This window comes from Sneathiella aquimaris (assembly GCF_026409565.1).
Classification (GTDB): domain Bacteria; phylum Pseudomonadota; class Alphaproteobacteria; order Sneathiellales; family Sneathiellaceae; genus Sneathiella; species Sneathiella aquimaris.
Map to the genome: position 1 here is coordinate 2184361 of NZ_CP112881.1, position 57671 is coordinate 2242031.

At 48.4% G+C, this 57671-nt stretch carries 53 protein-coding genes (2 of these 53 only partly in view); 10 read left to right on the top strand and 43 right to left on the bottom strand.

All coding sequences use genetic code 11. The features are described from left to right. From pdhA to tpiA, 7 genes are all read right to left on the bottom strand, one after another. Positions 1-697: the 5' portion of a pyruvate dehydrogenase (acetyl-transferring) E1 component subunit alpha gene (gene pdhA / locus OIR97_RS10365; RefSeq protein ID WP_169545559.1), read on the bottom strand. The gene continues 302 nt to the left of window position 1, outside the view; 697 of the gene's 999 nt are visible here — the first part of the coding sequence; the start codon lies at positions 695-697; its stop codon lies off the left edge, out of view. A 298-nt stretch (positions 698-995) separates the two neighbouring features. Next, positions 996-1310 carry an FtsB family cell division protein gene (locus OIR97_RS10370; RefSeq protein WP_169545560.1) on the bottom strand — a complete coding sequence of 105 codons (315 nt, stop codon included), beginning with the start codon at positions 1308-1310 and terminating at the stop codon, positions 996-998. A 261-nt stretch (positions 1311-1571) separates the two neighbouring features. Then, on the bottom strand, positions 1572-2843 hold the full coding sequence (gene eno / locus OIR97_RS10375) for a phosphopyruvate hydratase (protein ID WP_169545561.1): 1272 nt from the start codon (positions 2841-2843) through the stop codon (positions 1572-1574). Between the two features lie 39 nt (positions 2844-2882). Beyond that, positions 2883-3713, bottom strand: a complete 831-nt coding sequence (gene kdsA / locus OIR97_RS10380; protein WP_169545562.1) for a 3-deoxy-8-phosphooctulonate synthase — start codon at positions 3711-3713, stop codon at positions 2883-2885. A 22-nt stretch (positions 3714-3735) separates the two neighbouring features. After that, on the bottom strand, positions 3736-5367 hold the full coding sequence (locus OIR97_RS10385) for a CTP synthase (RefSeq protein WP_169545563.1): 1632 nt from the start codon (positions 5365-5367) through the stop codon (positions 3736-3738). A gap of 81 nt (positions 5368-5448) precedes the next feature. Beyond that, positions 5449-5775, bottom strand: a complete 327-nt coding sequence (gene secG / locus OIR97_RS10390; RefSeq protein WP_169545564.1) for a preprotein translocase subunit SecG — start codon at positions 5773-5775, stop codon at positions 5449-5451. Between the two features lie 117 nt (positions 5776-5892). Then, complete coding sequence (tpiA, locus tag OIR97_RS10395; RefSeq protein WP_169545565.1) at positions 5893-6651, bottom strand: triose-phosphate isomerase; 759 nt, start codon at positions 6649-6651, stop codon at positions 5893-5895. Positions 6652-6845: 194 nt separating this feature from the next. Here tpiA and OIR97_RS10400 point away from each other — a divergent pair, with 194 nt between their 5' ends. Next, positions 6846-8732 carry a peptidylprolyl isomerase gene (locus OIR97_RS10400; RefSeq protein ID WP_169545566.1) on the top strand — a complete coding sequence of 629 codons (1887 nt, stop codon included), beginning with the start codon at positions 6846-6848 and terminating at the stop codon, positions 8730-8732. A gap of 3 nt (positions 8733-8735) precedes the next feature. Beyond that, positions 8736-10253, top strand: a complete 1518-nt coding sequence (gene trpE / locus OIR97_RS10405) for an anthranilate synthase component I (protein WP_169545567.1) — start codon at positions 8736-8738, stop codon at positions 10251-10253. Positions 10254-10366: 113 nt separating this feature from the next. On the opposite strand, the gene OIR97_RS10410 is transcribed toward trpE, so the two are convergent. Continuing rightward, positions 10367-11512 (bottom strand): divergent polysaccharide deacetylase family protein, encoded by a 1146-nt coding sequence (locus OIR97_RS10410; protein WP_169545568.1) that lies wholly within the window; start codon positions 11510-11512, stop codon positions 10367-10369. Between the two features lie 224 nt (positions 11513-11736). Here OIR97_RS10410 and OIR97_RS10415 point away from each other — a divergent pair, with 224 nt between their 5' ends. The 6 genes from OIR97_RS10415 to lexA all read left to right on the top strand — a co-directional run bounded on the left by OIR97_RS10415 (position 11737) and on the right by lexA (position 16675). After that, positions 11737-12330, top strand: coding sequence for an anthranilate synthase component II (locus tag OIR97_RS10415; RefSeq protein ID WP_169545569.1), 594 nt, complete (start codon positions 11737-11739; stop codon positions 12328-12330). Continuing rightward, complete coding sequence (gene trpD / locus OIR97_RS10420; RefSeq protein ID WP_169545570.1) at positions 12330-13358, top strand: anthranilate phosphoribosyltransferase; 1029 nt, start codon at positions 12330-12332, stop codon at positions 13356-13358. Before OIR97_RS10415 ends, trpD begins: the two co-directional genes overlap by 1 nt. Before the next feature lie 4 nt (positions 13359-13362). Then, positions 13363-14154: an indole-3-glycerol phosphate synthase TrpC gene (gene trpC / locus OIR97_RS10425; RefSeq protein ID WP_169545571.1), complete on the top strand. Its 792-nt coding sequence runs from the start codon at positions 13363-13365 to the stop codon at positions 14152-14154. A gap of 5 nt (positions 14155-14159) precedes the next feature. After that, a complete protein-coding gene (gene moaC, locus OIR97_RS10430) occupies positions 14160-14636 on the top strand; it encodes a cyclic pyranopterin monophosphate synthase MoaC (RefSeq protein WP_169545572.1) in 477 nt (158 codons plus the stop codon). Continuing rightward, positions 14633-15847 carry a molybdopterin molybdotransferase MoeA gene (locus OIR97_RS10435; RefSeq protein WP_169545573.1) on the top strand — a complete coding sequence of 405 codons (1215 nt, stop codon included), beginning with the start codon at positions 14633-14635 and terminating at the stop codon, positions 15845-15847. The genes moaC and OIR97_RS10435 overlap by 4 nt, the downstream gene beginning before the upstream one ends. A gap of 81 nt (positions 15848-15928) precedes the next feature. Beyond that, positions 15929-16675, top strand: coding sequence for a transcriptional repressor LexA (gene lexA, locus OIR97_RS10440; protein ID WP_169545574.1), 747 nt, complete (start codon positions 15929-15931; stop codon positions 16673-16675). Here the strand turns inward: lexA and OIR97_RS10445 are convergent. Then, a complete protein-coding gene (locus OIR97_RS10445; protein ID WP_169545575.1) occupies positions 16672-18771 on the bottom strand; it encodes a ComEC/Rec2 family competence protein in 2100 nt (699 codons plus the stop codon). The genes lexA and OIR97_RS10445 overlap by 4 nt on opposite strands. 124 nt (positions 18772-18895) lie before the next feature. On the opposite strand from OIR97_RS10445, the gene gltX reads away from it, so the two are divergent. Continuing rightward, entirely contained in the window at positions 18896-20299 is a 1404-nt protein-coding gene (gltX, locus tag OIR97_RS10450) for a glutamate--tRNA ligase (RefSeq protein WP_169545576.1), read from the top strand. A 120-nt stretch (positions 20300-20419) separates the two neighbouring features. Beyond that, positions 20420-21724, top strand: a complete 1305-nt coding sequence (gene gltA / locus OIR97_RS10455; RefSeq protein WP_169545577.1) for a citrate synthase — start codon at positions 20420-20422, stop codon at positions 21722-21724. A gap of 171 nt (positions 21725-21895) precedes the next feature. Here gltA and lpxB read toward each other — a convergent pair whose 3' ends face one another. The 34 genes from lpxB to OIR97_RS10625 form a co-directional block, all read right to left on the bottom strand. Further along, the gene (gene lpxB, locus OIR97_RS10460; protein ID WP_219821724.1) at positions 21896-23092 is read right to left on the bottom strand and encodes a lipid-A-disaccharide synthase; all 1197 of its coding nucleotides are present in this window, start codon (positions 23090-23092) and stop codon (positions 21896-21898) included. Between the two features lie 12 nt (positions 23093-23104). Next, positions 23105-23974, bottom strand: coding sequence for an LpxI family protein (locus OIR97_RS10465; protein ID WP_169545578.1), 870 nt, complete (start codon positions 23972-23974; stop codon positions 23105-23107). Beyond that, the gene (gene lpxA / locus OIR97_RS10470) at positions 23940-24725 is read right to left on the bottom strand and encodes an acyl-ACP--UDP-N-acetylglucosamine O-acyltransferase (RefSeq protein WP_169545579.1); all 786 of its coding nucleotides are present in this window, start codon (positions 24723-24725) and stop codon (positions 23940-23942) included. Before lpxA ends, OIR97_RS10465 begins: the two co-directional genes overlap by 35 nt. Before the next feature lie 105 nt (positions 24726-24830). Next, positions 24831-25295 carry a 3-hydroxyacyl-ACP dehydratase FabZ gene (gene fabZ / locus OIR97_RS10475; RefSeq protein WP_169545580.1) on the bottom strand — a complete coding sequence of 155 codons (465 nt, stop codon included), beginning with the start codon at positions 25293-25295 and terminating at the stop codon, positions 24831-24833. Continuing rightward, on the bottom strand, positions 25292-26317 hold the full coding sequence (gene lpxD, locus OIR97_RS10480) for a UDP-3-O-(3-hydroxymyristoyl)glucosamine N-acyltransferase (RefSeq protein ID WP_169545581.1): 1026 nt from the start codon (positions 26315-26317) through the stop codon (positions 25292-25294). Before lpxD ends, fabZ begins: the two co-directional genes overlap by 4 nt. Beyond that, positions 26317-26883: an OmpH family outer membrane protein gene (locus OIR97_RS10485; protein ID WP_169545582.1), complete on the bottom strand. Its 567-nt coding sequence runs from the start codon at positions 26881-26883 to the stop codon at positions 26317-26319. The genes lpxD and OIR97_RS10485 overlap by 1 nt, the downstream gene beginning before the upstream one ends. Before the next feature lies 1 nt (position 26884). Then, positions 26885-29167: an outer membrane protein assembly factor BamA gene (gene bamA, locus OIR97_RS10490; protein WP_219821725.1), complete on the bottom strand. Its 2283-nt coding sequence runs from the start codon at positions 29165-29167 to the stop codon at positions 26885-26887. Positions 29168-29218: 51 nt separating this feature from the next. Beyond that, positions 29219-30379: an RIP metalloprotease RseP gene (gene rseP, locus OIR97_RS10495; protein WP_169545583.1), complete on the bottom strand. Its 1161-nt coding sequence runs from the start codon at positions 30377-30379 to the stop codon at positions 29219-29221. 25 nt (positions 30380-30404) lie between these two features. Beyond that, positions 30405-31610 (bottom strand): 1-deoxy-D-xylulose-5-phosphate reductoisomerase, encoded by a 1206-nt coding sequence (locus OIR97_RS10500; RefSeq protein WP_169545584.1) that lies wholly within the window; start codon positions 31608-31610, stop codon positions 30405-30407. 1 nt (position 31611) lies between these two features. After that, entirely contained in the window at positions 31612-32418 is an 807-nt protein-coding gene (locus tag OIR97_RS10505) for a phosphatidate cytidylyltransferase (RefSeq protein WP_169545585.1), read from the bottom strand. Beyond that, positions 32411-33145 carry an isoprenyl transferase gene (locus OIR97_RS10510; protein WP_169545586.1) on the bottom strand — a complete coding sequence of 245 codons (735 nt, stop codon included), beginning with the start codon at positions 33143-33145 and terminating at the stop codon, positions 32411-32413. Before OIR97_RS10510 ends, OIR97_RS10505 begins: the two co-directional genes overlap by 8 nt. Positions 33146-33148: 3 nt before the next feature. Continuing rightward, the gene (gene frr, locus OIR97_RS10515) at positions 33149-33706 is read right to left on the bottom strand and encodes a ribosome recycling factor (RefSeq protein ID WP_169545587.1); all 558 of its coding nucleotides are present in this window, start codon (positions 33704-33706) and stop codon (positions 33149-33151) included. Positions 33707-33780: 74 nt separating this feature from the next. Continuing rightward, a complete protein-coding gene (gene pyrH, locus OIR97_RS10520) occupies positions 33781-34497 on the bottom strand; it encodes a UMP kinase (RefSeq protein WP_169545588.1) in 717 nt (238 codons plus the stop codon). A 150-nt stretch (positions 34498-34647) separates the two neighbouring features. Then, positions 34648-35574 (bottom strand): translation elongation factor Ts, encoded by a 927-nt coding sequence (tsf, locus tag OIR97_RS10525; protein WP_169545589.1) that lies wholly within the window; start codon positions 35572-35574, stop codon positions 34648-34650. Between the two features lie 76 nt (positions 35575-35650). Further along, a complete protein-coding gene (gene rpsB, locus OIR97_RS10530) occupies positions 35651-36466 on the bottom strand; it encodes a 30S ribosomal protein S2 (protein ID WP_219821726.1) in 816 nt (271 codons plus the stop codon). Positions 36467-36633: 167 nt separating this feature from the next. Further along, positions 36634-40137, bottom strand: coding sequence for a DNA polymerase III subunit alpha (dnaE, locus tag OIR97_RS10535; RefSeq protein ID WP_219821727.1), 3504 nt, complete (start codon positions 40135-40137; stop codon positions 36634-36636). A gap of 338 nt (positions 40138-40475) precedes the next feature. After that, a complete protein-coding gene (locus OIR97_RS10540) occupies positions 40476-41405 on the bottom strand; it encodes a helix-turn-helix transcriptional regulator (RefSeq protein ID WP_169545590.1) in 930 nt (309 codons plus the stop codon). Positions 41406-41491: 86 nt separating this feature from the next. After that, positions 41492-41911 (bottom strand): acyl-CoA thioesterase, encoded by a 420-nt coding sequence (locus tag OIR97_RS10545; RefSeq protein WP_169545591.1) that lies wholly within the window; start codon positions 41909-41911, stop codon positions 41492-41494. A 7-nt stretch (positions 41912-41918) separates the two neighbouring features. Next, positions 41919-43109: a benzoyl-CoA 2,3-epoxidase subunit BoxA gene (gene boxA, locus OIR97_RS10550; RefSeq protein ID WP_169545592.1), complete on the bottom strand. Its 1191-nt coding sequence runs from the start codon at positions 43107-43109 to the stop codon at positions 41919-41921. A 71-nt stretch (positions 43110-43180) separates the two neighbouring features. Beyond that, on the bottom strand, positions 43181-44632 hold the full coding sequence (gene boxB, locus OIR97_RS10555; RefSeq protein ID WP_169545593.1) for a benzoyl-CoA 2,3-epoxidase subunit BoxB: 1452 nt from the start codon (positions 44630-44632) through the stop codon (positions 43181-43183). A 68-nt stretch (positions 44633-44700) separates the two neighbouring features. Continuing rightward, complete coding sequence (boxC, locus tag OIR97_RS10560; protein WP_169545594.1) at positions 44701-46362, bottom strand: 2,3-epoxybenzoyl-CoA dihydrolase; 1662 nt, start codon at positions 46360-46362, stop codon at positions 44701-44703. Between the two features lie 106 nt (positions 46363-46468). Next, positions 46469-46942, bottom strand: coding sequence for a DUF309 domain-containing protein (locus tag OIR97_RS10565; RefSeq protein WP_169545595.1), 474 nt, complete (start codon positions 46940-46942; stop codon positions 46469-46471). A gap of 6 nt (positions 46943-46948) precedes the next feature. Then, positions 46949-47746, bottom strand: coding sequence for an alpha/beta fold hydrolase (locus OIR97_RS10570; RefSeq protein WP_169545596.1), 798 nt, complete (start codon positions 47744-47746; stop codon positions 46949-46951). Positions 47747-47754: 8 nt separating this feature from the next. Continuing rightward, positions 47755-49296 (bottom strand): benzoate-CoA ligase family protein, encoded by a 1542-nt coding sequence (locus OIR97_RS10575; protein ID WP_169545597.1) that lies wholly within the window; start codon positions 49294-49296, stop codon positions 47755-47757. A gap of 283 nt (positions 49297-49579) precedes the next feature. Then, positions 49580-50260 (bottom strand): ABC transporter ATP-binding protein, encoded by a 681-nt coding sequence (locus OIR97_RS10580; protein ID WP_169545598.1) that lies wholly within the window; start codon positions 50258-50260, stop codon positions 49580-49582. After that, entirely contained in the window at positions 50253-51476 is a 1224-nt protein-coding gene (locus OIR97_RS10585) for a lipoprotein-releasing ABC transporter permease subunit (protein ID WP_169545881.1), read from the bottom strand. Before OIR97_RS10585 ends, OIR97_RS10580 begins: the two co-directional genes overlap by 8 nt. A 30-nt stretch (positions 51477-51506) precedes the next feature. Next, positions 51507-52820, bottom strand: coding sequence for a proline--tRNA ligase (gene proS, locus OIR97_RS10590; protein WP_169545599.1), 1314 nt, complete (start codon positions 52818-52820; stop codon positions 51507-51509). Between the two features lie 120 nt (positions 52821-52940). Next, entirely contained in the window at positions 52941-53360 is a 420-nt protein-coding gene (locus OIR97_RS10595) for a hypothetical protein (RefSeq protein WP_169545600.1), read from the bottom strand. Positions 53361-53469: 109 nt separating this feature from the next. Continuing rightward, positions 53470-53730 carry a DUF1467 family protein gene (locus tag OIR97_RS10600; RefSeq protein WP_169545601.1) on the bottom strand — a complete coding sequence of 87 codons (261 nt, stop codon included), beginning with the start codon at positions 53728-53730 and terminating at the stop codon, positions 53470-53472. 16 nt (positions 53731-53746) lie between these two features. Further along, complete coding sequence (gene mce / locus OIR97_RS10605) at positions 53747-54151, bottom strand: methylmalonyl-CoA epimerase (protein WP_169545602.1); 405 nt, start codon at positions 54149-54151, stop codon at positions 53747-53749. A gap of 51 nt (positions 54152-54202) precedes the next feature. After that, complete coding sequence (locus tag OIR97_RS10610) at positions 54203-55867, bottom strand: ribonuclease J (protein ID WP_169545603.1); 1665 nt, start codon at positions 55865-55867, stop codon at positions 54203-54205. A 71-nt stretch (positions 55868-55938) separates the two neighbouring features. Beyond that, complete coding sequence (locus OIR97_RS10615; protein ID WP_169545604.1) at positions 55939-56388, bottom strand: hypothetical protein; 450 nt, start codon at positions 56386-56388, stop codon at positions 55939-55941. Positions 56389-56488: 100 nt separating this feature from the next. Beyond that, a complete protein-coding gene (locus OIR97_RS10620) occupies positions 56489-56923 on the bottom strand; it encodes a hypothetical protein (protein ID WP_169545605.1) in 435 nt (144 codons plus the stop codon). A 78-nt stretch (positions 56924-57001) separates the two neighbouring features. After that, positions 57002-57671: the 3' portion of a type III pantothenate kinase gene (locus OIR97_RS10625; RefSeq protein WP_169545606.1), read on the bottom strand. Its footprint extends 101 nt past the window's final position; 670 of the gene's 771 nt are visible here — the last part of the coding sequence; its start codon lies beyond the right edge, outside the window; its stop codon occupies positions 57002-57004.

The following is a 57671-nucleotide window of genomic DNA, read 5'->3' on the forward strand; positions in this document are numbered from 1 at the left end:
CGGCCTTGCGGCCCGCTTCTGCAACAGCAAAGACATCCATGCCGTCTACCTGTTCACCCGGTACATTGAAACTTTCACCGCGACGGAAAAGTTCCGTTTGCGCTGAGGCCCGTTTGACCGAAGTTCCCATGGCATATTCATTGTTTTCGATGATATAAATAACCGGAAGGGTCCACAACTCGGCCATGTTGAAGCTTTCATAGACCTGACCCTGATTAACAGTGCCGTCCCCCATATAACAAAGGGTCACATTGTCCGTGTCATCATATTTCTGACTGAAGGCAAGCCCCGTTCCCAAAGGAACGCACGCACCCACAATACCATGTCCGCCATAAAAGTTCTTTTCCTTGGAGAACATATGCATGGAACCGCCTTTACCCCGGGAATATCCCCCTTCACGGCCCGTCAATTCTGCCATGACGCCCTTTGGATCCATTCCACAGGCCAGCATATGTCCATGATCCCGATAGGATGTAATAACGGCATCATCTGGATTGATGGCTGACTGCATACCAACCACAACAGCTTCCTGCCCGATATACAAATGACAGAAGCCGCCGATCAGGCCCATTCCATATATCTGGCCTGCTTTTTCTTCAAAGCGTCGGATCAGCAACATATCTGTGTAGAATTTTTTGACCTGTTCTTTATCCACTTTGGTGGACTTACTCCGGGCGGTAGTGGCTTTGCGCGCCATGATCTCTCCCTCTAGACAAATTTGGTCTGTTTTATAATTTAGGCGCCGAATAAGTTCCTGCGCGTCGAATAATGACTAAATGTGGCAACAAATATCTTAATAAACAAGAAATTCTGCGTAATTAACTAAATTATAGTTATTTCGGTTAAAAATGCTGCAAAGCAATGTAAAAATGCAGCTTTTCTTTCGATATGCAAAATATCGTAACAAGAAGATACTTTCAGAGATGTTTTTTGAAATATTTATTCTTTATTGCGGGTGAGAAAAGCAACTTCCTATCAGAAGTTCCGAATGTAACTTATTTTTCGGTGTATATAACCAGCTCATCCGGATGGGCGAGGCCCAGAACCTCTCGAGCTCGTTCTTCCAGCATATCCAAATCCAGATTCTCTGGATCAAGAAGTTTGACCCGATTTTCCAGCTTTTCTTTTTCAAGTTCCGTAATTTGAAATTCGGCTTCCGCTTTCTGGATTTCCATCTGTAATTTCAGGTAGGAGAATAGCCCCCGATCGCCTTCGATCAGGTGGTAACTAAAATAGCAGATTGTCAGCAGTCCCAGAATAGGACCCGCCCCTGCTTTTAGTCTTTTGCCAATTTCGTAACTAATGCTCATATTCTTAATGAATCAAATTATTTCATAAGGGTCAATGTTTATTCGATTATTTCAGCGAATATTTCAAAAGCGGCGCAAAAGTGTGGTCATTCAAGACAAATAAGCGATATTTCAAAGGAAAACCGAAGCCCACCTATCCGCCATAGCATCCGTTTACAATAAAGATGAAAGGACAGGTTTTGTGAAATCGAATGGGTTCATGCATCCATAAAAAAAGGCGGGAAACCCCGCCTTCCTTCAATAGGATTTTAACAAGAAAGTCTATTTCAAGATGGAACGGCCAGCATATTCAGCGGACGCCCCCAGGGCTTCTTCAATCCGGATCAATTGATTGTATTTAGCCAACCGGTCTGACCGGGCAAGGCTGCCCGTTTTAATCTGTCCGCAATTGGTCGCAACGGCCAGATCAGCAATTGTGGCATCTTCGGTTTCACCCGAACGATGGGACATGACGGCTGAGTAGCTGGCTTTATGGGCCATTTCCACAGCTTCCAGCGTCTCGGTCAGGGTGCCAATCTGATTGACTTTCACCAGAATTGAATTGGCCACTCCTTTTTCAATACCGTCCGCCAGACGCACAGGGTTCGTCACGAAAAGATCATCCCCGACCAGTTGAACTTTATCACCGATCTTATCTGTTAAGAGCTTCCAGCCATCCCAGTCATCTTCAGACATACCATCTTCGATAGAGATAATCGGGTAGTCACCGACAAGCGCTGCGTAATAATCAACCATTTCGCCGGCTGAGAGAACTTTGCCCTCTCCTTTCAGGTGATACTGGCCGTCTTTGTAAAACTCTGTAGACGCTGAATCCAGAGCGAGGTAAATATCTTCCCCTGGCTTGTACCCGGCGACTTCGATAGATTTCATAATGAAATCAAGCGCATCGCGCGTACCACCGATATTGGGGGCAAAACCGCCTTCATCACCAACATTGGTATTATGACCAGCATCGCTCAGCTGTTTTTTCAAAGTATGAAAAATTTCAGAACCCATGCGAACCGCTTCGCGGATATTTCCGGCAGAAACCGGCATGATCATGAATTCCTGAACATCGATCGGATTATCGGCATGTTCTCCGCCATTGATGATATTCATCATCGGAACTGGAAGCGTACGCGCAGAAGCCCCGCCGATATAACGATACAATGGCAGGCCGGTATCTTCGGCTGCTGCTTTTGCAAGCGCCATGGAAACCCCGAGAATTGCGTTCGCGCCCAAACGGCTTTTGTTCTGTGTGCCGTCCAGCTCCATCATGATACGGTCGATCGCAATCTGGCTGTCTGCATCCATGCCAGAAATCGCATCAAAGATTTCACCATTAACGGCATCTACCGCCTTGAGAACACCTTTACCCTTGTAGCGATCACCGCCGTCGCGCAGTTCAACAGCTTCATGAGCCCCTGTGGACGCTCCTGAAGGAACAGCAGCCCGGCCAAAGGCGCCGGTATCAAGGAGTACATCAACTTCAACGGTCGGATTGCCGCGACTGTCAAGAATTTCACGGCCGATAATGTCAAGAATAGCGCTCATTTTATAGGAGTTCCTGTTATCAGTGTCTGAGAAGTAAAATCAGAGATTTTTGGCGAGGGCATCAAAAGCCTGAAGTGTTTGTAGCAAGTTCCGCATTTCCTGAATTGGAACCATGTTCGGGCCATCTGAGGGGGCGTTGTCCGGGTCCTGATGGGTTTCCATGAACACCATTGCCACGCCAACCGAAACCGCCGCACGAGCCAGCACAGGAACATATTCCCTCTTACCGCCCGTGGTCGCCCCTTGACCGCCGGGCTGCTGAACAGAGTGGGTTGCATCAAAAACCACCGGATATCCTGTTTCGGCCATAATTGGCAGGCTCCGCATATCACTCACCAACGTATTATAGCCAAAACTGGCGCCGCGTTCGGTCAACAGGATTTGTTCATTGCCACTTTCCTGCATTTTGACAACTACATTTTTCATGTCCCAAGGTGCCAGAAACTGCCCTTTTTTAACATTAACCACCCGTCCGGTCTTTGCCGCGGCAACGAGCAAATCTGTCTGCCGGCACAAAAAAGCCGGGATTTGCAGAACGTCAACAACGGTCGCGACTTCAGCACATTGGCCGGGCTCATGAACATCTGTCAGAACAGGAATACCAAATTCTTTCTGCACCTGTTCAAAAACCGGTAACGCCCCGTCCAGCCCCATTCCCCGCTTTGAATGAATGGAAGACCGGTTGGCCTTGTCGAACGAAGATTTATAGACGAGGCCGATCCCAAGCTCTTGGGTCATTTCATGCAACTGACCCGCCATGTCCATGGCGTGTTCAGCACTTTCCATCTGACAAGGTCCGGCAATGATTGTCAGCGGCAGATCATTCCCAACCTCGAATTTACCGATCTTGATGTGATGCTGTTTTGTCATGATATGTCCTGTTTTCGACGTCTTAGACCAGTCTGGAATGATCCAGAGCAGCTTTTACAAAACTCTTAAAGAGTGGATGTGGATCAAAGGGTTTAGACTTCAATTCTGGATGGAACTGAACACCAATAAACCAAGGATGATCCGGGATTTCAACGATTTCAGGCAAATCACCATGCGGCGACAATCCAGAGAACTTGTACCCGACTTTTTCCAGCACTTCCTTATAGGCAATATTCACTTCATAGCGATGTCGATGACGTTCATCGATACGATCCTGCCCATAAATTTCATGAACCTTGGACCCTGGAATCAGATCACACGGATACGACCCTAAACGCATCGTACCGCCCAAATCACCATCCGCAGATCTGGTTTCAGTTTTATTGCCTTTTGTCCATTCAGTCATAATACCGACAACGTTCGGATCAAAGTCGCCAAATTCGGACGTGCCTGCATGAGGCATATCAGCCAGATTTCGGCACCCTTCGATCACCGCCATCTGCATGCCATAACAAATACCAAAATACGGAATTTTGTTTTCCCGCGCATAAGTTACGGCCCGGATTTTACCTTCTGCGCCCCGTTCACCAAAACCGCCAGGAACCAGAATGGCATGAACGCCAGAAAAACGATCCGCGACACTGTCCCGATCTTTTTCAAACTCTTCTGATTCAATCCAGTCGATATTGACCTTGACCTTGTTGGCGATACCGCCATGGGTCAAGGATTCCGTCAGAGATTTATAGGCGTCCTGCAGTTCAATATATTTACCGACAACTGCGATATTAACCTCGCCCTCGGGGTTGATACTGCGATCAACAATTTCTTCCCACTTGGACAAATCTGGATCTGGTGCATCCGTAATGCCAAACGCATTCAAGACAGCCGCATCAAACCCCTCATGGTGGTAGCTAAGCGGCACTTCATAGATTGTTCTGACATCCAACGCCTGAATAACGGCTTCTGGCGGTACATTACAGAACTGACCAATCTTCGCCCGCTGCCCTTCCGGGATCGGCATTTCACTGCGACACAGCAAAATATCCGGCTGAATGCCAATTGACCGCAATTCTTTAACAGAGTGCTGGGTCGGCTTGGTTTTAAGCTCGCCGGCTGCCGCAATATAAGGGACAAGTGTCAGGTGAATAAAAATCGCGTTATTCCGCAACTCATTGCCCAGCTGGCGAATAGCCTCCATAAATGGAAGGCTTTCAATATCACCAACGGTTCCGCCAATTTCCACCAGAACAAAATCTTCATCACCGATATCCGCTGTTGCGAATTCTTTAATGGCATTTGTAATGTGAGGAATAACCTGAACTGTACCACCGAGATAATCCCCTCGGCGTTCCTTGCGAATAACGGTCTGATAAATCCGTCCAGTCGTGACATTGTCACTCTGTTTGGAAGCCACACCTGTAAAGCGTTCGTAGTGACCGAGGTCGAGGTCTGTTTCAGCCCCATCATCGGTTACGTAACATTCCCCGTGTTCATAGGGGTTCATAGTGCCGGGATCGACATTGATATATGGGTCCAGCTTCCTCATTCTTACTTTGTAGCCACGAGCCTGCAACAGGGAAGCAAGTGCTGCCCCGGCAAGTCCTTTGCCAAGAGAGGAAACCACACCACCGGTAACGAAAATAAACCGAGCCATGGAATTATACTATATCTGAAATTTGTTACGTCGTGAAGTAAAAGAGGCGGCCAACTCGCCGCCTCGTGATTTTTTTTCCATCTAGTTGGAAATCGGTGCTGAAGGTTCTTGCGGAACCGCCGGCGCTGCCGGTGCACTATCTGTAGGTTGATCAAGGATGGATGTCGGTGCTGCGTGGTTTCCACTCAGGACTGCAAGCAAAATACTGGTCCCAAAAAAAGCCGCCGCCAGGATCGCTGTTGTCCGTGTCAAAAGGTTCGCAGCCCCGCGACCGGTCATAACACCGCCGCCACCGCCGCCACCGCCGCCGCCAATTCCCAAAGCACCCCCTTCAGAGCGCTGAAGCAATACGACGCCGATCAAAAAGACAGCGATCAAAACATGAACGACCAGCAGGATAGTTTCCATGATCCAATTATTCCCGGACTAATGCGATAATATCGCATCCAAAATATCAATAACAGTTGGTGGGCTTCTACACCAAAGCCAAACCGATTACCAGCTTAAACTCTATAAATAATCGCTTTAAAGAACGGTTTCAACAATTGGCCAGAAGTCTTCGGCCTTCAGGCTGGCACCACCTACCAAAGCTCCGTTTACATGGGCAACGTTCATCAACTCGGCCGCGTTGCTTCCCTTGACAGAGCCACCATACAATAGCCGAACACCATCGGCGTCTTTTAACAACGCCTGCAGATCATTCCGAATATGCGCATGAACGTCAGCAACATCTTCGACCGTTGGGGTTTTTCCTGTCCCTATGGCCCAAACAGGTTCATACGCAATCACAAGATTTTCAGCAGTTCCGCCCGCCGGTAATGACCGGGAAACCTGATCTGAAATAACAGATAAAGTCTGGCCGCTTTCCCGCTCTTGCAATGTTTCACCAACACAAACAACAGCAATCAGACCGGCTTTCAAGGCCGCTTCTGCCTTGGCTTTTACCTTTTCATTGCTTTCATCATGATCCGTGCGTCGCTCGGAATGCCCGACAAGAACATAGTCTGCGCCGGCATCTTTTAGCATCTGCGCACTTGTATCACCCGTATGGGCCCCTTTTTCATTTGCGTGACAATCCTGCCCACCAATAGAAACCGGCGAGCCGTTTGCCAGCTCGGCCATCGACGCGACCAAAGTCGCAGGCGGGCATATCAAAATGTCACACCCAACCGAGTTTTGTTCGCTTGCTTTATGTATCAACGATTTCAGTTCTTCGGCTGATTCACGCTTCAAACCATTCATCTTCCAGTTACCGGCAATTAGCGGACGCAATGACGAGCTCATTTTCCCTCACAGTTTAGTGTGTATTGGTCTTTCATATCTCTCTTTTTTGACCATATGCCACTTTTTTTTCAATAAAGATACCGCTTTACAAAATTCTATGTTTACGCGGGACACTTCAAGCCCCTATCATGTCGCCCCGCTGCCCCTATATAAAGGGCAGTTCAAATTTTATATTATGCGATAGATGGTTGATCATGCTGCATTCGATGCGTAAAGGGGCCGGTGGATGGCTCGCCAAAGGTTTATTAGTCCTTCTTGTTGCCAGTTTTGCCGTTTGGGGCATTGGCAGCGATATGTTGGGAAGTTCTGTTGGTGCAGATGTCATTGAAGTTGGCGATCAGACTGTCACGATTGGAGAATTCCGCAGGGAGTATCAAAATCGCATCAATACCATTTCACAATATGTTGGTCGCCGCATCACACCGGAACAGGCACAGCAGTTTGGTGTCGTGCAATCGACAATCCTTAATCTCAGCCGAACCTTACTTGAAAAAGAACGGGTCAATCAGCTTGGGTTAAATGTGGGCGACGACATTGTCCTGAATGAAATCAAAAATGGGCCTGCGTTTAAAAACAGCGCCGGTGCCTTTGATCGGTTTCGTTTTCAGGAAGTTCTACGTCAGAACGGATATTCGGAAGCCGAATATGTTGAAATCCTGAGAGCCGATATCAAGCGTCGCCAACTGGCCAACACTCTTGCTTCGGCCGAGAATGTTGCTCCTTCTATTCTGATTGATACCCTGCATGGTTATGCAGCGGAAAAACGCAGCGCAAATTATATCGAACTTCTGGATAGCACTATTGAAAATGCGCCAACTCCAACAGAGGATGTGCTGGCCGCGTTTGTAAAAGAAAACCCTGCCGCCTATACGGCACCTGAATTTCGGAAAGTTTCATATATTACGCTTACACCCGAAGCGTTCAAAGAAGGCATCGAAGTCTCCGCAGAAGAAATTCAGGAAGAATATAATGGCCGTCTGAGTGAATTTAATGTGCCTGAAAAGCGTACTATCCTTCAAATGATTTTCCCAAACAAAGAGTTGGCTGATGCAGCGTCTTTCGCAATTGCCTCTGGTGGTGATTTTGCGGACGTTGCCAAAAAGGAATTGCAGCTTACTGTTGAAGATATCGACTTGGGAGAAGTTTCCAAAACCGATCTTTTCGAAGCACTTCAGGATGCAGTATTCTCTTTAGAACTAAATGCCGTAACAGCCCCTGTTAAAACAGATCTTGGCTGGCATCTGGTTAAAGTGTCCAACATTGTTGAAGAAAATACAAAAACCCTGGAAGAAGTTACCGACCAGCTTACAAATGACATTGCCCTGCGTAAAGCTGCATCTGTCGTTTTTGAAAAAGCAACAGCATTGGAAGATGAATTTGCTGGCGGAGCGTCAATCGCAGAAGCAGCTGAATCTGCTGGGATCAAGCTGAACGTCACTGACTGGATTTCACAGGACGGAAAAAATCAGGCCGGCCAACCCGTCCCGAACCTACCGTCAGCTCCCGCGTTCCTGTCAACAGCCTTCTCAAAACAGGTTGGCGATGAAACCGATATTTCAGAGGCAACCAACGGTACTTACTTTGCGGTTGATGTCGTTGAAATTAAAGCCGCAGCGTTGCGCCCATTGGCCGAAGTCAAAACGGAAGCCACTGAAGCCTGGCAGGCCAGATGGCGTCACACGGAAAATCAAAAACGCGCGGATGCCCTTCTTGAGGAACTCAAAGGCGGCAGCTCGCTGGAGAAATTGGCAGGTTCTTTGAACAAAACGGTGGGCACGACACCGCCAACCTATCGCGCCTCCCCTATCCAATCGTTATCTCAGGATGCGGTTAAAAGTTTGTTTGATTTATCTGACAATGAATATGCGACAGCAGCGAACGCTGCAGGCAATGGCTTTGTTGTATTCGGTCTGAAGGAAATTGTTCCAGCGGACAAATCCACTTCCAAAGAAAGTATTGCCGCGCTGACACAACAAATTCAGCAAAGCATTCAGCAGGATATTTCAAGCCAATATCAATCTCACTTGGAAAAAACCATCGGTGTTTCTGTTAAAGAAGCTCTCATTCAGGATTATATCTAGACAATGTCCATCCAGCCTGCTTTCTCAACTTTTAGTGCGGGATTTGAAGACGGAAATTCTCAGATTTTGTGGACCACACTGGTCGCTGATCTCGAGACCCCCGTCTCGGCCATGATGAAACTCGCAGAAGGAAAAGCAAATTCTTTTCTTCTGGAATCTGTGGAGGGGGGCGCCGTTCGAGGCCGTTACTCCATCATTGGCATGAAACCGGATTTAATTTGGCGATGCGATGGGAAGCAGGCCCGAATAAACAGAACCGCCCGTTTTGATCCTGAAGCCTTTGTGGCGTGTGATCTGCCTGTATTGGATAGCCTGCAGGCACTGATCGATGAAAGCCATATCGATCTGCCGGAACATCTGCCGCCAATGGCTGCCGGTCTGGTCGGCTATATGTCCTATGATACAGTCCGCCTGATGGAAGATATTCCAGATAGCAACCCCAATGAACTGGGTGTCCCGGATGGCATGTTTATCCGGCCGACTGTGATGGCCATTTTCGATAGTATTCTGGATGTAGTGACGATTGTGACACCAGTCTGGTACGGGGATGGACGATCTGCCCAAACGGCTTATAATCACGCCGCTGAAAGATTATCCGATGCGGTCAATGACTTCTCACGCAGCCTGCCCCATACCGTGTCTACTGACACCAGTATTGCAGACTTGCCAGAGCCCGTGTCAAACACGACAAAAGACGAATATTTTCAAATGGTGGAGAAGGCCAAAGAATATATTCGGGCCGGTGATATCTTTCAGGTTGTGCCAAGCCAACGCTTTGAAATGCCCTTTGATTTGCCGTCACTCTCGCTTTACCGAGCGCTTCGCAGAACCAATCCGTCACCGTTTATGTATTATCTGAACTTTGGTGATTTTTCTGTCGTTGGTTCAAGCCCCGAGATTCTGGTTCGTCTTCGCGATGAAAAAGTCACTATTCGGCCCATCGCCGGCACCCGCCCAAGAGGCGCGACCTTTGCCGAAGACAAGGCCCTCGCCGAAGATCTATTAAGTGATCCCAAAGAGCTTGCTGAGCATTTAATGCTGCTTGATCTGGGCCGGAATGACGTCGGACGGGTTGCCCGCATTGGCAGCGTGTCGGTGACGGAAAAAATGGTGATCGAAAACTATTCCCACGTCATGCACATTGTCTCAAATGTCGAAGGCGACATTCAGGACGGCCTGACAGCAATAGATGCGTTAAAGGCAGGTTTTCCCGCAGGAACAGTGTCCGGTGCCCCGAAAGTCCGGGCGATGGAAATCATTGACGAGCTGGAAAAATCCAAACGGGGTGTGTATGCGGGTGCTGTTGGGTATTTCTCCGCCAACGGGTCCATGGATACCTGTATTGCCCTTCGAACGGCCGTTGTTAAAGATGGGAAAATCTATATTCAGGCGGGCGGCGGTGTCGTTGCAGACAGCGACCCCGAAGCGGAATATCAAGAAACCGTCAATAAAGCAAAGGCCCTTGTAAGAGCCACACAGGAAGCCATCCGCTTTGCATCCGAAGGCAGCGGAAACCGTTAAACTCTATCGACCGGGACATATCAAAGGGCAGCAAAACAAACGTTGCCCTTAGTCTTTTGGTGGCGAGGTTCCAATCCTTGACGAACCATGCACAAACAAGGACGCCTGCGGGCTTATTCGGTTTTTGTCGCGATCTTATTCTGGAAGGATAGGATATGACTTACAGTCGAAAAATTGTATCCCGCGCTCACTGCTTGCGGCATCCAGATTTTCAACGCGGAAATCGTTTCGGCATGAGGATGACCGATTGCAATGGCATGACCATTTTTAGCTGCCAGTTTTTCTACTTTTTTCAACTGCGTTAAAATATCCGGAACATTAATCACATTATCGATGAAAACGTCCCGGATTGCGGCAGGCACATTTTTTTCCAAGGCCAGACGATACCCGGTCGACGCTGACGTGGTTTTACTATCCAGAAAAAGCAGATCCCGCTTGGCAAGTTCATCCATCACAATTTGCATTCCGGGCTCATAGGCGGTGAATTTACTGCCCATATGATTGTTCACCCCCACATACCCCTCAAAACTATCAAGGTTGAGGATTACCCGGTCTCGTATTTCCTGCGCGGACAACTTGTTTAACAATGCGTTGGGGCCTGGATTAGCGGACGCCCGTGTTGGTTCCATGGGTAAATGCAGCATTGCTTCATGCCCCTTGGATCGCGTCAATTGCACGCTTTCCTGCAAGTTTGGCGCATATGGCAAAAATGAAAGAGTGATCACCTCATCCAATGCGACCAGCTCTTTGATGCGTTTCCGGTTTAATCCGACGTCATCAATCACAATGGCAATGGTTGGTTTTGTGGGATCAGAGCCGCCAGATCTGGCGGCATATCGCTGCCAGGCCGGTCCTTTTTCAATCTGCTGCGCCCCGCTTGGCGGCAACGCAGCAATAACCGTCTCTTTTTCAAGGGTTTCCGCCACACCCGGAAGAGACTCATCCCGCGGAACGGTGTACGGGTTATCATGGGATAACGCATCCACCGGCTTTGAAAGAGGGCGAATTGTTTCTTCACTTTCAAGGGGCGCGTCATCCACTGTTTGTGGCGTTCCTTTTTCAACCGACATAACAGGAACGGAATTACGCGCGGACGAGGACCGATTTTCTTTGACTATACTGCCAATAAGCATACCGCCCGCCAGACTGAAAATAAGCAAGGCGGCACAGAAAACGAGTAACCGCAACGGAGAGTCAACCAGAGACTCAATTGGTCCCTTTTCTTCTATCGGTTCTTTTGGATCTCTATTCTTGCTCATAAGCTGTCGGCAATTCCTTTTCGTCTACCCACATGGTTTTAGACGGTATGGTTAATGGAAACCATAATTTTCTCGGTTATTTCGCAGTCTTTCATCAAATGTAACCCCAATTGCTTGAATGCGTGCTTGACGGGAGCCAAAAGTAGTGGAAACTAGAAGCCCAAATTCATACATTCTGTTTTAAATTCAGACTGTTCTGCTCGTACCATCGGCAAGATAAAAAAATGATCGTATTAATAGATAACTATGACAGCTTCACCTACAATCTCGTTCATTTTATGGGCGAATTAGGGGCGGACATAAAAGTATTTCGAAATGATGTCATTTCAGTGGATGACGTTCTTGCGTTGAACCCAACTGGTATTGTTCTGTCCCCGGGTCCGTGTACACCGGATAAAGCTGGCATCTGCCTGGATATGGTGAAAACCGCAGCGGCAACAAACATGCCGTTGTTAGGTGTTTGTCTGGGCCACCAGTCAATTGGTCAGGCCTTTGGCGGCAAGGTCGTACGAGCCGATGAACTGATGCACGGAAAAACATCCCCCATCCAACACGAAAATGTTGGTGTTTTCAAAGGGCTTCCAGATAACTTTGTGGCGACACGATATCATTCCTTAACAGTGGCACCAGATACAGTTCCTGACTGCCTGAGCGTAACCGCACGAACAGAAGATGGTGTGATTATGGGATTGCAGCACAAAGAAAAACCACTGCACGGGGTTCAGTTTCATCCTGAAAGTATTGCGTCCGAACATGGTCATCAATTATTGCGTAATTTCCTTGAATTGACTGGCGAGACGTTAAAGGCAGTTGCGTAATGAGCGTGAGCAAAGACTTCAAAGGATTATTGTCGCAAATCGGTGCGGGCCAATCTCTAAGCGTGGATGAAGCGAAACTGGCTTTTAATACAATCCTGTCGGGCGATGCGACCCCTTCCCAGATGGGAGCGTTCCTGATGGGCCTGCATTTACGCGGCGAAACAGTGGATGAACTGATTGGCGGCGTGACCGTTTTACGTGAAAAGGCCAACTATATTACGGCGCCGGAGGGCGCTGTTGATGTTGTTGGGACCGGTGGTGATGGCCATGGAACCCTGAATATTTCAACCGCCGCGGCTTTTGTGACGGCAGGTGCAGGTGTTCCTGTTGCCAAGCATGGCAATAAAGCCGCGTCTTCACGATCAGGAACTGCTGATGTTCAGGCTGTACTGGGTATTAATACAGAATGCGACCTTGCTCTTACTGAACGGGCCGTTCATGAAGCCGGTATCGGTTTTATGGTTGCTTACCGTCATCACGGTGCCATGCGCCATGTTGGTCCGACCCGTGTAGAACTTGGATTACGGACAATTTTTAATCTGTTGGGTGTCATGTCCAATCCGGCGGCGGTTAAACGTCAACTGACCGGAGTTTACGACCCGCGCTGGATGCGTCCCATGGCGGAAACCCTGAAAGAACTGGGATCAGAGCGCGTGTGGATCATGCATGGCGCTGATGGTCTGGATGAGCTGACAACAACCGGCCCTTCTCAGGTGGTTGAGCTAAAAGACGGTGCGATCACTGAGTTCGAAATTACACCTGAAGAGGTTGGGCTTCCGCGCGTTGGCCTGAAGGATATCAAAGGCGGCACACCGCAAGAAAATGCCAAGGCGTTGCTGGCCCTGCTGAACGGCGACAAAGGGCCTTACCGAGATGTTACGCTGCTGAATGCGGGCGCAGCCATCCTGATTGGCGAAAAATGCGAAACCCTTAAAGAAGGCATCGCGCTTGCCGCCCAATCGATTGACAGTGGCGCAGCCCGCCATGCCTTTGAAGAAATGAAACGCATTACAAACCTGAGTAACTGATTTTATGAGTATTCTCGCAAAAATTTGCAGTGATAAAGCTGAGCATGTTGAAAACTGCAAGAAAAAGACATCCTTAAGCGATTTGGAAATCGCTGTAAAAGACGCGTCCAGTCCACGTGGATTTGTCCAGGCGTTAAGGAACGCCCGTGCAGAAAACCGCTATGGTTTGATTGCGGAAGTAAAAAAAGCTTCCCCGTCAAAGGGCCTCATACGTGCTGATTTCGATCCCCCAGCCCTTGCCAAGGCATATGAAGAAGGCGGGGCAACCTGCATGTCCGTTTTAACCGATATCCCATATTTTCAGGGTGCTGATGAATATCTGGTCGCTGCCCGATCCGCGGTAAGCCTGCCGACGTTGCGCAAGGATTTCATGATTGACCCCTATCAGGTCACTGAAGCCCGCGCGTTGGGCGCTGATTGCATCTTGTTGATCATGGCGGCGCTGGACGACGGACAGGCTCAGGAGCTTGAGGCGGCGGCGTTTCACTACGGCATGGATGTCCTGATTGAAGTGCATGACGCAGAAGAACTCGAACGCACCTCGGTTCTGAAAAGTCCGTTGATCGGCATCAACAATCGAAATCTGAAAACGTTGGAAGTGGATATTGCAACCACTGAGTTATTATCCCAAAAGTTGCCTGAAAATTGCCTGCCTGTCAGTGAAAGCGGCCTTTATACAACGGACGATCTTAAGCGGATGGAAAAAGCCGGATGTGGCTGTTTTCTGGTAGGCGAAAGCCTGATGAGACAGGATGATGTGGCCGGTGCCGTTCGAACCTTGCTTGGAAACGGATAATTCTCATGGCCGGATTTACACATTTCGATGATAAAGGATCCGCCCATATGGTGGATGTGGGCAACAAAGACATCACCGAACGCAGTGCAACGGCAACCGCCCGCGTTCTAATGTTACCAGAAACCTTTATTCTTGTGCGGGATGGCAAGGCAAAAAAAGGGGATGTACTGGCCGTTGCCCGTTTAGCCGGTATTATGGCGGCAAAAAAAACACCCGATCTAATCCCGCTCTGCCATCCGCTGGCGCTGACCAATGTCTCTGTCGAGTTTGAATTGGATGAGGCTGCATCGGCAATCGATATTCTGGCGACTTGTAAACTCAAAGGCCGTACCGGTGTGGAAATGGAAGCACTGACAGCCGCAACGGTTGCAGGCTTGACAATTTACGACATGTGTAAAGCCGTCGACCGAGGCATGGAAATCACAGGGGCCAAACTCCTCTCCAAAAGCGGCGGTAAATCAGGAACCTATACAGCATCATGATTTCAGTCGAAGAAGCCCGCAATAATATTCTCTCCGCCCTTTCCTCTGTGTCCACCGAAACCATAAGCCTGCATACTGCATCGGGCAGGGTTTTAGCAGAAGACATTATGGCGCGACGAACACAGCCGCCAAGTGATATGTCCGCGATGGACGGTTATGCGGTCAAGATATCTGATTTAACCAAGATCCCTGTGACGCTTACCGTTATCGGCGAAGCCCCTGCAGGGGGATCATATGATGCGACCTTGCAATCTGGGCAAGCCGTCCGCATCTTCACCGGTGGTCCAGTACCAAACGGCGCGGATACAATTGTCATTCAGGAAAATACAAGCCGCGATGGCGACTCGGTCACGATTGAAGAAGGCACTGAAAAAGGCCGGTTCATTCGAAAAGCCGGTATCGATTTCAAAGAAGGTGGAAAAGGGCTTTCCGCTGGCAAAACTTTAACGCCGCGGGACATCGGTCTATTGGCGGCGATGAATATTCCCTGGGTAACAGTGCGGCGGAAACCTGTCATCGCCCTTTTATCCACGGGTGATGAACTTGTTCGTCCCGGGGAACCTGTCGGTCCGAACCAAATCATTTCATCAAACGCCCTTCTGGTGTCGGCTATGGTCGAAATGGCCGGTGGCATGCCTATCGACCTTGGCATCGCACAAGACAATGAACAATCCCTCCGACATATGGCGGAAGGTGCCAAATCCGCCGACTTACTGGTAACTCTGGGCGGCGCATCGGTTGGCGATCATGATCTGGTGCAAACAGTTCTGGGAAAAGAAGGACTGAACATCGATTTCTGGCGAATTGCCATGCGCCCGGGAAAACCCCTGATGTTTGGTGATCTGAACGGCACGCCAATGCTGGGGATGCCGGGAAACCCTGTCTCCAGTGTTGTATGCAGCTATATTTTTCTATATCCGGCGATCGATGCCCTTTCGGGACGTTCACCCCGGAAAACGCTTGTCTCACCCGCGATCCTTTCCCATGACATTAAAGAAAATGATCAGCGGGAAGATTATCAGCGGGCCAAAATTATCGGGGAAAAAGACGGCTTACCATTGGTTGAACTTTTCAGCAATCAGGACAGCTCGCTTTTGTCTGCTTTATCCGCCGCCAATTGCTTCCTGAAACGCGCGCCATTTGCGCCAGCGTTGAAAAAAGGAAGTCAGGTCAGCATTATTCCACTGGATGAGGGATATCCCCGTTGTTGATGAAATGCCCCCTTGACGAACAATGAGAACTTTTGTAGAACAAAGTTAATGTTTTTGTTTTGTTCTTTCTGATGGGGCGGCATGTTAACAAAGAAACAGCACGAACTTTTGATGTATATCCACACGTATCTGGAACAGAAAGGCGTTTGTCCGTCATTTGATGAAATGAAGGAAGCGTTGGACCTCAAGTCGAAATCCGGCATCCACCGTTTGATCACCGGCTTGACGGAGAGAGGGTTCATTCGGCGTTTGCCGCATAGAGCCCGGGCTCTTGAAATATTAAAACTTCCCGATGCGGTTCTTCCCGTTGGGATTTCCAAACGAACATCCAGAATCTCTCCTGCCTCTGAATTTAATGTGGTGCAGGCAAATTTCGGGCATAAACCGCAAATCGGAAGTGGGTCGGATAGCACTTCCGCATCTCCGCCCGGGTCTTCGGACAATGGCATGGCCTCCCTCCCCCTTTATGGTCGGATTGCCGCTGGTACGGCGATTGAAGCATTGGCCGATCCAACCAGTTTTGTGGACGTGCCCAATGGGATGCTGGCGTCCGGCGTGCACTACTGTCTTGAGGTTGCCGGCGATTCAATGATTGATGCCGGCATCCATGATGGGGACACCGTTATCATTCGCGAAAGTAAAATTGCTGAAAACGGATCTATCGTGGTTGCGCTTATTGACGATCAGGAAGCAACCTTGAAACGGCTGCGGCGCAAAGGCAATACCGTTGCGCTGGAAGCCGCCAATCCAGATTATGAAACCCGGATTTTTGGCCCGGATCGCGTTAAGGTTCAAGGTCAATTAGTGGGATTATTCCGCAAATACTAGTGGTTTGCATCAAGCCATTTCCGATATACCAACGGCACCCATGGACGATCCCCACGGAGGGAATTGACCGTTTCCAGGCGGGCGTTCCCCTTTTCATCCAGGTAGAGGGCATGACCGCCTTCGCGCCAAAGTGAGAATTTATCCACAATTTTAGTCGGGTTCCGGCAGCCTTTTGGTACGGGAACCCGACTGATTATGATATCGGCCCTGTCACAATCAGTTTTAATAGTATGCGCGTTGTTTAAAAACGTGATTACTTTTGTATTTTTCAAGTAAACACACCCCGTCCCGTCACAGCGAAAAAGAGGCGTTTTCCAATTGGTCAAACGTTCAAATTCGTGAATACCCAATAGCTGGGTCCATCTTTTACGCTCGAACCGTTCAGAGCGAAAGGTTGACGCTGCCGTGCCATACTTCTGGTCATTAATGGCAAACAGGGCGCCGGATTGAGAAAAGAGAATGGCTGGCCTTTCGGCAAAGAGAACCAAGGCAAGTATGAAAGGGGCTGCCCCTAATGCCAGAAATCGCACAGAATGCCGCCAATTGAAAAACCAAAGGAACGCAAGGATCAGCACAACAAGGCCGGATAAGGGAAGCACACCAACCTTCAGGACGGATGCTGTAAATCCCGAAGCGTAATGCGCAATAAATAGGATCATCGATATCCCGTCCCCTGCGAGTTCCAAGGGTACCGCCGCCACGCCAAAGGGCATGAGGCAAAAAGCAATCAGGATCATTGGCATCACCCAAAAGCCCATAATGGGAACGGCAATCAGATTGACGGCAACACCAATCACAGAAAATTGCCCAAAATGAAAAATGGCAAAGGGCGCCGTCGCAAAAGACGCGATCAGCGACGTGAGAAAAATGCCCAGAAAATAATAGGTGAAGCGTCTCAAAACTCCCCTTTGATTGCTTTTCAAGATAAGCAGATGCCCCCACCGTTCATACCCGGCTATCAGACAAAAAACGGCAGCAAAGGACATTTGAAAGCTTGCGCTCAACAAGGTTTCTGGCAGAAAAACTAAAATCAACAGGGCCGCAAGTGCGAGGTTCCTGAGTGATAGAGCCGTTCGGTCAAAACAGATGGCCACAAAGACCATTGAGATCATCAAAAAAGCCCGTACGGCCGAGATACTCATGCCGCTTACCGTGAGATAGAAGCAAATACCGAACAACGCCACCATTGCGGCCCACTTCTTGATCGGATGGTTCAGCGCAAGGGTTGGAAGGGCACTGAAAACCAAACGGACGGCAAAGAAAATTATACCGCCGATCATACCCATATGCAGCCCCGAGATGGCCAGTAGATGGGCGAGCCCGGAATTTCGCATTTCTTCCAGTTGGCTTTTAGGCATATGACTTCGATCGCCCGTCATGATCGCCATGATGAAACCCGCTGACGTTTCCGTGCTGTTCTCCAATATGTAACGATTGATCTTATCGCGCAGCAAAGCGGACATGGAGGAAATCCGCGCCCAAAGAGTGACAGCGTCACGGGTCAGGATCTCCGGACGACTGATCGTGTAGCCGACTGCACCGATTTGCTTGTAATAACTGTCGCGCTGAAAATCATAGCCGCCGGGATAGGCTGGTGGGGGGGGCGGTAACAAAACGGCTTTAACCGATATTTTGTCCCCTGGATGTAGGGACCGAACATCCGAACGGGTTGAAACCCGTATTTTTTTCAAGTCAGAGATCGAAGCCAATTCGAATTCAGGTTGCGCGATGGTTAATCGAACTGACTTTTGACCCGCCGATTTTTGAACAACGATCCCCGTAACCATACTAATGGACTTCTTTTGAAGGATCGGGGCCGCAACCCATTCAGTACGAAGAATTGCCCCAGAAAATCCCGCAGTGACAATTGCCAGAGACAAAACAGGGATCAAAAGACCTTCCCGTTGTCGGACAAATCGAAAAAATAACAGGGAAATTAGGAAAAAGGGCCATCCGCACCAATATAAAGAGGGATGCCATAAAACTGAATAATAAGCCCCTATTCCGACCGCGTACAGCACAGGAACCCAAAGAAACCAACGACTTCGGTCCAAGAAGAAACCAGCAAGCAGCCAATTAATAAGGGATCTCGTCATACCATTCACAGCTCTAATCCAACACGGGCTTGCTCATTTGGAGTACAAATAGTAAAAATGCCCCAGAAATGGGGATAGTTTAGATACTAAACCTATAATTGAATTTAATGCAAAGTAAATTGCCATGACCGTTGTTACCAGATTTGCGCCCTCTCCTACGGGTTTTCTTCATATTGGAGGTGCCCGTACAGCCTTGTTTAATTGGCTATATGCCCGTCATCATGGCGGTAAGTTCGTTTTGCGGATTGAAGACACGGATCGGGAGCGGTCTACGGACGAAGCCATTGATGCTATTCTCAAAGGCATGAAATGGATGGGGCTGGACTGGGATGGTGAACCTTATTACCAGTTTGCCCGCCGCGAACGTCATGCAGAAGTTGCAAAACAATTACTGGAAAGTGGCAATGCCTATTATTGCTATGCCTCAAAAGAAGAATTAGCAGAGATGCGCGAAACAGCCCGGGCTGAAGGCCGCGCACCTGGCTATGATGGCCGTTGGCGGGATCGGGATTCATCAGAATCCCCTGCAGGCGTTGATCCTGTGGTCCGCTTTAAATCCCCGAATGAAGGCAACACCGTCATTGAGGATGCCGTTCAGGGAACGGTTACGATCGCCAATGCGCAACTTGATGACCTGATCCTGCTTCGGGCAGATGGAACACCGACCTACATGCTTTCTGTTATCGTGGATGACCATGATATGGGTGTGACGGATATCATTCGAGGCGACGATCACTTAACCAACGCTGCCCGCCAGTTGCAGTTATATGATGCTTTGAATTGGGCCGCGCCCAGAATGGCTCATATTCCGCTTATTCATGGACCGGATGGGGCAAAGCTCTCCAAACGGCATGGTGCTCTTGGCGTGGAAGCCTATCGAGATATGGGGTATCTTCCCGAGGCAATGCGGAATTATCTGCTTCGTCTGGGTTGGTCACATGGAGACGACGAAATCATCTCAACGGAACAGGCTATTGAATGGTTTAATCTGGAAAATATCGGAAAATCCGCGTCCAGATTTGATTTTGATAAGCTTGAAAACCTGAACGGTACGTATATTCGACAGGCCGATGATGGTTACCTGACAGACCTTATTTTACCTCTTTTGGAAGAGAAAACCGGGCTTTCTGTAACCGATCATCAACGCTCAATGATAGAAAAAGCCATGAACGGCTTGAAAGAACGGGCAAAATCAGTAATATCCCTCGCAGACAGTTCGCATTTCTTAATATCCCAACGCCCGTTGTCTCTGGATGAAAAGGCGTCGAAACTAATAACGGCAGATAGTAGCGGTGTGTTAAATCGTCTGGCTGAAAAGCTGGAAGCACTATCCAACTGGGATAAAGATGCAATCGAAGCAATTGTCCGCGAAAGCGCAGAAGCTGAAGACCTAAAACTTGGTAAAATCGCGCAACCGCTAAGGGCTGCGCTTACAGGTACAACGGTGTCACCAGGCATTTTTGACGTTCTGGAGATACTCGGAAAAGAAGAAGCTCTCGGGCGAATTCGGGACGCGGCGAAAATCTGATTTTCGCCATTCGGAATATCAGCCGTTTCAAAAAAAACGCTGAGATGTGGAATCAGTTTCGAAAGAAACTGAACAAACCTGACGCCAGAATAAGCTGGCTGAATAAAAAGGAAAAATTATATGAGTGGCTCTGAAGTTACTGGCTCCGTAAATCTTGAAGACAAAAGCGGCGAACCACTAAGCCTTCCTTTAATTAGTGGCACAGTTGGCCCGGATGTTATTGATGTTCGCAAATTATATGGTGCGACAGGTCATTTCACATATGATCCTGGATTTACATCGACTGCCTCTTGCGATTCTGCCATCACCTATATCGATGGTGACCAAGGCGTATTGATGCACCGCGGATATAAAATTGAAGAACTGGCTTCGAAAAGTGACTTTATGGAAGTTTGCTTTCTTCTGTTGAAAGGTGAATTGCCAACAGCCGAAGAAAAAGCCAAATTTACGCATGACATCACTTATCACACGATGCTTCATGAACAACTGACCCAGTTCTTCAAAGGCTTCCGCCGCGATGCTCACCCGATGTCTATTATGGTTGGCGTTGTTGGTGCCCTTTCTGCTTTTTATCATGATAGCACCGATATTAACGATCCGAAGCAGCGTATGATTGCCAGCTACCGGTTGATTGCTAAAATGCCAACCATTGCGGCCATGGCGTACAAATATTCTGTTGGTCAGCCCTTTATCTATCCTGACAACGAATTGTCTTACGCAGAAAACTTCCTGCATATGACCTTCAGCGTGCCTGCTGAAAAGTATAAACTGTCTCCAACAGTGGCCCGGGCGATGGATCGTATCTTCATCCTTCATGCGGATCACGAACAGAATGCATCTACCTCTACAGTGCGTCTGGCCGGTTCATCAGGCGCCAACCCATTTGCCTGTATTGCAGCTGGTATTGCCTGCCTTTGGGGTCCTGCCCATGGCGGCGCAAACGAAGCCGTTCTGACAATGCTGGAAGAAATTGGCAGCGTAGATCGTGTTCAAGAGTTTATTGCAAAAGCAAAAGACAAAAACGATCCTTTCCGTCTGATGGGCTTTGGTCACCGGGTTTATAAAAACTACGATCCGCGCGCAAAAGTCATGCAGGAAACCTGTTACGAAGTTCTTGAAGAACTTGGTATCAAGGATGAGCCTATGCTTAAACTGGCAATGGAGCTTGAAAGAATTGCCCTTGAGGACGAATATTTCATCGAGAAGAAACTCTTCCCGAATGTGGATTTCTACTCTGGCATCATTCTAAAAGCTTTGGGCTTCCCAACCAGCATGTTTACGGTTCTGTTTGCACTCGCCCGGACGGTTGGCTGGGTCGCACAATGGAACGAAATGATGGAAGATCCGGGACAGAAAATCGGTCGTCCTCGCCAGTTGTATACTGGTCCAGGAGAACGTCCATTCGTTCCTGTTGAGAAACGCTGAACCATGCGGGCTTCTCAACCCAATGTGAGAAAAAATATGCCTTCGGCCTTGGCCGAAGGCAGTTCCTCCCGTGGGCGGAAGCTTATTCTAAAAGCAGCAAATGATAACAGGCCTTCGTGGGGATACCGGTTTAAAAAAGGACTGTTTTTTGCGGGTCCTGTTGTGGCCGTTCTATTCTTTGGTCTTATCTGGTTTATGTCCTGACGCGATTGTCGCTAGAACAACCTCGGCCGCCCTTATGCCCGGCGCTTTTTCCCCAACCCCCAATGCCTTAACAGCAGATGCATAACCATCCACCTGTTTCTGACGTGCCTCTTTGTCCATAAAGAGCCGAATAAGCGACGGCGCTAAAATTTCTGGCAAGCAGTTTTCCAGAATATGTTCCGGCACAACTTCCTTATCTTCCAGAATATTCACAAGATTGACATAGGGCAGCTTGATCAGACGTCTGGCAATCCACGCCGTCACGGGATGCATCTTATAGGCAATAACGCATGGCAAGGATGCTAACGCTAGTTCCAGACCAACCGTTCCCGATGCCGCCAAGGCAATATTACTCGCCGCCATAGCATCATATTTTTCGCTGCTGTCGATGACCACACTCGAAAACGGCCATTCATTCAACGCGTTCTCTACGATATCTGTGGTTTTTCCGATAACCGGAACAACCAAGGTAAATTCGGGAACCTCCGATTTCACAAGATCCAGCGTTTCTTTAAAGATTGGCAGATGTTTTACGACTTCGGTCCGACGACTCCCCGGTAAAAGCATCAGCAAAGGCTGATCTGATGTAAATCCATGTTTCGTTCTAAAGGCTTCAGCATTTCCACTTGCAGCCCCCGTTTCAATAACTGAATGACCAATAAAAGTTGCCGGTAATCCAACTTTTTCAAAATAGGCTGGTTCAAACGGCAGGATTGTCAAAAGGTGATCATATAGCGGGGCAATTTTTTTGGCCCGGCCGGAACGCCATGCCCAAACGGATGGCGCCACATAATGGATCTTTGGAAATCGTGCGTGACGGACTTTACGGGCAACCCTGAAGCTGAAATCAGGTGCGTCGATCGTCACGAACATATCCGGCTTGCAATTAATGGCGGCATCTGATGTTTGTTTTATCCGCTTCAGAAGGGCCGGGATTTTGGGCAAAACCTCTGCAACGCCCATCACCGTCAATTCTTCCATCGGAAACAGGCTATCAAGGCCCTCTTCTTTCATCAAGGGGCCGCCAACGCCAACAAATGAAATCGGCCGATCGCAGATCTGTTTCAAACCAGCCATCAACTTACTGGCCAAGGCGTCACCAGAAGGCTCGCCAGCCACTAAAAAGATCTTCAGGGGGTCAGTAACAGGTTTCATCATATGCATCCATGTCCGCCCCTAGCGCGGGACAACGGTACCCAAAAGGAATAGGCCTGCCTCATCAGCAAGGCGGATTGTTTCATCGCGATCAACAATCTGACTGGCTTCCGCTTCAATTGCAATTCCCCGCAAGTTAGCGTTGATTGCCTGACGCACCGTGTCCGGCCCCACAGTCGGCATATCAGCCCGCAGATCCTGTCCAGGCTTGGATAACTTGACCAGAACCCCCGCAGGATATTCAAATTTATGCGTTGCACAGCGTTTAATCAGGTTTTCAGTACCTTCAGCCGCTTCAATCCCCAACACATACTCGTCCCGGACAATAACCGCCTGACCGATATCAAACTCGCCCAGAGCCTGTATTACGGCAATTCCTTTGTTGATATCCTTAAGGTCCCCTTCATTGGGGTGATTTGCGCCAAGGGTTCCTTGGGTCGATAAGAGCTCCTGCGCAATTTCATGCGCCCCAACGATTTTAAACCCTTTTTCTTCAACAAAGGCTGTAATGGCCCTCATCAAACCATCATCCCCTTTACTGACCGCAGACGTAATCCGCCCCAGCAGCTTTAAACCTTCAAAATCAGGAAAAAGGTTCTTGAAATCAGGGCGTGCCACTGGCCCGACCATTGTCACACGGCGGCATTCTTCCCGTTTAAGGGCTTTCAGAAACTTACCAATTTTAGTGATGGGAATGATTTCGTGGGGATAATCTGTATATTTTTCAGGGTCGGCTTCACCCTTCACTAACAGAAGGAACGGCATTTCCCCACGATTTTTTAACGTCTCTGCCAGCGTCAGGGGAAGGTCGCCCTGACCGGCAATAATGCCGACACGACCTTCATCTATTGCAGAATTATGGTTGGCAAAAGCCACGTTTGGAGTCTCCATTAATGAAGTCCAAAACAGTTTTTACAACGACTGACTCTGGATATTCTGATGCAATAAGGGCAGTGCGGTCTTTAAACGTGCCCTCTTCTTCTGCAAACAATTTTTTATAAGCATTTCTCAACGCATGAATTTCTTCACGGGAAAAATTACGGCGTTTCATACCGGTAAGATTAAGACCAGATAATACCGCTCTGTTTCCTGTAGCAGATCCGAAAGGAATAATATCGGTTTCAACGCCGGATGCACCGCCAATCATGGCATGGGCACCAATTCGAACAAATTGGTGAACCGCCGACAAGCCGCCAATGATTGCAAAATCCTCAACAATAACATGACCGCCAAGGGTCGCATTATTCACCAGAATAACATTGTCCCCTACAAGACAATCATGCGCAATATGAGCACCGATCATAATCAGCCCGTTATCGCCCACTTTGGTAAGCGATCCGCCCCCTTCTGTTCCCGGGTTTATGGTCACATGTTCGCGAATAACCGTGTTATTCCCGATAATAACCTCGCTTTGTTCACCATGGAACTTCAGGTCTTGCGGAACATGACCGATGGATGCAAAAGGAAAAACCGTACAGCCCTTTCCAATGGTCGTTTTTCCGGCCACTGCCACATGGGATTTAAGAACGGTTCCTTCCCCAATGGAGACACCATTTTCGATCACGCAAAAAGGACCGACTTCGGCAGTTTCGTGAACACGTGCACCGTCTTCAATAACCGCCGTCTTATGAATGTTACCCATCAGGACCCAACACTTCTATTAAAATAAACTCTTTGCTATCAAGTTGCAGACAAAGTCTCAAATCAAGCTTTGTTTCAACGCGTTTCTTGGCAGCCCAGAAACAGCTTAATCTGTAATCATCGCTGCAAAATCAGCTTCAGCAACTTTCTTGCCTTCAACCTCGACAATACCAGTGAATTTCCAGACTGGCCCGCGCTGCTGTTTTTTCGAGACTTTAATATGCATGACGTCCCCCGGTGTTACCGGTGCCCGGAACCGGGCGTTGTCAATAGACATGAACAACACATGCTTGCCTGCATTTGCCGCATCCAGTGATTTGATAACGAGAACGCCCGCGGTTTGCGCCATGGCTTCAACAATCATAACACCTGGCATAATCGGCCGATTTGGGAAATGGCCCTGGAACTGAGGTTCGTTCATCGTGACATTCTTGATGCCCGTTGCGCTTTCGCCGGGATTGATGTCCTTAACACGATCAACCAGCAGCAAAGGGTAGCGATGTGGGATCATTTTCATGATTTCAATAATATCGATCGCTTCAAGAACTGTATTTTCAGTTTCGTCGCTCATTTGCTGCTTCCTCTATTCTTCATCAACTTTCTCAGTGTCGCTACACTTCTAAAAAACTCTTTGATCGGTCTTGCTGGAAACCCTGCATAGACCTGTCCTTTTGGAATGTCTGAAATCACTCCGGACATTGCACTGACCTGCGCACCAGACCCGATTGTAAGATGCCCCGTCACGCCGACCTGACCGCCTAAAAGAACGTAATCTTCGACGGTCGAACTTCCGGAAATGCCAGTTTGGGCCGCAATAATCACGCCCGTCCCCATTTTTACATTGTGACCAATCTGAATAAGGTTATCAATCCAGCAGTTGTCGCCAATGATGGTATCAGGCCCGGCGCCCCGATCGACACAGGTATTAGCCCCGATTTCCACGTTAGAGCCGATAATAACCCGGCCCAATTGCGGAATTTTCACATGCTTGACCGGATCCGGCGCAAAGCCAAAACCATCTTCACCAATGCGCGAGCCTGCATATAACGTTACATTGTCGCCCATATGACAGTAACGAACCGATACCTGAACGGACAGTCGGCACCCTTCTCCAATAATGACATTTTTACCAACGAAGCATTGCGGCCCAATTATTGTATTATCCCCGATTTTGGCCCCGGCTTCGACAACTGCCCCAGCCCCAATCGTCAGGTTTTTCCCAAGAATTGCTGTTTCATCGATAATCGCTGAGGAATGAATAGAACCATCCCCCTCTTCCGGTGGATAGAAATGCCCGGATATTTTTGCAAACGACTTGTAGCTGTCTTTGGAGACCAGTAATGTCATACCTTCTGGCGCATGTTTTACCGCAGATTCAGGCACAACACATGCCGATGCTTTGGAGTTTTTAAAGGCATCCAGATATTTCGGATTGCTGAAAAAACTAACCATGTCAGCACCAGCACTGTCCAGTGCCCCAACATCGGAAATTACCAGTTCAGGATCAGGGCCTTCGATGCGTGCATCGCTTATCTCAGCCAGATGTTTCAGGGTATATGGACCCTTGTTTTGGAAAAAGCGTTTATCAGCCATTATTGAGCAGGCAGTGGTACGAGTTTTACAGAAACAGATGGTAACTTTGCGTTTAGATCCGCAACAACCAAATCCGTGATTTCCAATTTGGTTTCACCAAACAGGATTTGTTTCTTTTCAACGATCATGGTTGCCCCAACTGATTTGGCAATCTTGGATACGATGGGCTCCATCGTTTTTTCGATCTTTTTGACCGTATCGGAACGCGTTAAGGCAAACTGCCTCAACTTGAGGCGAGCGTTGCGATTAAAGTCTGCCGCTTTTTTGCGAAACGCATCCCGTTTTTTCACAAATACATCCGGCGCCAGAATAGCCCGCTGCTGAGCAATTTGCTGCTCTTCTTCACGAAGTTTGTTTTGTGCGATTTCGTTTTTGGCCTTGAAGTTTTTCTCCATCGCCGAGATTTTCATATCGGCGTCCTTCATGGCTTTGGACTTCGACAAAACAGCCCCCAGATCCAGAACAGCAATATTCTGTGCATCCTGAGCTTGCGCAACAGATGTTACGCAGAATAAGCCCAGTAAGATCGCAAAACCCAGTTTGTTAAACATATAAAAAAAGTTCATTTTAGAATCTGGTTCCAAATTCAAGTTGGAAGATTTCATCATCATCGAAATCTTCTTTCAGGAACGGATAAGACACATTCACCTGCAACGGACCAAATGGTGACGTCCAGTTTACACCAAAACCAGCTGAGGCCCTAAGTGAAGCTTCATCAAGAATATTCGGATCATTGTCGTCAATCTGCGCCAATGTTCCGGCATGAATGAAGGTCCGACCCAGCAATCCAAACTCTTCAGGAAAGCCCATTGGGAAACGAACTTCAGCTTTACCCACAATATAGGCATTTCCGCCCAGAGAGTCACCGGTTACCCGATCCCGAGGACCGATACCTGATTTAGCAAAACCGCGGAAAGACCGGCCGCCAATATTAAACCGCTGAGCAAGGATGACATCTTCGCCCAAACCAAAGATATAACCAACGTCACCCCCGACACTTAACACGACATCTTTTTCATACAACGGGAAGAAGTGCATATAGCTTGCTTCTGTCGCAATCGAATATACATCACCGCCCAGACCGGAATAATTTTGCCCAAAGGTATATTGGTTACCTTCCGTCGGTAAAATAGTGTCGTCCAGATAGTTGAAGTTCAGGTTATAGCCAATTGAAGACGTCAGAAACTCGCCTTCAGATTTCTGAATAACGGTTGAAGCATCTGATTGTACGTTGTCGATTTTCTCGTTAATCAAAGAATAGTTTACGGATGCCGTGATATTTTCCTTGATCCTGAAACCGGTACGCAAACGGAAACCCAGACGGTCCAAGTCGTAGCCACTTTCATCCTGCAAGTCTTTACGAACATTGAAAATATCGAAGCCTGCCCGTAAATCCCGGCCCATGAAATAAGGTTCTGTAAAGCCCAGATCGATATTCTGGTTTTCCGCACCCAGTGAAATCTTGAACTTCAGATCCTGACCACGTCCCAACAGGTTGCGCTCGCGGATCGTCAGATCACCAGAAACAGAATCTGTTGTCGAGAAGCCTGCACCAATACTTAGCTCACCAGTTGATTTTTCCTGTACATCAACATTGATGATCGTTTTGTCGGGTGAGCTTCCTTCATCCTGCGTGACTTCCACCTTCTGGAAGAAGTTCAGTCCGCGGATACGCGCCCGTGACCGACGTAAAAGAGCGGTATTGAACGCATCGCCTTCGGCCAGTTTAAACTCGCGGCGAATAACGTGGTCGAGTGTACGAACATTACCAGTGATGTTGATCCGCTCCACATAAACCCGCGGGCCTTTCTTAATCTGGTAATTCACAGCAATTTTCAGGTTTTCAGGATCACGATCAACTTTAGGACGTACATTGACAAAGGCGTATCCCAATTTACCCAGTTCGAAGGTGATCGCCTGAATGCTTTCTTCGATTGCATCCGCATCATACGTCTCGCCTTCAAAGGTCGTCAGCAGGGCGCGGATCGCCTCTGGCTGCAGATCCTTGATTTCGCTTTCCACATCGATCTTGCCGAACGCATATTGCTGCCCTTCATCAAGAGCAAATGTAATGAAGAAACCATCACGATCTGGTGTCAATTCGGCAATTGCGGACACAACCCGGAAATCGGCATACCCCTTGCTGAGATAGTATTTACGCAAAAGTTCCCGATCGAAGGTCAAACGGTCCGGATCATACGTATCGCTGCTGGAAAGAAAATTATACCACCGGGTTTCGTCTGTTGAAATCTGACTCAACAGGCGTTTATCCGGGAAAATCTTGTTACCAACAAACCTGATTTTCTTAATGCCGGTCTGTTCGCCCTCATTGATCTCGAAAACCAGATCAACACGGTTTTGTTCCAGCTGGATCACTTTTGGTTCAACAACGGCAGCAAATCGGCCACTGCGGCGGTATACTGTTATAATCCGCTGAACATCGTTTTGAACACGCGCGCGTGTATAAACAACCCGGGGACGCAGCTGAATTTCAGAATTCAGGACATCATCATTAATACGGCGATTACCTTCAAAGGCGAGGCGGTTGATGATCGGGTTCTCGACAACATTTACGACAATAGCGGACCCGTCCCGGCGGATCGTTACATCGGCAAAAAGCCCCGTATTAAACAGGGCCTTCAATGACTTGTCGACGCGTGAGCGGTTATACGGAGACCCGACAGAGAACAATAAGTATGACTGAACGGTCGACGCTTCGATACGACGGTTGCCTTCCACACGTATTTCAGAAATGCTATTCGCAGTTTGCGCGATTGCCTGATTTTGCCCTGATACGGGAGTACCAATGGCTGCTAAAGTTAGCGCACAGACGAAAATCAATACTCGCAAATTTCCACCCCCCAGCGGATTCCGTTTTAACAGGATTTGAAATAACCGACGTTAAGAAAACAACCCGGTCAAGAAATCCAGCGAGTCCTTAAACAGGTATTTATTCAGATCATTCCACGTTGCGAATATCATTAGCATCAGAACGAGCGTTAGTCCAATACGGAAACCAAATTCCATGTATTTTTCGCCAAGCGGTTTTCCTTTAATGGCTTCAATGACATAAAACAATAAATGGCCGCCATCCAACATGGGAATTGGAAACAGGTTAATCAGGCCCAGACTGATGGAAACAAAGATCATGAAATTAAACAGGGACAGCAAATTATCCGAGAGGCTGGACCCTCTTTTTGCAGCATCCCCAGACATCTTCAAAATACCGATCGGGCCGCTTAGCTCTTTGGTATCCCGGGCACCTGTGATCATCTGGCCTGCCCCTTTAAGGGTTGCCGTGGTCACAAACCAGGTCTGGTCGACCGCGCTGCTCATCGCACTGAAAAGACCGTGCTGCCGGAATTCGCGTTTTTCCGACCGAATGCCCAACTGACCGATTTTTTGAACATTGCCATCGGCATCTACATGCTCAACAATTTTTGGAGTGATATCGAGAAAAACAATTTCACCACCCCGGTCAATTTTCATGTTCAACGGCTCGTTCAGGCCGACAACAACCTTTTGGCGCAACTGCTCAAAACTATCAATTTCATCGCCGTTTACCGACAGAATACGATCGCCAGGCTCGATCCCCGCACTCATCGCCGCACTATCGTCGATCACTTTCGTTGCAATCGGCGGCGTATGGGCCTGGCCCAGTGTCAAAAACAGAATTGTCAGGGCGACAATAGCAAACAAATAGTTCGCCGCAGGACCGGCGGCGACCACTGCGGCCCGTTGCCACAATTTTTTATGATGAAAAGAAACCGATTTATCTTCTTCTGAAAGTGCATCAAGACCAGTTTCCGCGTTACTGGCTACCCCTGCATCCCCAAAAAATTTGACATATCCACCGAATGGGATGGCACTAATACGCCAGCGACATCCATTTTTATCATACCAGCCGAACAGTTCTTTGCCGAAACCAATGGAAAAAACGTCCACTTTCACACCGCATAAACGTGCAATTTTATAATGTCCGTATTCGTGAACAAAAACCAGAATTGTAATCACCGCGACAAAGGCGGGAAAGTAAATCCAGTATTCAGATATTAAATCCATTAGGGCTCCATCACCTGACCTGGGGTCAGCTTCTTTGTTCAAGTGCAGTCTGAGTATAGGCTCTCACTCTGCGATTTTCTTCGAATATGTCTGCGATTTCGTTAAAAGTGACAAAATCAATCTTATTCAAAACCTCTTCAACAGTTTCAGAGATTTCCAGAAATCCAATTCGCCCCTTCAGGAAAGCGTCTACCGCGATTTCATTTGCTGCATTTAGGACCGCCGGTGCTGATTTTCCAGTCTTCAATGCGGATTTAGCCAGTCGAAGGGCCGGAAACCGTTCAAAATCCGGATCCATAAATGTCAGTGTTCCTATTTTTCCAAGCTCGAGTTTCTGAGCTTTAAAGGCGTGCCGGTTTGGCCAGCCAAGCGCATAAGAAATCGGTGTTCTCATATCCGGAGAACCCAATTGGGCCAATGTCGATCCATCTCGATATTCAACAAGACTGTGCACCACCGACTGGGGGTGAACCAAAATATCAATCTGGTCTTTTTCCACCGGAAACAGATGATAGGCTTCAATCAACTCCAGGCCTTTATTCATCATTGTCGCAGAATCAATGGAGATTTTTGCGCCCATATCCCAATTGGGATGCGCAAGGGCCTGCTCTCGGCTGACATCCCGCATGTCAGCGCGTGTCAGGTTCAGAAAAGGCCCCCCGGACGCCGTCAGGATCAATCGTTCAACCATCTCAGTCTGATGGGTGTCAAATACCTGAAAAATGGCATTATGTTCACTATCAACGGGCAGTAAGGTCGCCCCACATTTTTTTACGTTATCAAGAACCAGATCACCGCCACAGACCAGCGACTCTTTATTGGCAAGCGCAATGGTCGCGCCTGTTTTAACAGCAGCCAATGTTGGTGCCAGCCCGGCCGCCCCGACAATCGCGGACATTACCCAGTCCACAGGCGTTCCTGCAGCATCAATCAAGGCCTCTTCCCCGGCCTCTGCCTGGATACCGGTTCCCGAAAGGGCCTGCTTTAAAGTGTCATAAAGGGATGCATTCCCGATAACGGCGCGTTTCGCCGAAAATTCAATAGCCTGCTGCGCCAGGAGAGAAACATTGTTGTGTGCTGTCAGGCATTCGACGTCAAAATCCTCTGACGCCTCCCTGATCAACTTTAAAGTACTGACACCGATGGATCCAGTAGAGCCCAAAATAGTAATGCGCTTTGTCGCCGGATTTTTCAAAGCAGCCCGTTCTGCAATCCTTGCTGCAAATTCCATGTTACATCCTTACTACCATCGCCATAGAATATAGGGCGGGCGCGACAAATAACACACCGTCCAACCGATCGAGTACGCCGCCATGGCCTGGAATCATGTTGCTAGCATCTTTTATCCCAAAATATCGTTTCCAGCCGGATTCAAAGAAATCGCCAATTTGCGCCAAAACAGCAAACGCCGCTCCGAGCAAAGCAACCAGCCAAACCGGAAATCCGGAAAAATCGATATAGAGGGTTGAAACACCTGCGACGATCGCCGCGCTGATCATTCCACCGATCAAGCCTGCCCATGTTTTATTCGGGCTGATGGACACAGCAATCTTCGGACCGCCAATCCTGCGGCCCGCAAAATATGCCCCGGTGTCAGTGGCCCAAACAATCGCAAACAACAAAATTGTCAGGCCAAGCCCATCCGGGTCCAATGTCCGTAACTGCAAAAAACAAAGGACAGGAATACCGATATATAACGGTCCCAGAAAACCGCCCAGCCATTCATTGTCCCGCTTTGAAAAGAGACCAACAACGAGGATTATGGATGCAGAAATATACAAAGGATACAAAGCGGTTAAGAGGTTTTTCTCACTTTGCAAGTAAATAGATACCAATAGCGATACACCGATCAGCGCGCCATACAGATACCCATTGTTTTTAAAAGATGTTTTGCACCATTCATAGATCATTGCCAAGCCGGCAACGGTCATGAAAACAGTGAAATACAATTCTCCAAAATAAACAGCAGCGATTGCGATTGGGGCGAGTACAAGCGCTGACATCACCCGCAATTGTAACGATGAATAGGATTTAGCCACTAATCGCTCCAAACCGACGATTACGACCAAAATAGTCGTCAATTGCATCTTCAAGATGCCGTTTCGTGAAATCAGGCCAAAGAACGTCCTGAAACACCAACTCAGCGTAGGCTGATTGCCAAAGCAGGAAGTTGCTCAGTCTTTTTTCGCCGCTGGTTCTGATGATCAAGTCTGGATCCGGAATATCACCGGTATCCAAGCTCTTGGAGAACAGGTGCTCTGTTATTTCTTCAGGCTGCAATTCTCCAGCCTTTACTTTTTCAGCCAGGCTCTGAACCGCAGATATTATCTCTGCTTGCGCCCCATAGCTTAACGCTATCGTGAGAACCAGTCCCCGATTATCCCTGGTTTCTTCCAACGCAACATTGGCCAGGTCTTGAATATCCTGGGGAAGCCGTTTCAGGTTTCCAATAAAATTTACCCTAACCCCATTATTCTTAAGCTCTTTCAATTCTCTTTTGATAAAGAATTTAAACAGCCCCATGAGATGGTTCACTTCTTCTTCCGGACGGTTCCAGTTTTCTGAAGAAAAAGCAAAGAGTGTCAGATAGGGCACGCCCAATTCACGGCATCCCTTGACAGCTTCACGAACAGCTTTTGCCCCTTGTTCATGCCCCTTTAACCGGCTCATTGAACGACGGGTAGCCCACCGTCCATTGCCATCCATAATGATGGCAATGTGGGTCGGAACTTCAGATATGGATTGACTAGATTGCGCAATCTCCATCAATCAAACCTGCATGATTTCCTGTTGTTTTTCTGACAGCATATCGTCCACATTTTTTACATATGTGTCCGTCAGCTTTTGAATGTCTTCTTCAGCCTTTTTCACATCATCCTTGGAGTAGTCACCGTCTTTTTCAGCCGCTTTGGCGGCATCGTTCCCGTGACGACGCACATTGCGGATAGCAACTTTTGCCTGCTCAGCGTATCCACTGGCAACTTTCGTCAGTTCAACACGACGTTCTTCAGTAAGTTCCGGAATAGGAACGCGCACTGTTAAACCATCTACGACAGGGTTCAGACCAAGACCGGCATTGCGAATGCCTTTTTCAACGGCGCCGACATTTCCCTTGTCCCAAACCTGAACGGCCAGCATCCGTGCTTCCGGAGTGCTTACTGTTCCAACCTGGTTCAAAGGCATCTCTGCACCATAGGATTCAACCGTTACAGGCTCGAGCAAACTGATATGCGCCCGACCGGTTCTCAGACCACCAAATTCCGTTTTTAGAGACTCTAACGCCCCCTTCATCCGTTTTTCCAGGTCCTTCATTTCTGGCCCAGCCATTACTCTCTCCCTAAATTAATAGATATTTCTAACATGCTATCTTAATTCAACAAATCGCTGTGACGGCATTATTATCAAGAAACTTCCGTAAAGCATCCGTCTTTTTTCAATACTCTAGCAAATGACCCGGTTTCCTGAATAGAAAATACGAGAATTGGAATATTGTTTTCCCGTGCCAGTGATATTGCCGCCGCATCCATGACCTTGAGATCGTTGGCAATTACATCAAGATGACTGAGCGTATCAAACCGTTTTGCGTCTGGCGAAGTGCGCGGATCTTTATCATAGACCCCATCAACATTCGTGCCCTTAAGCAGCGCATCACATTTCATTTCTGCCGCCCGCAACGCCGCAGCGGTATCAGTTGTGAAAAATGGATTGCCTGTTCCGGCTGCAAAAATCACAATCCGTCCGCGTTCCAGATGACGTTCTGCCCGGCGTCGAATGTATGGCTCACAAACCGCGGACATCGGAATCGCTGAAAGAACCCTGCTTTCCATACCTTCTTTTTCAATGGCATGCTGCAAGGCAAGGGCGTTCATGACGGTTGCCATCATCCCCATATAATCGGCATTTGCCTGATCCATGCCTTGAGCGGTCCCGGAGACCCCGCGAAAAATATTTCCGCCGCCAACAACAACGCAAACCTCCACCCCTAAATCATGGGCTTCACGGATATCCTGTGCAATACGTGTGGCAGTTTCCACATCGATACCATATTGCTGATTTCCAAGAAGAGCCTCACCGGAACATTTAAGAAGAACCCGTTTATATTGCGGTTCACTTGGCATTTTAACCCCGATTTCTAACAGTTGATCTGAATTGAATTTCGGGAAGACAGCATACAGGATCGGCGAAATATTGAAAGTAATCCTGTCATCCCATAAAAATATGGCGGCCTCGTTCCCGAGACCGCCATGTTCTTTAGAGTGGTTTTGCGCTTAGCCGCTAACTGCAGCAGCAACCTCAGCAGCAAAATCAGATTCTTCTTTTTCGATACCTTCACCAACCGCGTAGCGGATGACGCTTGCGATCTTGATGGAGGATCCAAGTTCCTTGCCTTTAAGCTCAACAGCTTTTTCGACAGAATTTTCACCGTCAACGACGAACGTCTGTTTCAGCAGAACAACTTCCTGATAGAATTTGTTCAAACGGCCTTCGACCATCTTGGCGATAATTTCTTCTGGCTTACCAGATTCGCGTGCCTGATCGGAAAGAACTGTCCGTTCACGCTCTACTGATGCTGGGTCCAACTCGTCAACAGAAACTGCTTCAGGGTTTGTTGCTGCAACATGCATTGCAATCTGCTTACCAAACTCTTCCAGTTTGGCCGCATCGCCTTCACTTTCCAAAGCAACAAGAATACCGATCTTACCAAGACCAGGGGCTGTTGCGTTGTGAACATATGATGCAACGACACCATTTTCGACAGACACGCTCACTGCGCGGCGCAGGTTCATGTTTTCGCCGATTGTTGCAATTGCGTTTGTCAGGGTCGCTTCAACAGTTTCGTCCGATCCCGGGAAAGTTGCCGCTTTAATTGCGTCCAGATCGCCAGACTGTGTAGATGCAACATCTGCGATGCCCATTACCAGTTTCTGGAAATCTTCATTCCGACCAACGAAGTCTGTTTCTGCGTTCACTTCAACGATCGCACCAGACGTTCCGGAAGTTGAAACGGCAACCAATCCTTCAGCGGCGACACGACCAGATTTTTTAGACGCTGTCGCCAGGCCTTTTGTACGCAACCAGTCAATCGCAGCGTCAAGATCACCTGCGGTTTCGGTCAGCGCTTTTTTGCAATCCATCATGCCGGCGCCAGATTTTTCGCGAAGTTCTTTAACTTTTGCAGCTGTAATTTCAGCCATAACCGATCCTCATTTCAATAAATGTGATTGATTTAAACTGTCACATGCCCATTGCGAGCATGTGACAATCGTCAAATTATTCAGAAGCCGCTGGTTGTTCAGCTGGTGCTTCGGCTGCTTCAGCAGGTGCGTCTGCAACTGGAAGCTCTTCTACTGGAGCTTCGAGTGCTTCGCCGAGATCTTCACCCTTCAGTTCCATTCCTTCAGAAATACCGTCGATAACGGCCTGCTTGAACAGATCACAATAAAGGTTGATGGCGCGCAAGGCATCGTCATTACCAGGAACCGGATAGTCAATACCATCTGGGTTTGAGTTACTATCAAGAATACCAACAACCGGAATGCCCAGTTTGTTTGCTTCTTTAACAGCCAGCTCTTCTTTGTTTGTATCAATCACGACGATGATGCTTGGAAGACCGCCCATGTCTTTAATACCACCAAGAGCCAGTTCCAGTTTGTCACGCTCGCGTGTCATTTTCAGGATTTCTTTCTTGGTCAGACCCATTTCGTCTGAAGAAAGACGCTCTTCAACAGTGCGAAGACGTTTGATTGACTCAGAAACTGTTTTCCAGTTTGTCAGCATTCCGCCGAGCCAGCGATGGTTCACATAGAACTGTGCGCACTGCTTGGCACTTTCAGCAACAACTTCAGATGCCTGACGTTTTGTGCCAACAAAAAGGACACGACCGTTACCAGCGACAACTTTGCGAACCGCCGCGAGGGCCTGGTCCAGCATAGGAACTGTCTGCTGTAGATCGATAATGTGGATGTTATTTCTTTTGCCGAAGATGTACGGACCCATTTTTGGGTTCCAACGACGGGCTTGGTGACCAAAGTGAACACCAGCTTCTAAAAGCTGCTGCATACTGAAGAGAGGCTGTTGCGGCTGCATAATGCATACTCCTTTTCCGGTTGAACCTCCGTGAGCCTTGGTCCAGAAACATTCTGAACACCGGATGGTCGTTACCAACACAGTAACTACCGAACTCACGTGTGAATTTACAAGGCGGTGTCTATAGCCCTAATTCCAAAGATGCAAGTGAAAAGTGAGCTTTTCTGTTAAATATCGTGAACATCTACAACACCGGGAACATATTTGATCGCCTGGCGTATTTCTGGAGAGATATTGTAGGTTCTAGCCAAATCCAGCTCGACCTCTTTTGAATCGCCCTCAAGGGTCAGAATAAAGGCCACCCGGCCCCGACCGACGCCACCATTCTGAAGAATATCCGAGACTTGCTTCAACGGACCATCATCATCGATAAAGATCTTGACCCCGTCGCCTGTCTGGGCTGCGACTGTCTCAAGCCGTTGAACTCCTTGCGCTGTCAGTCGGGGTTGTTCGTTGTCGACATTACCAAGGACGTTAATGACAAGAGAACTACCAACCTCCAGAATCTCGCGGCACTGAAACAGCACCTCTTCGAACATTGTGACCTCAAAGGCCCCTGAAGAATCTGACAGTTGAACAAAGGCGAGTGCTTTTCCTTTTTTCGTTCTCAACTGGCGCTTTCCCATAACAGTCCCGGCAAGACGCGCCGCCGTTTCCGATGCCCCAAGCGATTCCAGATATGTGGCGCTGCTGCGAACCCCTGCTTTTTCAAGTGTTTTCGCATAAGCATCGAGAGGGTGACCCGACAAATAGAAGCCAATTGCATCAAATTCGTGCTTAAGGCTTTCCATGGATGTCCAACGGGACGCTTTTGCCAAACTCGGCGTTACCTCTGCCACCGTGTCGGACCCTCCAAAAAGATTAACCTGTCCGCTGCCCCGCTCTTCCTCTGCTTGCTGCGCATATCGTAAAAGCAATTCCAACGAGGCAAAAACCTGTGCCCTGTCCGCATGCAGGGCATCAAACGCACCTGCCCGGGTCAGGTTTTCCGCCTGACGTTTATTCATATGCTTAGGGTTGATCCGGGACGCGAAATCGAACAGGTCCTTGAAGGGTCCATTTTCATAGCGTTCCTTGACGATGCCTGCCATTGCTTCACGACCAACATTCTTAACCGCTGACAAGGCATACCGTACTGCGCCCTCGTCGCCCTTGAATTCGACAGAAAATTCCACCTCTGAATGATTGAGACAAGGAGGGTAAACCGGGATTTTCATTCTATCCAGATCTTGCCGGAATATGTTCAGTTTATCTGTATTATTCAAGTCCAGACTCATGGACGCCGCCATGAATTCGACTGGGTAATTCGCCTTCAGATAAGCCGTGTGATACGACACCAATGCATAGGCCGCCGCATGGGATTTATTGAAACCATAACTCGCAAATTTTGCCACAAGGTCAAAAATGTGGCTGGCATCTTTCGCCTTGACCCCCTGCTCGACCGCCCCATCACAGAAACGCTCCCGCTGTTTGTCCATTTCTTCTTTAATTTTTTTGCCCATGGCACGGCGCAGCAGATCCGCTTCACCAAGGCTGTATCCCGCAAGAACCTTGGCAATTTCCATCACCTGTTCCTGATAAATAATCACGCCATAGGTTTCTTCCAGAATATGCTTCAGTTTATCATGCAGCAAATTCGGCTCTTCAAGACCATGTTTACAGCGAATATAGGTCGGAATATTTTCCATGGGACCCGGACGATACAAGGCCACAATCGCGATAATATCCTCAAACGCATCGGGTCGCATTTTTCGAAGCATATCCCGCATGCCCGAACTCTCAAGCTGGAAAACGCCAACCGTGTCGCCACTGGACAACAACTCAAACGTTTTAGGGTCATCAAGCGGGATCTTGGCAAAATCAATTGGAATATTCCGTTTTGCCAGAAGATCCTTGGCCCGGTCCAAGACAGTCAGGGTTTTCAACCCCAAGAAGTCGAACTTTACCAGTCCTGCCGTTTCCACATATTTCATGGAATATTGTGTAACCGGCATATCAGATCGCGGATCGCGATATAGTGGTACCAGTTTATCCAGCTCCCGGTCCCCGATCACCACGCCCGCCGCATGGGTTGAGGCATGCCGATACAGACCTTCAAGCTGCAGCGCAATTTCAATCAGTCGAGCAACATCCGCATCCGTATCCCGGGCCTCGCGTAATGGATATTCAGTATCCAGTGCCTCCTGAAGGCTCATAGGGTTGGCCGGATTAGACGGTATCAGCTTACTGATCCTGTCAACCTGACCATAAGGCATCTGCAAAACACGGCCCACATCACGAATGGCCGCCTTGGCCTGCAACTTACCGAATGTGATGATCTGAGCGACTTGATCATGTCCGTATTTGTCCTGAACATACCGGATCACACGCTCGCGTTTATCCTGACAGAAATCGATATCAAAGTCGGGCATGCTCACCCGCTCCGGGTTCAAAAACCGCTCGAACAGCAAACCAAAACGCAACGGATCAAGGTCTGTAATAGTCAAGGCCCACGCAACCACCGAGCCCGCGCCTGATCCACGCCCCGGCCCGACTGGAATATCATTTTCTTTCGACCACTGAATAAAATCCGAAACGATCAGGAAGTATCCGGGAAATCCCATCTGGTTGATCACACCGGTTTCATATTCCAACCGGTCGAAATATTCCTTGTGCTTGGCTGCCTTGACATCCTCGTCCATGTCCGCGGTAAACACTTCTTCTTCCAGACGCTTTTGCAAGCCCTGACGGGCCAATGCTTCCAGAGCCCCGGCCTCATCCCGACCCTCAGAGGAAGAAAAGGCGGGCAGGATGGGATCCCGCGCAGGCGACAACACCGCGCAGCGTTTTGCAATCACCAGCGTGTTTTGGATGGCCTCGGGTAAATCACTGAACAGAGCCTGCATTTCATCCGCAGACTTGAAGTAATGTTCGGGTGTCCGTCTTTTCCTCTCAAGATCCCCGACATAGGTACCATTGGCGATACATAATAGGGCATCATGCGCGTCATACATTTCCTTTTTCGGAAAAAAACATTCATTGGTCGCAACCAAGGGAATATCGTGCTCGTAAGCCAGATCCAGCATAAACGGCTCGGTCAGTTTCTCCAAATCCAGGTCATGACGTTGAATTTCCATATAAAGGCGGCCAGGGAAGATCGTTTTCAACCGAAGCAGATACGTTTCAGCATCCTCCATCTGCTCGTTCTCAATCAGCTTTCCAATGGGGCCTTCTGCGCCGCCGGTCAAGCAGATCAATCCTTCAGAACAACTTTCCAGATACTCAAGACTGACCTGCGCCGTATCGCCCGCCTCGGTTTCAAGAAAGGCATGAGAGGTCAATTTTAAAAGATTGTAATACCCAGCCTCATTCTGAGCCAAAAAAACCATGGGATCCGGATCCGGTTTCCGACCATTTCGGTCAAGCGGTCCGGTGCTGGTCACGGAGACCTGACACCCCATAATTGGCTGGACGCCGCCAGAGGGAAAAGACAGTGACATTTCCAGACTACCAAACAAATTATTAGTATCTGTCAATGCGACCGCAGGCATTTTAAAATCCTGACACAGCCCTAACAGTCTTTTGACCGGTATCGCCCCTTCGGACAGGGAGTACGCGGTGTGAACCCGCAAATGGACAAAACCGGCATGGGACAAGGAAACATTCTCCATCAGTGACTTTATACGTCCCATTATCACACATCCCTTTTAAAAGATCAGTCCTTGACACCCTCCGTTTTGATAAATTCTTGTGGATAAGTTGCGGTGGCTGGATCCCCAAGCCGCAACCAATCAAACTTCATCCTGTAAAGCTGTGAACAATTTCGGCCCAAAAAACCATGGTCGCCAAAGCACCCCCGAAAACGAGACATTCAAAACCGTTTTTCATCCAATTAAAGTTCGACATTTTCATCTCCATTGTTCTTATGGAGGCTATTTTGTTCTTGTTTTGTTCTTTTGTCAAACTAAAAAAAACACCCTCAAATAAAGGGTGCCTAAACTGATATTTATCAATGCCTTAGACCGCGCCCCTATATTTCGATCAGGCCACATTCCCGCATGACAGACAAAATATCACTCAGTGCCTGCCCCACATCCCGTCCTGACGTATTTACGGTCATCTCCGCCCGCGCATACAATGCCTCACGGCTCATCAGGATACTTTTCAATTCATCCATCGCTTCCGGATTACCCGCCATGGGTCGCTCGTCCCCTTGCCCCCGAACCCGTGACATATGATCATCAGGATCGGCCTTGAGCCAAATTGTGTGATAGTGACGTAGAAGATAATTGAAGGTTTCCGGTTCCGACACAATACCGCCCGCCACAGCAAGAACGATAGAATCATGTGTGGCAGCAATCCTTTCCACGGATTGTTTTTCAAGCCTTCGGTACCCCTCCTGTCCATATAAGGCAATCACCTCATTTACCGGCATACCACTAGCTTGTTCAATTTCCTCGTTCAGCTCCAGAAAAGGCACGCCAATTTCTTCCGCGGACATCCGTCCCAGAGTGGATTTTCCAGCCCCGCGCAATCCAATGAAAGCAATTCGCCGCGACCGTTTTATGGCGGGGTGGTCGGGATCAAGTATTTCCAGCACGCGATTTCGCTGTTCTTTCGTCGACTGCTGCAAAAGTGACAGAATGGGAATAATTTCTGAATGGTAAGGATCTTCTTCGCCAACAAGCCATTCGATTTTATAATCAAGGGCATCGGCCACCCGCCTCAACAAAACAATGGAAATATTCCCAGATCCGGTCTCCAGCTGCGCAAGATAGCGTTGCGACACACCCGAAATATCGGACAGGGCCTTCCGGGAAATATTTTTCCGAGATCGCGCCTCACGAACCCGCTGCCCCACCATCTCCATAAAGGGGGCCGCCAAATCGTTTTCAAAAGAGGAAGTCTCTTTCTCTCTTGTGAGTGTTTTACCACCAAAAGACGCAATTTCATTTTCCATAGGCTGTACACCAAATCGTTCATAACACGCGAAAAACACTATATTTCAATGGCTTCAACATATAACACGCAGTATTACAGAGGTCATTACTCAATCATCAATGGTTCAATAAGCGACCGAATATCCGGAGGAGCCGATTGCTTTTTGAAACTATCCGCCTCGACGAATACATTGACAAATGTCCCGGTGAAACAGTCAATCCCGTCCTGACGCCCGATGACCTGAAAGGTAACCGAGCTCTCGCCAACTTTGCGAAGCCTCACTTCACATTCCAGTGCAAATCGAGGCGTAACAGGAGAAACAAAATCAAGACTCAAATGAACAAAAGGAGTTCCAACATTTCGGTCCAGATTTAAACAATACCAATCCTGCCCCACATGCTCTTGCCACCAGGCGTCGATAGCCTCTAGTGCAAAACATGGAAGCCTGCCGGTATAGGCTATCTTCGCGGGGTCACAATCTCCCCAGCCAACCCGTACCGAATGAATAAAAGGAAGTGTGACCATTTAATCCTCAATATGTTTCCAGATGGTAACGGCCATTTTCCCGCAACTCATTTCGAATATCCTGCCAGTTAAGGCCAGCACTGCTTGCAATGGTTTCAAAGGCCTCTTCGACCCCCTCTTCCATGTCTTTCAGGCCGCACACATAAATATAGGTATGGGGCGAACTGATCAGGCGGCTGATCAAATCCGCTTTTTTGATCATTCTGTCCTGCACATATTCCTTGTCATGACCTTCCTCGCGGGAGAATACCAGTTCTTTATGAAGGAAACGATCGGGCACTTTTTTCAATGGACCAAAATAAGGGAGCGCGTCCGGAGTTCGAGCCCCGAAAAACAGAACCAGATTTGCATTACTTTCTGGTGCGATACGCTGGCGACGCATTGTAAATGCTCTGAACGGGGCTGACCCTGTTCCCGTGCAAATCATCAGTAAGTTCGCCTGAGGGTCATTCGGCATCAGGAAGGTCGCGCCAAAAGGACCGGTAACCTTAACCTTATCGCCCTTCTTAAGGTCACAGACATAGTTGGAACAGACGCCGTTTGTTTCGCGCTTTACGGTCAGCGCGATATTATTTGTGTTTGGTCGCTCGCCATCGCGGGGGCTGGAAAGTGAATAAAGGCGCGGTAAATATGGCATCCCATTTTCGTCCGTACCGGGAGGCGTAATTCCAACACTTTGACCTTCAAGAACAGGAAAGGTTTGTCCGCCCATATCCAGAATAATGTGCCGCACATCATTGTCGGACTGTTCGTTGGTCAGGCGAAAGTTTCCCTGTACTGTTGCTTCTGCAGGATTTCCCAGATTGAACAGGTTCACCGTTGGTTTCGATGCACTTGACGGTGCAATGGCTTTACCGCCTGCCCCGGCATGGGCTTCGGCCAGCAATGCTTCAATAGACTGATCAAGCGCCTCGATACTACCGCCGCCATCCTTATCAGAGATTTCTTCCTGTTCAGGCAACTCCATCCAGGAAAACTGATCTTCCAGACTGTAAGGGGTTGTCACTACCCGCCAGTTATCAATAGACCCGGTTGGGCATGGCGCAATACAATCCATACAAAAATTACATTTTGTAAAATCAACAACCACATTGTCATCATTATGCGTAATGGCATCAACAGGGCATGCATCTTCGCATGTGTAACACCGAATGCAGATTTCAGGATCGATTACATGTTGCTTCTGAGGAGTGCTCATAAGGTGATCTATTCCCTATTTCAGAGATGCATTGAGGACCGAGAGACCCGGTCCTCGACTTTATCTATCTGTTACGAGTCGTGCAGCTGTACATATTCAAAGTCGCCCGGCTTGTTGTCAATTCCAATACGGGGCGGTGCAATCCAGCCTGCATATTTCCCGGCCTCAAGGCAAGGCTTCATCAGGGATTGAATATAGGCCGCATCATCTGATGAGGGCAGCCACTCATCCCGGCGGGCATCATAGTCTGCCTGAGAAATAATATCACCGGCAGGCGTTGTCCGTACAGACGCAAATTCACCGATCTGGCGATGAAATGCCTGATGTGGAATGGTCATTTCGAACTGCACACCGGTTTTGGCAATCAGTGCATTCCAACGTTTCACCCCTCCAGCTGCATCTTTGATATAATCATCCCGCAGACGCATATTGATCGCTGACAATGCCGGAACCTCTTGCAGGGTAATAACCCCGTTTTGCAAGCGAGTTACCGGATATGTGCTGTTTTTCAACTGATGGTCATCATCAATCTTGGTTTCCTGAAAACGCCCCTTAATACCGGCGTTGAAGGCATTTGCCGCGTTTGTGGAGACCTCTGAACCAAACAGGTCCAAAGACAACGTATAATGAAAATTCAGCTTTTTCTGAATGGTTGGAAGGTCAATTACTCCCAGATTACGAACCGCATCGATATCATAAGGATCTTCAATGCCCGCCTCTTTCATCGCATCACAGGTGCGTTGAATGACCCGGCCAACGCCTGTTTCACCAACAAACATATGATGGGCTTCTTCTGTCAGCATGAAGCGGCAGGAACGTGACAAAGGATCAAAGCCTGATTGCGCCAGGCTTTCCAATTGCATTTTACCATCCCGATCGGTGAAATAGGTAAACATGAAAAAAGACAGCCAATCCGGTGTTTCTTCGTTGAAGGCCCCCAACATCCGCGGGGCTTCTTCCGATCCGGACTGCCGGCGCAATAACTCGTTGGCTTCTTCACGGCCATCCCGGCCAAAATACTTTTGCAGCAGATACACCATTGCCCAAAGATGACGTCCTTCTTCGACATTCACCTGAAACAAGTTCCGCATATCATACAACGACGGGGCCGTTTTCCCCAAAAAGCGCTGTTGCTCGACAGATGCTGGTTCCGTATCGCCCTGAATAACGATCAGACGACGCAACATGGAACGATATTCACCGGGCACTTCCTGCCAGACAGGCTCGCCGTAATGTTCGCCGCACGGAATTGTCCGATTTTCAACTTGCGGCGACAAGAGAACGCCCCACCGGTATTCAGGCATCTTTACATACCCAAATTTTGCCCAGCCTTTCGGATCGACACTGACCGCTGTCCTTAGATAGACCTGACTTTCATGAAAGCCGCTCGGCCCAAGATCTTTCCACCAGTTGATATATCCCGGATGCCAGCGTTCCAAGGCTTTTAGAACACGCTTATCCGTCGACAGCCCAACATTGTTGGGAATTTGTGTATCGTAACTCACATTTATCAGATCAACCATATCATGTTCCTCAGCCTAGTCAGTTATATCAAGTGGCGCTGCCACACATCTTTTTTTCGGATATTGCCTTAAACGCGGCGCATATCATATTCACCCCGAACACCGGTCCCGTAGCGCTGCAACGCACCACTTTCGCCCACCGCATTCGGCCGCTGGAAAATCCAGTTTTGCCACGCGGTCAAGCGTCCGAAAATTCGAGTTTCCATGGTTTCCGGGCCCGCAAAGCGAAGATTGGCTTCCATTCCGGTCATTGCATCTGGCGAGAACTTGCTTCTTTCTTCCAGGAAAATGCGGATTTCGTCTTCCCAATCGATATCATCGAACGAGTAAGTTACAAGCCCTTGCTCTTCCGCATCCTCCGCGTCGATCAATTGACCTTTCATCTTCTCCAGCATTGAGACCTGTGCCGGATCTCCCAGAAAACGGGTCTGTAATCGTGTCAGGTCGTTGGACATTGGATAAGGACCAAAATTCCCGTCGGTCAGCAAAAGGGTTGCTATTGGACGATTATCGCCCTCAAACTCGCCTTCCGCCATATAGCTGCGATCGACAGAAAACAGTATCTCAGCCAGCATCCCCGCGTAACAGGACCCCGGTTCCACCAAGGCGACCAAAGACCGGGATGTTAAATCAATGCGTTTTAAAACCCGTTTCCAATAAAGAGAGATTTCCTTGGCCAACCAATGGTCCTGATTGTCCAGAACCAGTTTTTCATGGGCTGCAACCTGTTCGGGGTCCCCTTGCGTGGAGAATAAAAGAACGCCGATTTCAAGCTCGTTGAGCCGCAATTGCAGGATCGCGTCATCCAATTCACGGGCGCAGCGTAAAATCCAAGCGTCCGCACCCTGATCCAACAACTCATCCATTGATTGAGGGACCGTCGATTTTGGACCAGTAATATTGATTGTGGCCGTTCCTGCATCACGGTCGATTTCCACTTCAACCGTTGAATAAACAAGATTGCCATTATCTTCGATTTCGCGCGTCAAAGGTGTCAAGGCAATCCCCTTTTCCGCAGGAGCCCGATTTGATTTCTCGGCAAATGCCAAGGCCCGTTCTTTTACCGTTTCATCAAATTTGGAGTTGGCGAGCACCTCATCTACCAAATTCCACTTTAACGCACGCTTTCCCCTGACACCTTCTTCGAGGGAACAGAATACATCAGCCAGGTCGCGGCGAACTTTACGTTTATCTGTGACACGCGTAAGGCCGCCCGTTCCCGGAAGGACAGCCAGTAACGGAACTTCTGGCAGAGCCACATTGGACGAGCCATCATCGGTCAGCATGATATAGTCACAGGCCAGAGCAAGTTCATAACCACCACCGGCACAGGCGCCTCTTATTGCGCTGATATAATGCTGCCCGGATTCTTCACCTGCTGCTTCAAAAGTGTTGCGTGTCTCATTGGTAAATTTACAGAAATTCACTTTATGGGCATGCTCAGCACCACCGAGCATACGAATGTTCGCACCCGCACAGAAGACCTTTTCCTTGCCGGATTGAAGGACCACTGTTTTGACTTCCGGGTGTTCAAATCGCATCCGCTGGACGATATCGGCAAGTTCAATATCGACCCCCAAATCATAGGAGTTGAGTTTAAGCTCGTAACCGTCAAACAGGCCCCCATTTTCATCAACATCCATAAAGAGACTGGCAATCTCGCCATCATACTCGATCCGCCAATGGCGATAAGATGTTGGGTCTACCTGAAAATCGATGCGCTTGCTCACAACTGTTCTCCTCTAGCGTTTAGCATTATGCATAATAATGCACTAAAATGCCACTTGTCCAGAAATTTCTCTCTCAAAATTGACAAAACAATGATTGAATTGTGCATTATATATCATTATTCGATTTAAAACCTTCAAAAAAGGGCGTGATATCCGCCAGTCTTATCTGGTATATGCTTTCAACTTTTCCCGAAAAGGCCTGCTCCAGCAACGCCCTGGACAATTTTCCCAATCGCACTGCCGCATCAAACCTTCCCAAATCCTTTTTAAGTTTTGCATTGGTAAGCTGTATCATCGCCTGCAAGAAAAATTTTTCGGCACTGTTTGGCAGACATTCCAGCCACACCCCTTCCCAAACTTCATGGGCTTCCCAATAGTATCCCGCTTCAAAAAACACGCATCCCAGCGATACCTTCTCCAGCGACTTCAGCGAGACCCGATCATCCCGACCCATGAAAAGCTCAATGGTCCGCTTCGTCTCAGCGTGAATACAGTCCCGATCTCCCACACGCCGGTGCATTGGGCCTTGCGGCAGGATATCCGCCGCCGAATAGGGCGCTTCCTTAACCAGTAATGTCATTTATTTTCAAAGACCTATTCTGTTATCTTGAATAAAATTCTTTATCGCATGCACGACATCTTCTGACATTTCCAGATGCGGACTATGCCCGCAATCGGGTAGCATAAAAACAGTACCATCGCCGGACAACTCTCTCTCAAATGCCTCTACCTGCCGGCAGGTGCCGTACTCGTCCTGCGCCCCCTGTATCATCAATGCCGGCACGGCTATGGTGCGCACTGACGACAGGATCTGCCAATTCAAAAACGCCGGATCAAGCCAGGCATCACACCATCCATAAAACGCACCATCAATATCTGAATGGTATTTCGCAAGCCTGTCTTTCAACCCTCCCTGCTCGAAAGCCTCTTTTATCAGGCGTATGGACTTCACGCTAATATCCTCTGCAAAGAAATGAGGAGCAATCAAAACAATCCCCGCCAGTCCCTGTCCCGCACACTCCCCCGCATATGCTGCGGCTATAGACGCACCATCACTATGCCCAATAACCACATAGCGTCGCGCCCCAACGAAGGAAATTACTTTCGGCAAAGACACCTTAGCTTCGATATTCATATAATCAAGGGCGCGGGGCAGCCTAATTGGATCAGACCGGCCATAACCCTGCCGGGAATAGGCAAAAACCCCAAACCCGAGGCTTTTTACCAGCCGAAGCGGAAAGTCACGCCACAGGTCAACACAGCCCAATCCCTCATGCAACAGGAAGATCGTTGGTGCGTCGTCGGGCGGCGGACCAAAACACCGCCCCTCTAACGACACACCGTCCACTTCAAAAACAAGGGAACTCTTGGTTTGCCAGATCATGGCCGGACTTACTGAGACCGTAGCTTAAATCGTTGCACTTTACCTGTGGCTGTCTTTGGAAGATCATCAACAATCTCGATCCAGCGAGGGTACTTCCATTTGCCAACAGCCTCTTTTACATGCTCTTTCAGTCGTTCCTCCAACCCCTCTTTACTGACAGCGTCTTTTAAGACGACATAGGCTTTCGGCTTTTCCAGATCGTTTTCATCCATAGCGGCAACAACAGCGGCTTCCAGAACATCTTTATGGGTAACCAGAGCCTGTTCGATCTCAAACGGGGACACCCAGATCCCGCTGACCTTGAACATATCGTCTGTCCGCCCACAATAAACCAGACGGCCATCCGCCTGCTTTTCATATTTGTCGCCGGTCCGGGTCCAGACGCCCTCAAAGGTAGACCGGGTCTTGTCCCTTTGGTTCCAGTATCCATCGGCAGCCGACGGCCCGTTTACCAGAAGTTCACCAATCTCGCCGGCGCCAACCTCGGCACCGGTTTCGTCAACCAGTCTAAGCTGATACCCCGGCACCGCCCGTCCGGATGTCCCATAAACTACATCATCCGGGGCATTCGAGAGAAAAATATGCAACATCTCGGTTGATCCGACACCGTCCAGAATATCAACCCCGGTGGCCGACTTCCACTTGCGGCCAATTTCAGCGGGCAAAGCCTCACCAGCAGAAATACAGCACCGCAGGCGCTCCATTCCGTTGGGCATCTTGTCTGGCATCGCCGAGACGAGCGCAGCATAAAGGGTCGGCACCCCGCAAAACACGGTGGGATTTGAGCGCCTGATGACATCAAACACCGTTTCCGGTGTTGGCCGCCCTGGATAAAGGACGGTTGTCGCCCCCACGGACATGGGGAACGTCATACCGTTCCCTAGACCATAGGCAAAGAATAGCTTGGCAACCGAGAACACCACGTCATCAACGTTAATCTTGAGGGTTTGGGCGCCATAGGTATCCGACGTGGCCTGAAGACTGCCATGTACATGACGAACCCCCTTGGGCTGCCCGGTTGATCCTGAGGAATACAGCCAAAACGCACATTCATCTGCACTCGCCTGTGTCGTTGGCCTTTCCTGAACCGTCGCCAGTTCATCATTGAAAGACAAAAACCCTTCCTGAGACTCACCAATGACAAAAACGGATTTCAGATATTTTCTATCTTTAAGCACAGGCTTAACAACATCCAGTAACACCTCAGATACAAATAGACTTTTAGCCTTACTATCATCCAAAATAAGGGCATATAGATCCGCGGCAAGAAGGGTATTGACCGGAACCGGTATGACGCCCGCCTTAAGGCTTCCCCAAAAAATAACGGGAAACTCGACAACGTCATGTACTAACATAACAACCCGATCTTCCGGCTGAATATGATACTTCTCAAATAACGCTGTCATCTTACCGGATTGTTCACCAAGCGCCGCATAGGTTAAAGAACGTCCTCCATCAACCGCTTCGGTGAACGCCACCTTTTCAGCCGCAGCACCCTTGGCATGCCTGTCCACAAAATAGGCGGCCGCATTTTCATTGACTTGCCCCAACTCTCCATCCTCCCAGTTTTGGCTTTTAATCCTACATTAAATGGCCAATTTTATCCCTGCTTATATGCAGGATTTCTTTTTCTGCATTATTATGCATTTCAGGAGAAGTGATGCAAGATTATCAGAGGGTACTAAACATAAAAATACTGTGATTGAAAATAAAAACTTTTATTTTCAATTGTTTACAATGTTTTTATAAGACAAAACATATCATGCAATATAATGCTTATGATAAGTCGCAACCAATAACAGTACGGAAAAATTATCGAATGGCGTTACCAGACTACTCTTCGATCAGCATATGGTCCCGAACTTGGACAATCCTGTCCATTCTTTTAGCAAGATCCCGATTATGGGTTGCGACAAGCGCGGCAACATTATGCTGACGGACAAGATCCATAAAGTTAGCAAAAACCAGCTCAGCAGTCTGCTCATCCAGATTGCCCGTAGGTTCGTCCGCAAGGAGCAAGGCGGGATCATTGGCTAAAGCGCGTGCAATCGCAACACGTTGCTGCTCCCCTCCGGAAAGCTTCGCTGGGCGATGGCTTAATCGATGTTCCAACCCCATTTTTGTCAACAGGGCAGTTGCTTTCTGCTTGGATACAGATCTGGAAATGCCTGCAATCAAATTTGGCATCATCACATTTTCCAACGCCGAAAACTCCGGAAGAAGATGATGGAATTGATAGACGAACCCAATTTTATCCCGGCGCATTTCGGTTCTGCGCTTATCGGATGCTTTTGTACAATCAGTCTGTGCGATTATCACGCGTCCACTGGTCGGAGGCTCAAGTAGTCCTGCAATTTGAAGTAACGTCGACTTGCCAGCACCGGATTGCCCCAACAAGGCGACAATCTCACCCGGCTTGATCTGCAGGTCCACATTATCAAGGATCTCAAGCGTCTCAGGCCCCTGCTTGAAGGTCCTACCTACTTTTTCCAGCTTCAAGACAGAATTACTCATAGCGAAGCGCCTCTACCGGATCCAGCCGCGCAGCCCGCCAGGACGGATAAATCGTCGCTGCGAGAGATATGACAAGCGCCATGATGACCACGGTTGTTACCTCTGCCGGATCTACTTTTGCAGGCAGGTTTGACAGGAAATAAATCTCGGCGGAAAAAAGTTCGGCGCCGGTCAATCCTTCAATCAGGTTTTTGATTTGGTCAATATTGGCGCAAAAGCCGAGCCCCAACAGAAATCCGAACAGAGTGCCAACAACACCGACACTCGCGCCAGCAATAAAAAAGACACGCATAATCATACCGCGGGTTGCCCCCATGGTGCGTAAAATGGCGACATCCCTCCCTTTATCCTTCACCAGCATAATCAGGCTTGAAATAATATTAAACGCTGCGACAAGGATGATCAGGGTCAAAATCAGGAACATGACATTCCGTTCAACCTCCAGGGCGTTAAAGAAACTGGCCCGGGACTGCTGCCAATCATAAATATACGCGCGGACATTGACCGCATTAATAATATCTGATCTGAGGGCAAGTGCCCGATCCGGATCGGTTGCAAAAACCTCAATGGAGGTTACCCCTTCGCCATGCTTGAAATATTTCTGAGCGGCCGAGAGGGACATAAACACATACCCGCTGTCATATTCATACATTCCCGTATTGAACAGACCCGCGACCGTATAGGTTTTCACTCTGGGAAAGGTGCCAAAGGCTGTGGAACTGCCTTTTGGCGACAGAAGCTTGATCTTATCGCCCGCCCGAACCCCGAGGGAGCGGGCAAACCGATGCCCGATAATAACGGCTTTATCCTCAGCAAAACCTGCAAGGGAGCCCGAGACGATATTCTTCGACAGCAATTCCAGCTTATCCAGTTGGTCAGGTGCCATACCGCGCACTAACGCACCACTGGCGTTTTTACCAGCCGCGGCCATCACCTGCCCCTGGATAAGGGGTGTAACCCGCACAATATCTTTCAGGGCCGCCAAACGGGCAACCAGCGGATCATAATCCACCAATACGCCATTTTCGGCGGCCTTGATTTCATAATGACCGTTCATTCCCAGAATTCTATCCAGCAGGTCTGCCCGAAATCCGTTCATGACAGACATGACGATGATCAGCGTGGCAACGCCCAATCCAATCCCGAGAAATGAAAATAGGGCAATAACAGAGATAAAACCCTCTTGCCTGCGCGCCCGCAAATACCGAAGCGCCATCGTCCATTCAAATCGGGAAAACACGGTCTATCAGCCCACCATTTTGGTCAGCGCATCTTCGGGGGTTAATTCCACTTTTTCCCCGGTCGCGCGATTTTTTACTTCAAACACACCAGATTTTAGTCCGCGTGGTCCAATTGTTACCTGCCAAGGAAGACCGATCAGATCCATCTTGGCAAATTTTCCGCCTGCCCGGTCTGAAGTGTCATCATACAGAACCTCAACACCTGCTGCGGTCAACTTCTCGTAAAAAGCATCACACGCAGCATCACACGCCTCGTCACCAGACTTAAGGTTGATCAGGCCAACTTTAAAGGGGGCAACTTCTTCAGGCCAGACAATACCGTTCTCGTCGTGACATGCCTCAATAATGCCTCCCACCAATCGAGAAACCCCGATACCGTAGGACCCCATTGAAACCGTGACATCTTTTCCATCAGGACCGGCTACAGTCGCGCCCATAGCTGCTGAATATTTTTCTCCAAAATGGAAAATATGTCCCACTTCGATCCCCCGCCGGGTAACAAGGTCACCCTCGGAAACCGTGCAGGTCTTCGGGTCATGCATATCATCAGCGGCGGCATAATAAGAAGTCCAGTTATCCACAATCTCCTGTAATTCCTCGGGACTGTGGTCTTTCTCTTCAGGTGTCGCCAGTGTCAGAATGTCCTTGTGATAGAAGACTTCGCTTTCGCCGGTTTCTGCAAGGACGATAAATTCGTGGGATAGATCGCCGCCAATTGGTCCTGTGTCTGCACGCAGTGGAATGGCTTGCAAACCAAGCCGCGCGTAAGTCTTCAGATAGGCCACGAACATACGATTGTAAGCGATCTTTGATGTTTCATAGTCCAGATCGAACGAATAAGCGTCCTTCATCAAAAATTCGCGACCGCGCATCACCCCAAACCGCGGGCGGACTTCATCTCTGAATTTCCACTGGATATGATAGAGGTTAAGCGGCAAATCCTTATAGCTTTTCACGTTGGAGCGGAAAATGTCTGTCACCTGCTCTTCATTTGTCGGGCCATACAGCATTGAACGATCATGACGGTCAGTGATACGCAGCATTTCCTTGCCGTAGTCGTCATACCGACCCGACTCCTGCCACAAGTCTGCCGGTTGGATTGTTGGCATCAGAATTTCCAGAGCACCTGCTTTATTTTGCTCTTCGCGAACAATTTTTTCGATATTTTTTAGAACCTTATGCCCCAGTGGCAGCCATGAATAGATTCCCGCGGATGATTGTTGGATCATTCCAGCCCGAAGCATCAACCGATGAGAAACGATTTGTGCTTCTTTTGGATCTTCTTTCAACGTTGGCATAAAATAGTGGGAAAGACGCATTGGGTCCTCGTGCTCAAATATGGAATACCGAATTTCAACGGACCCGGTTCCGGTGCCGTTTTTTCTAACTTTTATAGGGATTTCGCAAGATTGCAAGGCATAAGGCGCACATAGGTTCGCTTACGGCTTGCTATATTGTTTTCTGCATTCTTCCGCAATGGCATGGATCGCCGGATCTGCCAGTTCCTGACCATTAAATGTCAGGCGTCCAGAAAGCAGATTGTATTTCAGCGTTCCGATATATGCCTCAGCATTTTCAAGACCCGCTGGTGGATTAGTCAGTAAATCGGAAAGCGGCAGATTTAGATCAATGACGATATTTTCGGGCAGAACCAGTCGGTTGTCCTGTAAGTCTGCCGGGGCCACCGGGTTCCCATTTACATCAACACCGGGTTTATAGGTAACGTCCTGCTGTGCGACATATTTTTGGATATGAGAACAATCTTCTTTGCTGACCGTGATCGTTGCTGTTTCGGCGGGTGTGTCGCTTTTTTCCAATGTATCAGCATGCGCGGCAAAAGGCACGGTTGCCAAAAGCATCCAAGACAGCCTAACAAAAAAGGTCCGTAGCATCGTTCAACCTTCCCAAGAAACAGGTATATTGAACAGCATACGGACACTTTCATAAAAAAGCCTGAAGAAAACGAGGTCAGCTCTCAATCAAAGCCCGATAATCAATCAAGTCAAATTCCAGGGTCGACCAGAAGACAAGAAATAACAGCGCCGTCACAAGTGTTGTAATGGCGAATTTTCTTAATATCCTTGGCTGAACCGGAGCACTTTCCACCGTACCAGGTTCAATTTCAGTATTCTCATCTTCAAGTTGGGACCGTACCCCCCATGGCAGAACCATAAAAAGAACGACCATCCAAGTAATTGAAAAGACAACGATACCGCCAACAATGGTCATAATATTCAGCCTTTAATTAAACCTGTTCCAACTCGACAAGGGTCCCGTTGAAATCTTTTGGATGCAGGAACAATACCGGCTTCTTGTGAGCGCCAATTTTTGGCTCTCCGCTTCCCAAAATACGGGCGCCCTGTTCAACAAGCTTGTCGCGGGCCGCCAGAATATCTTCAACTTCGTAACACACGTGATGCATTCCGCCGGACTTATTTTTTTCAAGATATCCAGCAATCGGAGAGCCCTCTCCCAGCGGGTGGAGAAGCTCGATCTTTGTATTGTCCAACTCGACAAACACAACGGTAACGCCGTGATCCGGTTCTGCCTGAGGAGCGCTCACTTTAGCGCCTAATACGTCCCGGTAGGTTTTCGTTGCCGCTTCCAGATCCGGTACAGCGATAGCAACATGATTTAAACGACCAATCATTTTCTTATTCCTTGTGATCCGCTTATATACTTTATGTTCTTTTGTTAGCTTTTACACATCTTCTTCAATTCGCACAACATGCACATCGGTTATCGGCCGTCGGCCTGCAAGTTTCCGGAAAACTTTTCGAATGGAACGCCGTGCGGTTTCAGCGACCTCATCGTCCCTCAATCTATTCGGTTTTGACATTTCATAATGGCGCGCCAGAATTTCTTTCTTTAAATCGGCCTGCAGATCTGGAAACAGATCCACATCAACAACACCGCGCAAGTTAATCACCGGATCTTCTGTAATTTGACCCGCCTCATTAATAATGATCAACGCGTTGGCGGCCCCATTAAAAATCATGCGCCGACGGGTAGACAGAAAATCACCGTCCATGGGGGTCATTCCGCCCACATCCACGGCAAAACGCCCGGAAGGTACCGTTCCAACGATGAATGCTTCGCCAGGTGCCAGTTTCAGGACATCGCCATTTTTAATTTCGACTGCCTGCGACACTCCCAGGGAAAGTGCCAATTCACAATGCGCTTTCAAGTGACGGGCTTCCCCATGAACCGGGATCGCGATTTTCGGCTGAACGGTCTTGTACATCTGTTCAAGTTCTGATTTGGCCGGATGACCGGAGACATGCACAAATTCGTCTGCCTCGGTGATCACATTGACACCATTTTCAGTCAATTGATTATGCAAAGCATAAAGACTTTTTTCATTACCTGGAATAACCTTGGATGAAAATATGACCGTATCGCCTTTTTCCAATCGGACGTTCTGGTGATCATTCCGCGCAATCCTTGCCATAGCGCCGCGGACTTCCCCCTGGCTGCCTGTACAGAGGAGCAGAACGCTTTCACGGGGCAGATACCCTAGATCCTTTTCATTCAAAAAGGGGGGTATGTCATTCAAATATCCTGACTTTTTTGCCGCTTCCGTCATTCTGTGCAAGGACCGTCCGACAAGTACAACATGCCGCTGATGTTTTTCCGCAATAGCCGATATGGTTTTCAGGCGGGCAATGTTGGAGGCAAAGGTTGTTATTGCCACGCGCCCCTGTTTAAGGGTGCCCAGCAACCTATCCAGACTAGCCTGTACATCTCCCTCAGAACCCGAAGTTCCACTTTTAAAAACATTTGTGGAATCACATATCATGGCAAGGACATCGTTAGAAATATCCCCCATTTTACCCATGTTACTTTCCGGGCCAACGACCGGATCCGGGTCCAGTTTCCAGTCACCACTATGCAGCACCTTGCCATGGGGCGTTGTAATCATCAGAGCCTGCATTTCGGGTATGGAATGGGTTAAATCAACAAAATCCAGATGAAAATCACCGATTTGCACGGAACTGCCCGGTGAGACGATATTGACGATGACGTCATCCTCCAACCCTTCCTCGACCAGCTTATTGTGTAGAATTTGTGCCGTGAAAGGACTGGTATAAACAGGACATTGAAACTGGCGCCACATCCGCGCAACAGCACCAACATGGTCTTCATGGGCATGTGTCACAACAATGGCCAGTAAATCAGCCCGACGCTCGGCGATCCAACTGGCGTCCGGTACAATGAGGTCAATTCCTGGCGCCCGCTCATCAGCAAAAGAAATTCCACAGTCAACCATCAACCACTTGCCATTACAGCAATACAAATTGAGGTTCATACCAATTTCACCACTTCCTCCAAGAGGGAGGAAATGCAGGCTGTTATTAAAATCCATAAAAAAACCAATACCTAAAGGCGCAGAAAGGAATACCTAGCAGTAACCCGTAGAAACAGAAAGCCTGAAATTCAAGACGACCCCAATTTTCGCAGGCTGATAAAGGTCGGTACGACATCAATATCGGAAAGGGAAAGCCAATCCAGCACGACCTGTGGTGTCTTTATGAGGTTAATATCAAATATTTGATATTCGCTGTTTCCATTGGGCATGCGCGAATTAAACATCCGTGCTAAACCATGAGCCAGCGTAGTATCAACAAGATACGCCCCCCGGAAACTCAAATCCGAATATTGGGTAGTCAATTTTTTGGAAGATAAAAGCCTTATGTCATCCGAGCTTAGCTCCAGCGAACAGCCGGAAACATCAATCAAACGGTTCAGATCACCGCGATAAGCACAATCATCCGCCACGGCCTTATTACCGTTTATTAAAATTTCTTTTGTCAAAACACCGTAGTGCTTTACGAAAAAGCATTTGGCTTCCTTGACAATAGAATACTCAAAACCAGAATTAGTCACTTGCCCACTCAAAATTCAAACATTAAAAATTTAATATATTAGTATTAACCTTAATCACGAATACATACAGAACTCGAGCGATAGACACAAACTAAAAAGGTTATTGAATTATCAAAAATTCGGGCAGCAAATATTCGTCATTTAGTGAGAGTGCTTTTTTTACTTCAACACCTAAATTTGGCGCGTCCGCATAAAAAATAAGATATCGAACAAAATTCTCATCAAGTAAACCGCTTATTACGCGCCCAAAACCGAACGCCAATGCACTATCCACGATCAATATTTCCGTATAGGTCCCGCGCAGGGCGGATTGTTCCTTTATGTAACCAGCAACGGCCCTTATTCCAGCCGGATCAATCTCAATGCTGCAACCTGTTAAATCCAGAACTCTGTTCAATCCCGGTCGGTGATCAGGGTGGGCGCCAGCATCATTTGATCTTTCCCGCAAGCTATCAAAAGTAATTGACCCGTAATGCTTCACAAAAATACAGTTCGCGACCAGATCAATTTTGTATTTGTAGCCAGTTGTTGCCATTAGCCATTTACACCTAATTAGGAGTGATAGGAAACCACCTTCTTCTAAGTGATTGGTATTTAATATAATTTCTTTCGTTCAGACCTTATTTTTATGAAAAATTTCGACAAGACCGCTGAGGGTCAGATCTTTATCAATATAATCAATATACTCCGTATGCCTCCCGAAGAGGCTGGCCAACCCACCAGTCGCAACTGTTTTCAGCGATAAACCATATTCGTCACGGATCCGGTTGATCAGCCCTTCAATCATGCTGATATATCCCCAGAATATGCCTGACTGCATACATTCCAATGTATTTTTGCCGATAACCTGCTTTGGTTTTTCAATTGCAATTCGAGGAAGTTTTGCCGCGGCACTGTGAAGCGCGTCCAGGCTTAAATTAACGCCAGGGGCGATAATTCCGCCTGCATAATTACCCTGCTCATCCACTACGTCGAGGGTTGTTGCTGTCCCAAAATCCAATACGATAAGGGGCCCGCCGTATTTGGAGTGAGCCGCAACAGCGTCCACCAATCGATCAGCCCCCGCTTCTTGCGGATTATCAATCTGTGGTGTCATCCCCAAGTCCACGTTCGGCTCACCAATCACCAGCGGGGTACATCCGAAATAACGTTTGCACATACCCTTTAAATTAAATAGGGCGCCAGGCACAACGGTTCCAATGATAACGTCTTTTATATCAATGAGCTTTAAATCATCCAAAGCCATCGACTGGCTTAGCCAAACACCATATTCTTCGGCTGTA

Coding starts and splice junctions, on each gene's coding strand:
- OIR97_RS10370 (WP_169545560.1), bottom strand. CDS start 1,310: ATGAGCATTAGTTACGAAATTGGCAAAAGACTAAAAGCAGGGGCGGGT.
- eno (WP_169545561.1), bottom strand. CDS start 2,843: ATGAGCGCTATTCTTGACATTATCGGCCGTGAAATTCTTGACAGTCGC.
- kdsA (WP_169545562.1), bottom strand. CDS start 3,713: ATGACAAAACAGCATCACATCAAGATCGGTAAATTCGAGGTTGGGAAT.
- OIR97_RS10385 (WP_169545563.1), bottom strand. CDS start 5,367: ATGGCTCGGTTTATTTTCGTTACCGGTGGTGTGGTTTCCTCTCTTGGC.
- secG (WP_169545564.1), bottom strand. CDS start 5,775: ATGGAAACTATCCTGCTGGTCGTTCATGTTTTGATCGCTGTCTTTTTG.
- tpiA (WP_169545565.1), bottom strand. CDS start 6,651: ATGAGCTCGTCATTGCGTCCGCTAATTGCCGGTAACTGGAAGATGAAT.
- OIR97_RS10400 (WP_169545566.1), top strand. CDS start 6,846: ATGCTGCATTCGATGCGTAAAGGGGCCGGTGGATGGCTCGCCAAAGGT.
- trpE (WP_169545567.1), top strand. CDS start 8,736: ATGTCCATCCAGCCTGCTTTCTCAACTTTTAGTGCGGGATTTGAAGAC.
- OIR97_RS10410 (WP_169545568.1), bottom strand. CDS start 11,512: ATGAGCAAGAATAGAGATCCAAAAGAACCGATAGAAGAAAAGGGACCA.
- OIR97_RS10415 (WP_169545569.1), top strand. CDS start 11,737: ATGATCGTATTAATAGATAACTATGACAGCTTCACCTACAATCTCGTT.
- trpD (WP_169545570.1), top strand. CDS start 12,330: ATGAGCGTGAGCAAAGACTTCAAAGGATTATTGTCGCAAATCGGTGCG.
- trpC (WP_169545571.1), top strand. CDS start 13,363: ATGAGTATTCTCGCAAAAATTTGCAGTGATAAAGCTGAGCATGTTGAA.
- moaC (WP_169545572.1), top strand. CDS start 14,160: ATGGCCGGATTTACACATTTCGATGATAAAGGATCCGCCCATATGGTG.
- OIR97_RS10435 (WP_169545573.1), top strand. CDS start 14,633: ATGATTTCAGTCGAAGAAGCCCGCAATAATATTCTCTCCGCCCTTTCC.
- lexA (WP_169545574.1), top strand. CDS start 15,929: ATGTTAACAAAGAAACAGCACGAACTTTTGATGTATATCCACACGTAT.
- OIR97_RS10445 (WP_169545575.1), bottom strand. CDS start 18,771: ATGACGAGATCCCTTATTAATTGGCTGCTTGCTGGTTTCTTCTTGGAC.
- gltX (WP_169545576.1), top strand. CDS start 18,896: ATGACCGTTGTTACCAGATTTGCGCCCTCTCCTACGGGTTTTCTTCAT.
- gltA (WP_169545577.1), top strand. CDS start 20,420: ATGAGTGGCTCTGAAGTTACTGGCTCCGTAAATCTTGAAGACAAAAGC.
- lpxB (WP_219821724.1), bottom strand. CDS start 23,092: ATGCATATGATGAAACCTGTTACTGACCCCCTGAAGATCTTTTTAGTG.
- OIR97_RS10465 (WP_169545578.1), bottom strand. CDS start 23,974: ATGGAGACTCCAAACGTGGCTTTTGCCAACCATAATTCTGCAATAGAT.
- lpxA (WP_169545579.1), bottom strand. CDS start 24,725: ATGGGTAACATTCATAAGACGGCGGTTATTGAAGACGGTGCACGTGTT.
- fabZ (WP_169545580.1), bottom strand. CDS start 25,295: ATGAGCGACGAAACTGAAAATACAGTTCTTGAAGCGATCGATATTATT.
- lpxD (WP_169545581.1), bottom strand. CDS start 26,317: ATGGCTGATAAACGCTTTTTCCAAAACAAGGGTCCATATACCCTGAAA.
- OIR97_RS10485 (WP_169545582.1), bottom strand. CDS start 26,883: ATGAACTTTTTTTATATGTTTAACAAACTGGGTTTTGCGATCTTACTG.
- rseP (WP_169545583.1), bottom strand. CDS start 30,379: ATGGATTTAATATCTGAATACTGGATTTACTTTCCCGCCTTTGTCGCG.
- OIR97_RS10500 (WP_169545584.1), bottom strand. CDS start 31,610: ATGGAATTTGCAGCAAGGATTGCAGAACGGGCTGCTTTGAAAAATCCG.
- OIR97_RS10510 (WP_169545586.1), bottom strand. CDS start 33,145: ATGGAGATTGCGCAATCTAGTCAATCCATATCTGAAGTTCCGACCCAC.
- frr (WP_169545587.1), bottom strand. CDS start 33,706: ATGGCTGGGCCAGAAATGAAGGACCTGGAAAAACGGATGAAGGGGGCG.
- pyrH (WP_169545588.1), bottom strand. CDS start 34,497: ATGCCAAGTGAACCGCAATATAAACGGGTTCTTCTTAAATGTTCCGGT.
- tsf (WP_169545589.1), bottom strand. CDS start 35,574: ATGGCTGAAATTACAGCTGCAAAAGTTAAAGAACTTCGCGAAAAATCT.
- rpsB (WP_219821726.1), bottom strand. CDS start 36,466: ATGCAGCCGCAACAGCCTCTCTTCAGTATGCAGCAGCTTTTAGAAGCT.
- dnaE (WP_219821727.1), bottom strand. CDS start 40,137: ATGGGACGTATAAAGTCACTGATGGAGAATGTTTCCTTGTCCCATGCC.
- OIR97_RS10540 (WP_169545590.1), bottom strand. CDS start 41,405: ATGGAAAATGAAATTGCGTCTTTTGGTGGTAAAACACTCACAAGAGAG.
- OIR97_RS10545 (WP_169545591.1), bottom strand. CDS start 41,911: ATGGTCACACTTCCTTTTATTCATTCGGTACGGGTTGGCTGGGGAGAT.
- boxA (WP_169545592.1), bottom strand. CDS start 43,109: ATGAGCACTCCTCAGAAGCAACATGTAATCGATCCTGAAATCTGCATT.
- boxB (WP_169545593.1), bottom strand. CDS start 44,632: ATGGTTGATCTGATAAATGTGAGTTACGATACACAAATTCCCAACAAT.
- OIR97_RS10565 (WP_169545595.1), bottom strand. CDS start 46,942: ATGACATTACTGGTTAAGGAAGCGCCCTATTCGGCGGCGGATATCCTG.
- OIR97_RS10570 (WP_169545596.1), bottom strand. CDS start 47,746: ATGATCTGGCAAACCAAGAGTTCCCTTGTTTTTGAAGTGGACGGTGTG.
- OIR97_RS10580 (WP_169545598.1), bottom strand. CDS start 50,260: ATGAGTAATTCTGTCTTGAAGCTGGAAAAAGTAGGTAGGACCTTCAAG.
- OIR97_RS10585 (WP_169545881.1), bottom strand. CDS start 51,476: ATGGCGCTTCGGTATTTGCGGGCGCGCAGGCAAGAGGGTTTTATCTCT.
- proS (WP_169545599.1), bottom strand. CDS start 52,820: ATGCGTCTTTCCCACTATTTTATGCCAACGTTGAAAGAAGATCCAAAA.
- OIR97_RS10595 (WP_169545600.1), bottom strand. CDS start 53,360: ATGCTTTTGGCAACCGTGCCTTTTGCCGCGCATGCTGATACATTGGAA.
- OIR97_RS10600 (WP_169545601.1), bottom strand. CDS start 53,730: ATGACCATTGTTGGCGGTATCGTTGTCTTTTCAATTACTTGGATGGTC.
- mce (WP_169545602.1), bottom strand. CDS start 54,151: ATGATTGGTCGTTTAAATCATGTTGCTATCGCTGTACCGGATCTGGAA.
- OIR97_RS10610 (WP_169545603.1), bottom strand. CDS start 55,867: ATGGATTTTAATAACAGCCTGCATTTCCTCCCTCTTGGAGGAAGTGGT.
- OIR97_RS10620 (WP_169545605.1), bottom strand. CDS start 56,923: ATGGCAACAACTGGCTACAAATACAAAATTGATCTGGTCGCGAACTGT.